The organism is Verrucomicrobiaceae bacterium, from assembly GCA_016713035.1.
Taxonomy (GTDB): domain Bacteria; phylum Verrucomicrobiota; class Verrucomicrobiia; order Verrucomicrobiales; family Verrucomicrobiaceae; genus Prosthecobacter.
In genome coordinates, this window is sequence record JADJPW010000016.1 from 115,344 (window position 1) to 161,451 (window position 46,108).

The window sequence follows — 46,108 nt, forward strand, 5'->3', positions numbered from 1 at the left end:
CAGGCCGGAGCCTCGCTCATCGCGAACAAGCCCACGCTCTCCGCTGACAAGCCTCTGCTCATCGACCGCTTCCTCGAAGACGCCACCGAGGTCGATGTGGACTGCATCACCGACGGCGAGACCACCGTCATCGGCGCCATCATGGAGCACATCGAAGAGGCCGGCATCCACTCCGGCGACAGCGCCTGTGTCATCCCGCCCTTCAGCCTCACGCCCGCCATGCAGGACCGCATCCGCGACGCCGCCAAAAAGCTCGCCAAGGCCCTCAACGTCCGCGGTTTGATGAACATGCAGCTCGCCGTCAAAGGCGACGACCTCTACGTCATCGAGGTCAACCCGCGTGCCAGCCGCACCGCGCCCTTCGTCAGCAAGGCCATCGGCGTCCCGCTGCCCAAGCTCGCCGCCAAGATCATGGCCGGCAAAACGCTCAAAGAACTCGGCTTCACCCAGGAAGTCATCCCCACGCACTACAGCGTCAAGGAGGCCGTCTTCCCCTTCAGCAAGTTCCCCGGCGTGGACATCATCCTCGGCCCCGAGATGAAAAGCACCGGCGAGGTCATGGGCATCGACCCCGACCTCGGCCTCGCCTTCGCCAAGAGCCAGATGGCCGCCGGCGGCACCCTGCCCACGAAGGGCAACGTCTTCATCAGCGTGAAGGAAGCCGACAAGCAAAACGTCGCCAGCATCGCCAAAGGCTACGCCGACCTCGGCTTCACCCTCTACGCCACCCCCGGCACCGGCCAGGTCATCAGCGACGCCGGCATCCCGGTCAACATCCTCCCCAAACTCGCCAGCGGCCAGCGCCCCAACGTCATCGACCTGATGAAAAACAAAGACATGGCCCTCGTCATCAACACCCCGTCCGGAAAGAACACGCGTGAGGATGAGGTCAAAATCCGCACCGCCACGATGCAGAATCGCATTCCGATCATGACCACGCTGCGTGGTGCTGATGCGGCCCTCAAGGCGATCAAGTCACTGCAAGGCAGCGAGGTGCAGGTGAGGGCTTTGCAGGAGTATCATTCTTAACTATGCAAGGAGCCGCTCAATACAGAGTTTGCTTCAACTTCTCTTCCCAACCATGAGCGACTCTTCCGTGACTCAAGCTATTCCAAGTGCCGCATCACCACCGGCATATGTGAATCCTCCGGTAATTGAACGTGTGGTGACGTTGCATGCTCCGATGACCGCTGAGGTGTTTGAGGCCAATATCGAGAGGTGGAAGCAAAAAGTGACCCCTGAATATCCAGCCGAGGAGCCTCTTATCGAATGGCTGGTTGAGATGGAGGAGAAAGATGGAGTGCCGTTGTTCGACACTTTGGCCCCCAAGCTGAGAATTACTCATCGCTTCTCGAAGAAAACTAAAGCCGAGGGTTTCGATTGGAGCATTCGATGTCCAGTTGGCAAGTTCACGATGAACATGCATTCACATCCAGGGTCGGGGCGACGTTATGGCCATCTCCGGAAGGAATTTGCCAAGTGGCTTCCTCAATGGATGGAACATTTTGGCGTTGAGACGGCGGAGCACCTAAACTTGGGATATATCAATGTTCTACGCCGCGACGTTACACCTCAATTCTTCAACAAAGAGGGTGGGCTGGAACTGGACAAGGTTTTGCGCGTTTTCTCCGAGATTCCGGGCAAACATGAGAGCTTGGAGCCTCCTTACGATTGCCGAGTGACAGTAAACCTCGGCAACGCGCCAGCAAGAAAGCTCTCTATTCGAGTGAAAGATGCCACTACACCTGCGAATGGCGTGGCAATCAAAGTCACCCTGGAAACTTTGGCCCAAGTCAGCAGGGAGGGTGGGGTTTCAGAGGTTCTAGAGTTGCTTGACTGGAGCCACGAGCGTATTATCGAGCGATTCGAGCAGGTTTTCACCGACGAAGCCAAGGCATCTTTCACGCCTGAAGCCCAATGATCCTCACCCCAACCACCGGCCCAACATTACACTCGGCAGAAGCTGTTGCTTCTGACAGTGCTTATGTGAAGAAAGCTTCGGAAGCGGTTGCCGCAGCGAAGCCAGATCAGGGACGACGCCTAAAATATGAATTTGAACGAGAGTTGTTGCCGCTGGAGGGTGGTCAGGTTCTTCTTCATTTGCGAAACCGACTAATGGTGGACGTTGATCCAACAACAATGCGTTGTGGAGTGGCAGAGTGGGGCGTGAGTTTATCTGTCACAGAGGTTGCGGATCTGCCGAATCGTTTGGCCCGCCAGTTTTTGACCCTATTTAGCAAGGCAGATCGGGACGCCTTGGATCAAGCGGAGTCTGACCAATGGCTGCGAATAATAGATCAGGTCGATTATCGTCGCTTCTGCATCGATCGTGCTGCGCCGCAATATGTTGAAGGTGTCGTAGAGACAAAACAGCCGAACTTCGTTCGCGTGCGCTGGTATGATGATTCGGTAGAGAAGATCGATTTTCCGGTGGCCTCTGCCCTTAACGTGCTGAAAAAGGGTGATGAATTTGGAGCCTATGTGAAGCTCGGACTCGGCAACAAGGCGATGTCAATTGAGCGGCTCACCATCCTCTCCGCTGCGTGAGTGCTAAGCCCGACCTGACCATAGATTTTTGGGATGTCGGCCAAGCCGATTGCACGGTTATCACACTTCCTAATGGAAGCCTCATCTTGATTGATGTCGGCAGGAGAGGGAGTCCAGTTGTCGATTGGCTCACCGAGCGAAGACCTCCCGCTCGTGTAGCTGCCATCGTGCTCACTCATAATCATGCGGATCACGCCGGTGCGATGCCATCCGTTGTTGCCAACCATCAGTCCAGCATCGGTGCTGTATGGATGCTTCAAGATCGCCCCATCAACGACCCGACGTTCGCAAAGGTCTTCCGGTCCGTTGACGAAGCTGAGGCCAGAGGATGCTTCTGAGTCCGTCGGCTGGAAGACGGGCAAGAGATTTGGCGTGATGATCAATCCAGGCTTCGTCTCCATGTTCTATTTCCGACCTTCACGTCGAACGTGAAACATATGGGCTATCCGAATCAAACCAGCGGTCTGATCGTTCTGGATCACGGTGACAAAAGGCTTTGTGCGTGGCCCGGTGATCTGCCATTGGCAACCGTTGCAGATCAGCTTCGGGCTAATCACCCAGAAATGCTTCATGGGCCTCACCACGGAGGACCGGAGGATCTCAAAACGAACAAAGCTCGATCACGCCAAGCAGTCAGCGAGCTGTCGCCTCGAATGAGTTTCATCTCCGTTGGGACAACGAACAGCTACTCCCATCCAAAACCTGGCTACCTCGCATTGTTGGCTGCTTCTGGGTGTTGCGTTGTGTGTTCTGAAGTTACAAACGCCTGTGATCGCTGGCACTTCAAGAGTGATGTTCCTGTCTTTGATGGCAGCGCAGCGCTTGGATTGCGATCTTCACGATCAGGATCTCCGTGTCGAGGTGCATGGAGAATGACGGTCAAAGATGGTGCATTGATTCCAGATCGTTTCACCGACGAACACGCAAAACGAGTTACGAATCTCAAGCGTCCCCAGTGTCTAAAAGGAATGGGATGGCGAAGCGGCGAACCATCTCCATGGGTTAAAGATGCATCTGGAGATTGATCCCTATCGTTACGGTCACGAATCCGAACTGACGGGATCAGGCCATCCAGCGGTTCACCGCACGGCAGAAGCTACAGAAAACTACACTCAGTTGGCCTAGCCAGAGACCATTGATCCCGGATTATGCAATTGAGTAAGCGAACGGCGGTGGGCGAGCGTCGATTTGGCGGAAGATAGAGCATTTTAAATTTTAATGTAGAATAGTGTCAAGGTGGTGCTATAGGAAAGCATGGCCACTCTCTCCCTAGATCTTCGTCAACGCATTATCAGCACCTGCGACCGCGGTGAAGGCCCGCAGGAACAGATTGCCCGGCGCTATGGGGTCTCCTATGGCATGGTCAAAAAGCTGCTCCAGCAGCGTCGCAAGACCGGTTGCATCAAGCCTCGACATCACCTTGCCGGACGCAAAAGAAGATCGTGTCCGAACACCGCATCGCCATCCGCAAGCAACTCCAGCGTAAACCTGACATGACCCTGGCCGAGTCGCGCGACGCCCTGGGGCTGGAGTGCACGTTGCCCGCCATCCACTATGTGCTCGTGGATATGGGGCTGACATATAAAAAAAGACGCTCCGCGCCGCTGAACAAGACCGCGAAGACGTCGCCAAAGCGCGGCGGCAGTGGAAGCGCAAGCAAGGCGGGCTAGAGCCCTGGCGTCTGGTGTTCCTCGACGAGAGCGGAGCCAAAACCAACATGACCCGATTGCGAGGTCGTGCACCACGAGGCAAGCGGCTGCATGCCGCAGCGCCCTGCGGCCGCTGGCAGAGCACGACGATGATCTCCTCCATCCGGCTGGATGGCACCACGGCCTGCATGCATCTGCCGGGAGCCGCCGACACGGCAGCCTTCGTGACCTACCTCGCCGAGGTGCTCTGCCCGACATTGCGCAGGGGCGATATCGTGGTCATGGATAACCTCGCCGTGCACAAAAGCCCGCAAGTGGCGGCATTGATTGAAGCGGTGGGAGCTGAAGTAAGGTTCCTGCCAGCCTACTCGCCGGACCTCAATCCGATTGAGAAGATGTGGAGCAAGATCAAAGCCTCCCTGCGCAGCACCGAGGCCCGCACTCCTGAGGAGCTCGACCAGGCCATCAGCCTCGCCTTCTCAAGAATCACAGCCAAAGATGCCGCCGGTTATTTTAACTCTTGCGGTTATAGTATTATTTAAATTGCTCTAGCGTCCATCCAGGGACGTTTTTTGCCAGGCAGTGAGAGCTTGAGCACTCGCTTTCGAGCGTGTTGTCTGACCCAACCGCCTATTGCAAAGTAATAGGATCGCAGCGTCGCCAAGGTGGCTTGATTGTGACTATTGAGTCCAAAACGCCGGAACAGACTCATCAGATTATAGGCTACCATGATGAAGCGGAACGAGGCCTCCGTGGCCCAAAAGTCCTGAAGGCAAAACGCGTCGAGCCCGAAGTCTTGCTTCAGTTCCTTGATCCTGTTCTCGCAGTCGGCCCGGCTGTTGTAGATGTTCCAGACCTGATCGAGCGGCAGGTCGAGATTGGTCACATGCAGGCTAAAGCGGTAATCGGGCAGGTCGTCGAAGAGCAGCTTGCCTCCGGCCTGTGGGCGTCGGCTGATCTGCTTGCGCACCACAATGTGCCGACGCGCCTTGGCCTTCGGATCGGCGGGCTGATGCCGCCACTCTTTGACCGCGATGCCGGGGCAGATTTCCACCCAGTCCTTCATGCCGTGGACCTCGTTCTTGATGTTGGAGTAGGCCCGCGCGGCGATGATGTAGTTGAGGCTGCGCTCTTCCAACGCGCTCAGGATTTCGTCAGTATAAAAACCGCTGTCGCCACGCACAAGGCCCACCTTCACTCCCGCGAGCGCCTCATCGAAAGTCTCACGCATGAACTCGACGCAATTGGAGCACGCTGCCGTATTGCCCGGGCGCAGCCACGCATTGGCCACCATCCGTGTCTGACTGATGAAGGCCATGAGCGGATGGTGCGAGTTGCGCCCTTTGCGGTTGGGGTTGTAGCCCTTGGCAGCGCCTTCCTGGCTGCCATCGCGCGTGATGACCGTGCTGTCGAAGTCCACCGTCACTGTTCCCACGTTGATTTGCGCAAAGAGCCACTTCTGTAATGCTGGGAACACCACCGTGTTGCGCGCATGAGAGAACTTGCCGAAGAACCGGCTGTAGGTGCTTTGGCTTGGCAGGCTCTCATAGCCAAAAATGGCTGCAAGCGTTTGATCCTGGCGCAACCAATCGCAGTGGATGTAGCGGCTAGCCCCGTCCAGATGCCAAGCCAAAAGCTTTCGATGATCTGCACCGAATCATACGCTCGATTCGACCCGCCTTGAGGCAGATCCCAAGGTGGCCAGATGTTCGCGGATACCAGTCTGATCCACAAAACGCTTCATCAACGCCATGCCGCCAAAGGGCGTCACAGGCTTGTCGGAGTATTCAATCGGTAGATTCACCATCACGGTGATTCTGCCACACGCGTCAATCCCTCGTAGTAACACCCCTTCGCTTCACTCCAGCTACTCTATTGCATTATCCAGGATAAATCCATCGGCTAGGCCCTCTCATCCTATGCGAAGGCCTTGCTGATTTCGGCGTGTGCAGCCGCCACTGAAGGATCGCGCTCCATCATGGCCGCATACCGAGCGGCAAACTTACCGCTTTCATTCAGGCCGGTGAGCAGGACGCGTGCTTCATTGACCAAGGCATCGGCACGCTCTGTTGTAATGTCGGCCTTCTCCTCCATCGCCTCGTCGATCATCACGACCAGCTGTGACAGCTCCCGAAGCCACGCGAAGCGGGCATCGCCCGTGAGCAGCTGCAGGAAGTGATTGGGGCCCTGAACCACGTTGCCCTCCTTCTCATATGACGCACGCTCGGCGATCATGAGGATCTTGTGAAGGCTGAGGAGCTGATTGCGAAGGGTGGGCAGGGGATGGTCGTCCATGGTGGGAGACTGTCGTCCTTCGATGCACTTCGCAAGCGAGCTTGCCGAGCCCGATCTGGATGAGGAGATCGAGTTCAGCTTCCTCGTGGCCAAGGCTCTGGGCTGCACCGGCGTGACCACCGAGCGCAATGCCATCCTCGCTGCGCGTGTGGCACCCTTTGCGGACAAACACAAGATCTGGGTCGGCCTCCACAACCACACGAACAACCTGCCGGACATAGACAAGTTCGACTTCATCCTGGATCTCGGCCAATACATCGGCTTCAACCTCGACATCGGCCACTACGTCGCCGGCACCAAGGGCAAATCACCGATCCCCGTGCTGGAGAAGTATCACGACCGCATCACCAACCTGCACCTCAAAGACCGCACCGCCGAGGTCGAGCTCGAATACAAGATCCCCGAAGGCTCCACCGCCGTCGCCGAGGTGAAGAAGTGCGTGTAGTATTACCAAGAGGCGCTGGCGTGAGAGGTGCACGTGTAGAAGGGAGCGCGGAGACTTTTCTCCGCTTCATTCAAATGGCGGCGAAGCCGCGAAGATAGATGCGGACAGGAGAGCCGGAGTGCAACGGAGACAGCCAGCCGCAAGGCTGCCCGAAGGGCGAGCAAAGCGAGGCAATCCGCGCTCCGCTCCACTCATCTATTAATCCGGTAAATAGATAGCACGCATTATGAGGATGTGGTAATGGTGCGTCCGCATGAAAGAAGACGGACGCAAACTAAGCAAGGAACAACAGGTGGAAGCACGTCGCCGGGCGATGCTGCTGGCCAAAAAAGGCTGGAGGAACATGACATTGCCGAGGCGGTGGGGTGCATCCCCGCACTGTCCAGCAGTGGAAGCGGCACCAGCGCCAACACGGCACCGCAGCCCTGCTGTGCGACGAGCGCGGCAGGAAACATGGGGATAAACGGCTCATGAGCGCCGAGCAGGAGAAGGAAGTGCGCAGGCTCATCACCGACAGGTTGCCCGAGCAGTTGAAGCTGCCCTTTGCACTATGGACCCGCAAAGCTGTCGCCCAACTGCTGGACAAGCGCTTCGGGTTCAAGCTGCCCGTGCGCACCATGGGGCTGTATTTGAAGCGCTGGGGGTTCACACCCCAGAAGCCATTGAAGAAGGCCTACGAGCAGCGACCCAAGGAAGTCCAGGCGTGGCTGGAGCAGAAGTATCCGCAGATCGCAGGCTCAGGCCAAGGCGGAAGGGGCCGAGATCTATTGGGGTGACCAGACCGGGGTCAACAACCAGCCCAATGCCGTGAGAGGCTACGCACCACGCGGAGAGACGCCCGAGATCAAGCAGATGTCCAAGCGCTTTGGTAGCTCGATGATGAGCGCGGTGAGCAACCGGGGGAGTTCGCGGTGGATGGTTTACAAAGGGGCACTGGACGCGCGGCTTCTCATCCGCTTTTGGAGCGGATGGTTCGCTCGATGCAGGGGCGCAAAGTGTATCTCATCCTCGACAACCTGCGGGTGCATCACAGCAAGCCGGTGAAGGAGTGGCTGGAGCAGCATCAGGAGCAGATCGCGGTGCATCACCTGCCCAGCTACAGTCCAGAGCTCAATCCCGACGAGAGGCTCAACCGTGCGCTGAAAAGCAAACTGGGAGTGCTACCCGCCGCCCGGAGTGAGCGGGAGCTGCAAAAGCAGATCATCGGCCAGATGCGCTCATGCCAGAGGCTGCCAGAACAAGTCCGTGCCTTCTTTAAATCTGCCTCAACCCAATATGCAGCTTGATGTGCTATCTTAGTGCCGGATTAATAGCTTCGCTCCCAAAGAATTGTTAGCCTGGCTTATTTTATGGGGCGTTGGCTTTGCAGATCGGATGAATACAGCCCGTTGCCGTCGGCTAAACTGATGGTAAAAGACGGTGCGACCACCATGCGCAGCCAGAAGCAGACCAACCGCTCCCCACGCCCCTTCAAGAATCAACAGACCTCCGGCCACTGGTCCGGTGGTGCAGGTGGCGGATTCATTCCGCCCCCCAAGTTCCCCCAGCCGGTGAAGAAGAAGGATACGCAGCCGGGGGAAAAGCCGTCATCGAGTTCGGAATGAACGCGGCCTGGTGGTCACAGATGGGTCTCAAGGCGATTGACGAGCTTCTGAGGCACTTGGGAAGCGATTGGAAAGCCGAAGGGGGGCTAGCGGTTTATGTGAACCCGCGTCCAGCTTGATCACAAATGGGGTGAAGGCTTCGTGTTGATGCCCATAGTCAGGCGCTTGCACCCTGACACTGATTCTTCCCTCCCATTTCCCCTGCCCCCTTCTCCTGAGGCCGTTTCCCCGGCTGTTGGCGTGGCTAGAGCGCCTGCCCATCTCCCGCCGCAGCCTTGGCTGGTGCGCATCCCGGAAATCTTCGAAGGCATCGCGGAGGACATTTTGCGGCGCTTCGGTGCGCAGGGCTGCACGCGGCTGGGACAGGACTTCTATTCGATCAAGACGGCCACGCCGGGGCTCATCCATGATTCGGAGGTGGCGAAATTTGCGCGTTGGAATCTGCCGCTGGAGCATTCCTGGCCCTGCAACCCGCAGAAGATGGACGGCTTCATCGAAAAGGCCGCGCAGACGCTACTGAAGAAATTCGGCGCTCGTCAGCCGCAGGGTCTTTTCATCGGCCTGCTGCATCCCACGTCGCCTGATAAGTATTACAAAGGGCTCGCGTCGAACCTGCGCGGGCGGGTGCTACAGGTCTTTCCGAAATTACCCACTAGCACCGTCGAGGAGCAGCAGCCGGAGCGCGAGACGCTGTTTTGCCTCGTCGGCAAAGAGGGCTTGTTTTGCGGCATGCAGTCGCCACGAGCCTGCAACGGCCTGTATCCCGGCGGCAGCAAGTACATCGATCAGGACGCGCCGGATGTGATCAGCCGCGCCGGAGCCAAGATCGCCGAGGCGCTGCACTACCTGCTGCTGCACCGTCCACCGCTCCCCGCTGGCAGCCATTGGATCGAGCTCGGTGCCTGTCCGGGCGGCATGACCTCCGAATTGCTCGCGCGTGACCAACGCGTGACCGCCATCGACCGCGCACCGCTGGACCGGCGTCTCGATGGCCGTCCCGGTCTGCGATTCTTCCTCGCGGACGTGGGGGAGTTCGAGCCGAGGCCTGGCACGTCGTATGATGCGATGCTCAACGACATGAACGGGCCGCCGGAGGAGTCCATGGCGCATGTGATCCGTCTTTCGCGCTACTTGAAGCCGGGTGGGCTGGTGGTCTTCACGCTGAAGGTGCCGCGCATCGAGGAAGTGGCAGGTCCCTGCGCCTTGTTTCGCGAAATCGTCGCCATGGCCCGTTCAGCGGGCCTGCGGTTGTTTGCGCAGACCCACCTCACCTACAACCGGCACGAATTCACCCTGTTCCTGGAAAAGGCCGCAGTGTGAGCCATTTTCCCAAACCTCGAAACATCGAACCTAGCTACTCATTGAGGCCCGCTCCAGGGCAGGCAGGCCATGCGCGGCACGGGCTTTTTGGCACTTCTCATCGCCGGGCTGGAGCTCACGGCAGGGATGCGGGCGCTGCTCGTAGATGCGGCAGAAGGATTCCTCACCCACCGCGCCATTGAAATGCACGCAGCGTACTGGCTGGCTCACCGTCCCGGCGAAAGCCACCCGCCACGGAGTGATCTGCACCAGTGTGGCCTCGTCGATCCCGCGCAGTTCCGCCTCCTGCCAGTAAAACGAGACACTGAAGTGGCAGCAACAGGCACCGCAGGTGATGCAGGCTTTCGGATCGTAGGTCATGGCGGCTTCAAAGGATCACAAACAGGTGTTTTTACGCTGGAACCGGATCGGGTGCCCGATGCACACCGGGCGGCACGACCACCTCTGGATGCCGCGTGACAATACGCCAGAGGTTTCCGAGGCCAAAAGAGTCGTCGCGAGCTCCTTCACTGACCGCTGGGTTCAAATATGCTTCGCTTCGTGAGGTTTTGTGATTTTTAACCGCTAATTCGACGCTGACCCGACGCTAATCCCAAACCAAAAATCAGCGTTAAATGAGCGTCATATAAGCGGTTTAGATTCCCCATCTTCATCTCATGAATTCACAAATCATGATGAAGCGAAGTATAAGCACCTTGATCTGGGGATGAGCGAGCTTTTCACCCTCACGAATACGCGCTCACGCGGCCGCAGCAAAATATGTAGCTGTGATCTTGGCTACTTATTGTAGCTGAAGGTTTTCACCCACGCTTATTCGGTCGAACAACAGGACTAATAACACGTTCAAATTCCGACTCTTCGAGCCAAACACTGGTGCCCGATGCATCTGTTCTTGTCTTTACAACATACCGGCCACCTTCCTTGAGCCGTACAGTCACCCAATCCTCTGCGTAGGACTGCTTGGCCAAATTCCGCAACTCCGAGAAATAGACAACATGACCACGCAGGAGCAGTCGATGGGTTCCAGCCTCAATACGAAAGGAATCTTTCAGGCTGCTAACCCCGAGACCAGCCATGTTATAGTTCTTGTTATCAATGGCTAGAACCATGCCACAGTTTCTCTTTTCAGAGTCCTTCATTGGGGCCTGAAAAATGGTTGCCGTGGGGCCTTTGTACGAGCTTGGCAGATGATTTAAGTTGCCGCAAGACGACAAGAAACAGGCTGCGATAGAAAGTGAAATGACGCGAATGAATTGGGACATGCGAATCGGATAAAGGAGACCGGGGAATGAATCTATCAACTCACCACCTGCCTTCGCGGGTCAAGGGCTGCTGAGGTGCTACAATGTTGATGACGCTTTATATCAGAATCATTTTGCCATTCATTATTCTGCCAACACAGCAGGCGACCGAAGGTCTCACGCCAAGGCGCAAAGATTCAGCCAAATCTCTGACCTTGGCGACTTTACCTGAGACTTCAAAAAGGCTCTCGGTGGGCGCTTACTCGATCCGTGAGGCTATTCACGGACTTCTGAGTTCAGGCTTCCTTTTGTTCCGCGTGTTCCGTAGGCGGTCATCTGTGGCCGTCGGGCGTCCGGGAAGGCCGGGCTGGAAGAAGATGCGCGAGCGAAGGTGACTGGAGAGCGGGGAAGATGGCTCCTGAGTGCCCATGGCAAGGTGGGTGAGTTGTCAGCTTGTTGCAGGCTGATGTTGTAGCGATTGTGGTACCCGATGTCGATGAAGGTGGCGGCTTACATGACGGTGGACGCTGGTGTGGCAGGTCGTTTGCTCATGGCACCGTCGGCACGATCATCCTAGCAAACTAACAATGCCCCAGGGAGTAATGCTGGAACCCTTGATTTTCAATACTTCATTTCGCCTGACATCATCCACCTCACCCCTGTTCGCCAAGATGAGATTGCTTCGTTTGTCAATTTTACTCAATTTATCCGTTTTTCTTTGGAAGGTGAATTCACTGTGTAAACATCACTCAAATGCCAACGCCACCAGACCAACTTCAATTCCAAGAATGGACTGTCGTCACTTTTGACATGTGTTCCTCGTCCAATGTAATCGAGGATCTGACCCTTACAGGCAACCTCGGACGTTTCTGCACTATACTGAATAGAATGAAAGACTTTATACGTGCATGCTCGAAACAATATCAAATCACGCCATATAAGTTTGTGGGCGATGGTTGGATACTTCTATTCCCCTCGGCTTTTGAAGGCGGCAAGGTATTAGAATTCCTCACAAAGCTATCGAGCCACTTCAGTAAGCTCTGCGACACACACCTGATTCCAGTCCTTGAACAGAAGCCTTCGCCTTGGGGGCTAACTTTTGGTGTTGATAGCGGACAGTTAGGGCGAACCATCATGATTGGTCGTCACGAGTATTTTGGAAGACCTCTAAACATCGCCTGTCGTCTTCAAGGAGCTATCAAAGACCGTGACAGAGACCCTGCGTTTAAGGTTCTTACTTCACGGACATTTTATGTGCGGCATCAGGAATCACTTCTCAAATACAAGCCAAATCAAGTTCAACGTTCACTCAGGAACGTCAGAGGCGGCAGCACATTCAGATGTGTGAAGTTTGAACTACAACGCTAGATTTCCATTCCCACGCCGCCTCCAAACATCCTCGGGTGAGCGGAGTATGTGCGGAGGTCGGGGAAGAGGCGCCAGCAGCGTTCACACTTGGGATTGGTGCAGACTTCGACGGTGGCGGCGAGGGCTTTGAGCATGCCAGTTCGAGCGGACAGAAGGTTTATGCCGCCATCAGGTCATCGGCCCGCTGGATCATGGACTCGAAGAGGGCTTTGAGCCGCTGCTTCTGAGCCAGCAGGGGACGCCGGGGATTGAGCGTGCGTTCCAGCGCGAGGCCCGTTTCTGGCTCGGTGAGGCGAAGGAGTCGGGAGCCGTCTTTGAGCTTGAGAAGAGCGATCTGGACGTTTTCAGCGTGCATGGAGGCAAATGACGTTAGCGCACATGTTGGATGTCCACGATTCGTAATTCATCCACAGCACCATCCAGCCAGTAGGTGATGAGAAAGGGAGAAAGCGCCCGAACACTGAGCCAACGACCTGAAAGATCCTTCTCACGAAAATCAGCAGGATCGGAGCTGTGGTTACGCAGAAATTCAAGCTGAGCCATGATCCTTCTTCTCCTGGTGGCGGGTGCCGCCAAAACGAAGCGCATCGCATCCTCATCCAGCACGATCTGGAGCTTTGCTGCCATGACTAAAGTCCTTGGGATTCCAAACGTTGATGGATGTCGGTCAACTGCTCCAGGGTGAATTTTCGCCCTGCGTCCATCCGGTTCATTCTCTTCTCCAAAAGAACTGGCCTTTCCGCATCATGCTCGTTGGCGAGATGCAGGAGGTACGCAGAGGCAAAGAAGCGATCTTCATCGCTCATGGCATCGATCTGATGGCGAACTTGGGTCGTTGTCATGTCACAATGATGCTGGGCGCATTGCAAATTGGCAACGCTAAATTGGCGTTTAGTCTAAGAGTCTATCCGGCAAAAGGTTCGACAGGTTGTAACGAGGTGAGGCGTCTGGCCATGATGCCGATGAAGGCGAGGTAAACAAAGGCTTCGTGATGGCGCGGGTTCTTCTCGTGATCCCGTGTGAGTCGGCGTTGCTTCACCAGCCAGCCAAAGCTGCGCTCGATGACCCAGCGGCGCGGCAGCACCACGAAGCCCTTCTGGTCTTCGAGCTTCTTGATGATCCCCAAGGCAAAACTCGCTCCGTGACCGAAGAGTTGTCCCATGCTCTGCACGAAGGTCTCCAGCTTCCCGGCATAGCCACCATCGGCAAAGATCATCAGCAGGCTCAGGAAGCCATGGCAAAACATGCACAACAGCAGCTTTGCGCCGTCACGATCTTGCACGTCGGCGGGCGTGACCACCACGCCCAGCAGCAGGCCGTTGGTGTCGGTGAGCGCGTGGCGCTTGCGTCCCTTGATCTTCTTGCCCGCGTCGTAACCGCAGCTCACAGCCGGTAGCTGCCCGCCTTTGACGCTTTGGCTGTCGATGACAGCGGCGCTGGGCATGGCGTTTTTTTAGCATCAGGCGTGTCTGGGTGCGCAGGGCGTCGTTGAGCTTGGGCCACAAGCCCTGCTCGGTCCATTTACTCAAGGCGTCGTGAGCGGTGCTGCGGGGCGCGAGGTTCTTGGGGATCATCGACCACTGAGAGCCCGTTTTGAGCACATAGCGGATGGTGTCCAGACAGATTCGGGCGGAGTCGGGAGCTCGCAGCCTGCCCTCGACAACGCTTCGCGCCAGCCGGGTAGATGATAGGCTTGATGAGTTCCCATTCCGCATCGCTGAGATCAGAATCGTAACCGGCTGGTTGATAGGGCTTGGCTGGCATCGCCCAACTTCCACTTTCAGCTTTTACTGGCTACAACTATTTGCCGGATAGGCTCTAAGAGACAGCCTCCACGCACCGTCCGCAGAGCGTCGGATGCGCGGAGTGGGTGCCGACGTCGGGGAGGAGGCGCCAGCAGCGTTCGCATTTGGGGTTGGTGCAGACTTCGACGGTTGCGGCGAGGGCGGGGCCGCGGGTGAGGTGGAGGTCGCTGAGGATGAAGAACTCTTGCAGCGCGGGCACATCGGCGAAGATGGTGTGGGCGAAGCCGACCTCGGGGAGGGTGAGCTTGACGGTGGCTTCGAGGTTGGAGCCGATCTGCTTGGCCTGGCGGGCGGCCTCGATGGCCTGCTGGATGACAGCGCGGGCTTTGAGGAGGTCTTCGACGGCGGCGGTGGCGGAGTCGGCCTCACCAGACCGGCTAAAGCCGGGACTACAAACAGGGAACGGTTGCAAATGGACGCTGTCGGTGTGGCCGAGGAATTCCCAGGTCTCGTCGGCGGTGTAGGCGAGGATGGGAGCGAGCAGCTTGACCAACGTCTCGGTGACTTCACGGATGGCGGCCTGGGTGGCGCGGCGGCGGGGGCTGTCGGCGGCGTCGCAGTAGAGGCGGTCCTTGGTGATGTCGATGTAGAGGGCGGAGAGATCGCCAGAGACGAACTGCGTGATGGTGCTGACAACCTTGCGGAAGTCGTAGGCGGCGTAACCGGCGAGGCACTCGGTGGTGATGACGTGGAGGCGCTCCAAGATCCAGCGGTCGATCAGAGTATAGGTCTTATTGGACGTATCTTGGGGAGCGTCGTGGAGGTTTCCGAGGAGGACGCGGAAGGTGTTGCGGATGCGGCGGTAGGACTCGCCGGTTTGTTGGAAGAGTTCTTCGCTGAAGGGGACGTCGTTTTGGTAATCGACGCTGGCGGCCCAGAGGCGGACCATGTCGCCGCCGTATTTGTTGTAGTAGTGGTCGGCGGTCATGGGCTTGGCGGCTTTGTCGCTGCCCTGGTCGCTTTTGCTGATCTTTTTGCCGCTGGTATCGACGACGAAGCCATTGGTGATGACGGTCTTATACGGCGCGGTGCCGCGCACGGCGACGCTGACCATGAGGCTGCTCTGGAACCAGCCGCGATGCTGGTCGGTGGCCTCGATGTAGAGATCGGCGGGGCAGTGCAGCTCGGGATGGCGGTCCAAAACGGCGACGGAGGACGAACCGGAGTCGATCCACACATCGAGCGTGTCTTTGCAGCGCTTGCTGCCCTCGGGCAGGCCAACGAGATCGCTCCAGAAGGCGTCGTCTTTTTCAAACCAGAGGTTCGTGCCATGCTTCTCGACGGCATCGGCCACCTTGTGCGAGATGGTGGCGTCCATGATGGCCTGGCCGCTGGCATCGTAGAAGATGGGAAGCGGCACGCCCCAGGTGCGCTGGCGGCTGATGCACCAGTCTGGGCGGCTTTCGACGGTGCCGTGGATGCGATTGCGGCCCCAGGCGGGCAGCCAGTTCACGGTGTCGATGGCCTTCAAGGCATCCGCACGGAAGTCGCTGATGCGGATGAAGAACTGCTCGACGGCGCGGAAGATGATGGGCGTCTTGGAACGCCAGCAGTGCGGATACTGGTGAACGTAGGGCGTGTTGCCGAGCAGGGCGCCTTTGGCCTGGAGGATCTCGATGATGCCTTCGTTGCTTTTGAAGACGTGCCTGCCGACGAAATCGGGCAGTCCGCACTCGGCGGTGTAGCAGCCGGCGTCATCGACGGGCGAGAGGATGTCGAGGCCGTTTTGTTTGCCGGCGATGTAGTCGTCCGTGCCGTGGCCGGGAGCCATGTGGACGGCACCGGTGCCGGTGTCGTCGGTGACGAAGAGGGCATTGATGATCTTTGAGGTGCGCGGGAGGAAGGGATGCTGCGCTTCGCTGCCGTTCAAGTCCTTGCCTTTGAGCTTCGAGGTGGGCTGGGTGGCATCGAGCTTGAAGCCGGTCTCGTTTTGGAAGGCCTCAATGCGTGAATCGGCGAGGATGAGCTTTTCACTGCGGCCATCGGCGTGAATGAAGGTGCCGCTGGTGTAGTTGAAATCGGGATGCAGGGCGATGCCGAGGTTCGCGGGCAGCGTCCAGGGCGTGGTGGTCCAGATGACGAGGTTGGAGCCGTCCTTGAGTGCAAACTTCACATAGATGGCAGGCGAGGTTTTCTCTTTGTACTCCACCTCCGCCTCGGCGAGGGCGGTCTGGGCACCGAAGCTCCACAAAACGGGGCGCTTCGCCCGATAGACGAGGCCTTTCTCCAGGAACTTGGCAAAGGTGCGCATGATGTCGGCCTCATAGGTCGGTGCGAGCGTGAGATACGGATTCTCCCAGTCGCCGAAGACGCCGAGGCGCTTGAAGGACTGGCGCTGGATGTCGATGAACTTGCGAGCGTAGGCCTCCGAACGCGTGCGCACCTCCGCCGGGGCGAGGTCTTTGGCTTCTTTGACCACTTTGAACTCGATGGGCAGCCCGTGGCAGTCCCAGCCGGGGATGTAGGGCGTGTGAAAGCCCGCCATGGTCTTCGATTTCACGATGAGGTCCTTCAGCACCTTGTTCAGCGCCGTGCCCATGTGGACATCGCCATTGGCGAAGGGCGGGCCGTCATGCAGGATGAATTTCGGCCGGCCTGCCGACTGCTTCATGATGCGCTGGTAAAGCCCACCCGCCTCCCACTTCGCGAGGCGCTGCGGCTCGCGGGCCACGAGATCGGCTTTCATGGGAAAGTCGGTCTTCGGGGTGCGGACGGTGTCTTTGTAGTTTTTCTTGGGGGCAGGATCGGCGCTCATGAGTGGGAAAAGGAGCGCGGAGGGTAGGTTTAAAGTGTGAACTTCAAAGTCTAAAGTTTGCGGGCTTTCGCTTCCGCATCACATCCAGCCACGCCAGCGATAGACGAGCCTACCGAGCTGCTCATGGAGCCAGCTTTTCATGAAAAGGAGGCCCTGGATGTCTGGGACGTGCAGCAGGGGCTCACGAATGCCGCGCATGATCTGGCTCTGGTAGTCGCAGGGCAGAGGGAGGACACGGAGGCCTGCTTTTTCAAAGGTAGCAGAGGCACGGTGCATGTGGGAGGCGGAGGTGACGAGGCCGATGTGTTGCCACTTTTGCTGCTGAATGAGCACCGCGCTATTCAGAGCCTCATCATGCGTGTCTGCGCAGATCGGCAAGGCATGCACGGGAGCGGGGACGAGATTCCAGCGCTCGATCCATGCCTTCGCGGCGGCGGATTCGGACATGGGGCCACTTTGGAGCCGCGATTGGCCTCCGCCGATGACGAGCGCTTTGGCCTTGCCCGCTCGTAGCAGCTCGATGGAGCTGAGAAGCCGTGCGTTGCCGTTTTTGAGCCGAATTTGCGAAAACTCAGCCTGCGAGCCCTCTGCGCCACCACCGAGGCAGATGACGGCATCGAGCTGAGGCACATCCGCCAGCTCGGCACGCTTCCAGCGCATTTCCAAGCTGGCGTAGAGCACGTCTGGCAAGGGTGTACAGAGCAACAAAGCACCCAAAAGCCACATCACGCCTGCAAACACCGCCAGTGAGCGCATGCGCCTACGCACCGCCGTGATGGCCACTGGCAAAAAACTCATCCAGAGGAGACTGTGAGGCTCCAGGAACTCGAGAAGTGCTCTCACCGGAAATAGCCTGCGACTTTGAGCTTACGGGCGAAAATCTTGTCCCCAGCCGCGACATAGAGAATGTCGTGATCTTTACCGCCGAACTCGACGCTGACGACTTTCCGCTGCGGCTCCGGTTTGGCGAGGATGCCGGAGAGGCGGCCTGCGGGATCGAAAATCTGCACCCCGAGCTCGGTGGTGACAAAGATGCGGCCTTTCGACTCGGTGGTGGCACCGTCGCCAAAGGCTTCCTCTTTGCCGGTAGGCAGCCACATGGTCATGTAGGGTGCTGCGGCGGATAAAGTGCCGTCTGCGGCGATCTTCCAGGCCCAGACATGCTTGCCGCCGTGGTCACTGACGTAGAGGGCCTGCTCATCGGAGGAGAGGGTGATGCCATTGGGGCGGGTGACGTGGCCTTCATCGGCGATGAGGTGTTTTTTCGCGGCGGTGATGAGGTGGATGCGCTTGGTCGGCGTCTCGGTGAAGTAGAGATGGCCCGCTTTGCTGACGACGAGGTCGTTGCACTTCACATTGGCGAGGAGTTCCTCCACCTGGCCCTGCATGGTGATGGCGACGATGCGTTGCGCCTTGTTCTGGCAGGCATAGAAGCGGCCATCGGGGCCGATTTGCAGCCCGCTGATGCCGGGGAGATTATCGAGGAAGAGATCGGCCTTGCCGGTGGTGACGTCGATTTTGTAGATGCCTTTGCCGGACTTCACATCGGTGAAGAAGACATTGCCCGCTGTATCGGTGCAGAGGCCATCCGTGAAGTCGTAGCCGCCTGCGGCCTCACGCCAAGGCTGGTCGTCGATGACAAACTCATGCAGGGAGGTGTCCTGGGCGGAGAGGGAACAACTGAGGAAAAGGGAGAGTAGGAAAGGGCGCATGAGTGAGAAGTGAGAAGTGAGAAGTGAGAGGTCAAAAGGGTTAGGCGAGCATGGGTGGGTGCATGTCAAAGGCGGGGATGCGGGTGAAGACGCGGCGGCCCTGCCCAGTGGTGCCAAAGAAGGAGCCAGTCGCGGTGCTCTCTGCCTTGATGACATGGTAGGAGTTGTAACTGAAGGTTTCACCAGGAGAGAGGCGTGGGAACTGGCCCACGACGCCATCTCCCTCCACGACCATGGTGGTGCCATCGGACTCACGCACGATCCATTTGCGGCCAAAGATGTTCACGGTCTCCGCCGAGCCATTGTGAATGGAGATGTGATACACAAAGGGGTGCGGCCTATCCGGCGGCGCATGCCGCGTGGGATCGTAAATGACATTGTCCACAGTGACGGTCAGACCATTGAGGGGTTCGAAGTCCATGTGCGTGATTTTAGGCGGTGAATGCAGCGTTTGCAAAGCAGCGCACGGCTTTTTATAACGGATGCATGATGAAGAACTCTCAGCCCACCATTTTGACCATCGCAGGATCGGACTGCTCCGCAGGTGCGGGTATCCAGGCGGATCTGAAAGCGATCACAGCGAACGGTGGCTATGCGCTCACGGCATTGACCAGTGTGGTGTCGGAGACGCCGGGGGTGGTCTCGCAGATTCGGCTGCTGGATGCGGCCTTCATCACCGATCAGGTGCGGGTGCTGATGGCGGGATTTCCGATACGTGCGGCCAAAACGGGCATGCTCGGCGGCGCAGAGCAGGTGCAGGCTGTGGCGGCGATCTGGCGTGATGTGGCACTGCCTCGCGGCATTCCGCTGGTGGTCGATCCGGTCATGGTGGCGACGAGTGGCGGGAAATTGCTGGAAGATGATGCCGTGCGCACACTGAGTGAGTGCCTGCTGCCGCTGGCAGCACTGATCACGCCAAACATGGATGAGGCGGAGGTGCTCTGGGGCCGTGCCGTGACGACACGGGCCGAGATGGCGGCCTGCGCGGCGGATTTGGCCGCGAAGTATCAAACGGCGGTGCTGGTGAAGGGTGGGCATCTCCACAGCGATGCAGCGGCAGATGTGCTGGTGTGTGCGGATGGGCTCTCCTGGCATGAGACAGCTCGCACACCAGGTGTGCATACACATGGCACAGGCTGCACGTATTCAGCGGCTATCGCAGCCGGTCTGGGATGCGGATTGGCCCTGGTGGATGCGGTGGCAGCGGCCAAGAAATACGTGAGCCGGGCTATCGCAGCGCATTTCGCGTGGAGCAGTGAGCTGCATGCGCTGAATCATTTTCCTGATGGCAAATGAGCGCCAGAACGCCACCATCACGCCCATCGCCATGAATCTCCCCCTCCGCTCGCTGCCCGCCACCGCACTCAGTGCGATGGCTGCGTGCCTGCTCCTGCCGGCCACTGGCGCGGAGATCACTCAAAATGGCATCCAGACCGCTTTCCGCGTGCTGCAAAAGGAGTACATCCGCCGCGATGATCTCACCTTTGATGAGCTCAACCGCGCAGCGCTGCAAGGGCTGCTCACGCGGCTGCAATTCGGTGCGGAGCTGGTGCGGCGCGATAAGGATGCTCTGCCTGCGGCCAATGCGGGGCTGGTGGCGACGGTGCTGCTGCAAAAAATCGCCCTTCTGCGGCCAGGAACGCTCGATTTGAAGGAAACAGCGGCGGTGGAGCAAAAACTGGCCGCGTTCGGCTCCCAGGGCATCGAGCACCTGATTCTGGATTTACGCGTTCCGGCGGCTCCGGGTGATTTTGATGCCGCAGCGGCCTTTTTGAGCCTGTTTGTGCCGCGTGGCGAAATCCTCTTCAAAACACGCCAAATGGCCGGAACCGGCACGGAAGTGCTGCGCAATGAACGCGAGCCATTGTGGCCGCGAACGCTGCTGGTGCTGGTGGATCACGAAACGAGCAATGTCGGTGAAGCCGTCGCTGGGGCACTGCGGCAGCGCGGACAGGCGCTGGTGCTAGGTGCGGCGACTCGCGGTGCGGCGGTGCGCTATGAAACGGTGCCGGTGGATGCGGAGTGGGCGCTGCGTTTTGCCCGTGCAGAGGTGCTGCTGGCGGATGATCGCCCGCTTTTCCAAAAAGGCGTGCAGCCAGACCTACCGGTGACACTGGCCCCGGAGATGAAGCGCCTGCTCTTCCTCCCGAGTCAGCCCACGGCACCGCTGGAGGCGATCCGTGACCTGCCCAGGCCGCGATTCAATGAAGCGGCCCTCGTCGCTGGCACAAACCCCGAGCTCGATGACCTGATCCGCCGTGGAAAAGGCGAAACACTGCCGCAGGATGCGCCGCGTGCCCAAGATCGCGTGCTCCAGCGTGCGGTGGACCTCCTGCTAACGCGGCAGCATCTCCAGGGCGTGAAACTGGACTGGAAACCGAAGCGCAGCACGGCACCGGGCGTGCGCCGTGCCATTCCGGTCAACGAATGAGCTCTCTCCCTCAAAAAAACATCGCATGGACATCCCCGACAAGCTCGAAACCCAAGTCGTGATCACCCAAGTGCTGTCTCCACGCACTGCGCACGCCACGCTGCCGAACGGCAAGCAAGTCTATGCATTCATCGATGCGAAGAAGGAGCCGTTTTTGATCCAAGAAGGCCAGTCGATGGCGGTGCGACTGGATGTGGCAGATTTCTCGCGTGCGGAGCTGCTCACTCCAGCGAAAAACGCGGTCTAGTTTCCAGGAGCTGCGACTGCTTCTGGCTGCACCTCGATGGCGGGGCGCACCTGCTCGGCGGCGGTGCTGAAGGTGCCTGCTTGGGCATTGCGGAGGGTATTACCGACCCAGTTGGCCAGCACGGGAGCGCTTTCGGCACTGCGTGCAGCGGCTTCTGCGAGGATCATGCGTGCCTGAGCCGGCTGGCTGTGCTGCTGAGTCACGGTAGCGAGAGCGAGCAGGTCCGTAGCTGATGGCTGCGGCTGACGACTGACGATGAGCTGGCGTGCCTGATGGGTGAGGTCGATGTCATCAAGGTATTCACCGAGGGAGGCGAGGTGACGGAGGTCTGCATCGGTCAAATCCTGTGTGGGGATGCGCTGGAGCGTGCGCACGGCGTGTGGATGGCTGCCGGTAGCGATTTGCGCAGCTGCGAGCTGGCGGAGAGCGGCGGCATCTGCTGGGTGGCGGTGCAAAAAGGCCTCCCACAAGGTGGCGGCGATGGAGGCAGGCTCATTCGCAGCGGTGAGTGTGATGAGAGCGCGGTCTGCGTCGATGTCTTTGGGCTGCTGGTCGAGGTGCGTGATCAAGACGTCCTGCGCAGCCTCTGCGGCCCCCTGCTGGATGAGTGCCTGCGCGATCTCTGATGCGGACATGGGGGATTCTGGGCGATTCTGGAGCGCGGTGAGGATCTGGTCGATTTCTCCGGTGCTGCCCGTCTGATGTGCGAGGGCGTAGAGACGAGCGAGCGGGCGCAGATCCCCGAGGGCGACGACGCGATGAAAAAGGGCGGTGGCTTCATCCGCCTGGCCAGCGGCATCGGTGATGCTGGCGGCATGCCAAAGCCACTGGCGATAACTGGCGGCAGTGGCGGTGGCGGGTAGAGCGCTGAGTTGGCCAAGGGTGAGGCTGTGCTCTGGCTGGGTAGCGAGATGGCGCTGGATGTAGGGGAGCAGTGCGGCGGTGTCCCGATCACTGAGTGTGGCTGCGGCACGCAGAGCACGGCTGAGGGCGGCAGGGGGCACAGCGGCCTCTGGAGAGAGCTTTTTCAGCGGTTCGAGAGTGAGTTTCGCCGCCTCGGTGAGCTTTCCTGATTCGAGCAGCATGTCGGTCTGGATTTCGAGTGCCTTTTCACGTTGGTCGGCATCTCTGAAGCTGTTTTTTTCCAACCAGCGATTGATGACACTCAGTGCTGCCGATGGACGGCGGGCAGCGTGGGCTGCATTGGCGAGTGCGGTCACGGTCTCCCATGTGGCGGAGTCGGATTCGCAGGCACGGAGCAGAATTTCGACGGCGAGTGCGGACTGGCGGCCTTCCAGCGCCCGCTGTGCGAGTGCGAGCAGTGCTTCGTTTTGGACCTGCGGATCGAGGCGATTGCCGGAGGCGGCGATCATGAGGCGAGCTTCATCGAGGCTGGGTGCATCTGGCTGGCGCAGCTCGGCGAGGAGGAGCGCGTCATTGAGCGGGCTCGGCGTTTGTAGTGGGCCGCTCTGGACGGTGAGCAGGCGCAGACGCACATGGGTGGACTCCTTCATCCAGAGGGCGAGATCGAGCGTCTCGGCGTCTGGTAACTTGATGAGCTGAAAAAGTGCCGGCATGAGCCGACGCTGTGATAGACCGGCGAGTCGCTGAGTAATGGACTCGCGTGTCTGAGTGAGGGCGGCAGTCAGCGCTGGGTCCTCGCTCTTGCCCTGCGGGACAGGCCGTGTCAGCCTCCAGCTCCACGTCGCGACGAGCGCGATGTAGAGCAAGATGAGCAGCCTAGCGTGCTGGCGGATGGTGGGAGGAGGCATTCAGTGAGGAGGTGGGCTACGAAACCATGCAGGGGCTGGATTTCGAACTGGCTGTTGTAAGTTTCTCCTTTGTTTTGTTACAGGTAAGGCAGGGAGATGCGTGGGCTAATTGGCTGCGGTGTTATTGGCTGGAGCGAGCGATTGAAAGGACACGACGGCCTGGCGGGCGACTTCAAATCGCACAATGCCGGATTGGTCCGCGAAAGTGGTGTGAGGACGGCCATTTTCACGGTAGGCGCATTGGCCACCAGGCTGGAATCCGCCCAGCACGATCTGCACAGGCCGCCAGTCTCGTACCTGGAAGGTGCCGCGCCGTGCGGAGAGCTCCAGGAACTCGACGCTGGCACTGCTCTCTACGAGGTGGACCCATGGAGTGCTCTGTTTTTTCGTGAGGACGATCTCGCTGCGAGCCGCACCGGTGGTGTGGATGTAAAGCTGGCCAGCATGAGTCTTGTAGCCATGAATCCCGCGGCAGCGTGACATGTCTGGCAGCCCAGCCTCGATCGGGAGACGGAGCGTGCGGACGAGACCATCATTGAGCACGATCCAGTGATCTGCCGCGACGCGGATGATGCGTGTGCTGAGTGCATCTCGCACGCTGGCGACATGCTCTGCGGCGGTGAGGGCGATGAAAGGCTGTGTGGTGCACCAATCGAAGAGACGCTGAGTGGCGGCGAGGCGGCGCTCATCCTGCACGGCATGAAAATTAAGATGGAGACCAGCAGCGGCCACGCGGCGTGTCTGCGAGGATGCGACGAGACTCTGCATCTGATGCATCTGCGCGGCTGCATTGGAGACGTCCTCATCACCAGACATCGTGGAGGCAAATACCTCTGTCGTATCCCCGAAGGCGATGCCAGTCGCTGAGCGAGGGCGAGCATCCGGGCTGAGGACGGTGGATGGACTGAGATGTGGGCCAGGCGTGAGGCTGGGGACACCGATCTGCTGGCAGAAGGCGAGTGCCTCTGCGCTAGGCGTGGCTCCGCGAGGCCATACCATGAGCGAGATGCCCTTCCCAGCAGGCAATAACTGCTGATGGATGTAGGACATGGAGCCTGCGACCTCACGCTGGATGTCCTGGAGGGAGAGCGATCCGGTGCTCGATGATGCTCCGCCATGATTTGCCGCCTCCAGTGTCCAATTCACTGGTCGAGTGGAGCTGTTCGATGCTGCGGAGACGTTCGGTAGCTCAAAGATGGAGCGAGCACTCTGCTCATGCATGGCGGCGTCTTCACGGCTGAGATTCGCATTGATGCCACGCAGATCGGCTTCACAGATCGCGATAGTGAATGGAAGATGAAAGTGACTGAGGACCTGCTGCCGCATGATTTCTGCACAGCGCTTGTAGCCCACCTGAGTGCTTGGTTGTGCAAATCCCTCACTACTGATGACAGAGAAAAAAATCTGTCGGCCTTCCAGCGTCGTCGTATCCGGCACGGGAGCTGGCGGCGCATTCCCCAACCAAGTCGCGGCAAATGAATAGAGATCCGTCAGTGGCCCGGCCGTCAGAGCCGCAGGCTCTAGCCAGACACTGCCCCAGTCTGCATGAAACACCTGATCAAAGCGGTGCTCACTGCCCAGAGCATCGGTGCCAGATGTGGATAAAATCAGGCGAGCTCCCTCAGATGCCTGTACATCCATGAAGCTCAAAGCACGGGCTGACACCAGAGCACCACTGCGCATGGCAGAGGTCGTGACATGAGCGACGCGAGTCCTTTCCAAGCGGGGAGCAAGCGCACAGCTACCACCGAGACCTAGGACGGAGAGAATATTCGCCTCTGCGGCCATGGGGTGCCGCCAGGGCATGCCCGCGAGCAGGAGCGGCACGCGGCGCTCACGCTGGACTAGCAGCCAGCGCACCAGTGCCGCCTGCTGCTCAGCATCGAGGATCAGCGATGGGTCCAGCACCACACCCCGCAGGAGATGATCCGTGGGTAGGATGGTCTGCTTTTCAAAAGTGAGGTACTCCACCTCACAGCCCAGCCACTCCAGCGGTGCATGCAGACAACGTGCCGTCACCGTGCTGGCGGCAGCGGGTGCCGGACTGCCGTTTTGTGCGGCATCCCAGCCGTGTAGCACCAGGACGCGGCGCACGATTTCCTCCTGCGGGCCGAGATTGGCACCTCGCAGCTCACGCGTGGTCACAAAGGGCAGCGCCCCCAGTTGCCGCAGTGCAGCGGCCTTTTCCTGGTTTTGCTCACGCTCCGTTTCTTGGCCAAAATCCACTGCCAGCACACGCATACCCCGCTGGGCTGCACGATGCAGCATGGCTGGCAGTCTCTCCTGCGCATCCTGCGCACGCGCCACGCCATCTACCACGGTGCGGCTCGTATGCACCCCCAGTGCCAGGAGGCCATCCACCACACCCGCAGCCTCGGCTCCGATGCCGAGTGCGCTGTCCAGCAGCACTTCTTTGTCTTGGTAACGCTTTTTGAGAATCTGCGCCAGCTCCAGCACAGCCACACGCCATTCATCATTCACCTCAAAAGTCGGCCCCAGAGTCAAAATGAAGCCATCGAAGCCTTTTTTCGCGGCTGGATCAGCCTCTGCCGTGAGAGCCCATTTGAGCCAATTGTCATCCGATGGATCACTCACGATGGACTGCTCTTCGCCGGCTGATTTTACTCGCAAACCGAGTTTTTCAGCCGTGGCGGCCTGATACGTCTTTTTCGAAATCTGCGCCACATTCAGCATCGCGTAAAAGCGATTCCCCAGAGAGTGTCCAGGCTCTAAATCCACCTCAGCGGTGCTAGCGAGCACACAGAGCTCAAAAGCGTGCAAATTCCGAGCATCCGGTGTCTGCGATAGATCGACGAAGAGGGATTTCGCCGTGACACCATTCTCCGCCAGTGCCGTGGAACTCATTCCCCACTGCGAAATGAGCACGGCCAAGCATGCCAAGCAGCGAATAGCTGTCCGCACATGGTCCTGCGACCGCAAAAAGGTGATGGGGAGATGCATGGCTGTTGAATCCGCTTTTTCAATTATGCGAACATCCCCATTTTAGCGACTCAGATTATAATATCAATAGAAAACTCTCTTTTCCACAAGTCATGACCTTTATATTCACCATGAGTTGGTTATCAGAATATCTTTATAAACTAGACCCAATGCCGCTAAGCAAAAGGGTCGATGATGAGATCGTCGCTGGCTTGGAGAGAAGATGCCGAGAGCAGGCGTGGCCATTTGCTCACGGGCTGTCGCACCTTGCGCTGGCAACTACGTCTTCGTCGCGCTGGTAACGCGGCTTGGGCGATTTGCTCTCGCACTCGGCGCACCAGCACTCCTTGTGCCGCCTCGTCCATGAGGCCCTGCGCTGCCTCCAGCACCAGTAGCAGCGCTACGGTGTGCTCCAAACAGTGGCTCATGCTGATGCGCAGCACTCCTGCCTGCCGGACTTCTTCATCCTCACTGCTCTGTGCGCAGGCTAGTCGCTCCTCAGCCACCAGTGAGCTGGCGATGAGGAGCGCGGCAAGTTCTTGCTGTGCTGTCTCGGTGCGTTGTGCGCTGAGCAAATGCCCTCCGTGAAGCACGAGCTTGAGCTCTTTGTAAAAGATTTCCTGTTCCCAGCGCTTCGCATACAACGCCAACAACTCACGCGCACTACCCTGCTGCACGCTCAGGCTCGTCCACAGCCGCACCTTCACCCACTCTCCAGCGGCGTTGCGCACTCGCCCCACGATCTCGCGCACTGGCAACTCGCTCTGGCGCATCGGCGGATGTTTGCGCGGGCGGCCCCGCGCTTTGTTCGCCTCGGGTGTCTGCTTCTCGTCAGCTTTGGACGGAGCTGTTGTTGACGAGTCTGCGCATGGGCTCTCACGCTCGCGCAGACTCACCACCACCACCTCCGCACTGCCATCGGCATGCACGCTTTGCACTCGCACGGAGAGCTTTTGCCGCACGCGGACCAAAAAGTGACTCTGCGTGCGCTGCGAATGTTTTTGCAGTTCTTTGAGCATCGGAGCCTGCCCGTAATAGCGGTCGGCGATGAGCAGGCTGCGAGCTGGTAGCGCGGCGAGCAACGGATCGGCCAGCGATTTCTCATTGAGCGCACCCAGTGACATCGATACGGCCAGCGGTGCATGGGTGCCGGGCTCGACCAGCGTGCTCATGGAGAGCTTGGCAAAGGCTGCCTGCGCACGACGACTGCGGCTTTTGGGCACTTGGGCGTTGATCTGCACGGTGTTAAGCAGGTTCCACTGCCCACCGTCGATGCCGACCAAGCGCAGCCCGGCGAAAAAAACACGCTGGATGCCGCTGCTCACAGGCTAGCGGCACCAGGGAGTGGCGCATGCAGGCATCGAAAGCTTGGGTGGATATCTTCAAACGACGCTGGCTTAGCGCCGCGGAGCTGATGCGCACAGCAAAATAACGACCGATGATCTGCTGTAGGCTGCCGCAAGCGTGCAGACTTTGGGCGACCATGCCGGCGATGAGTTGCCAACCGAGAAGTTTGCGTCGCGGCCCTTGGTGCGTTGGCTCTGCCCGCAGTTCCTCGGGCAACTGCTCGACGCCGAGTTTTTGCGGATGCGTGCAGAGAGATGATGTTCGTATCGCGGTGGGCTGGATGGCTTTACCATCTACCGCTAGTTGACTCAGCTACTCAGTTGTACAGCACTCTTTTCGCCCCTCTTCGCTTTTTTTGCTTAGCGGCATTGAAACTAGACCGGTTCTCAAAAAGAATGTCATATTGAGGCTGTACTTTTTAGAATTGCGGTAATTAATAGGCGGCGGTGGCCCGCCCGTGCATCACACTCAATCTCGAAAACGCGACCTTGGAAGAGGTCGGCGTGGCGATGGATTGCTCACCCACGAAGAAGGGCTTTCGTCGGCTTGCAGCGCTGCGCTGGCTTTATGAAGGCAAGAGCCGCGAGCAAGTCGCTGACCTCTCAGGCTTCAGCCTGCGGCAGGTTTTGCGCTTTATCCAAGCCTTCAATCTCGCCGGCCTTGATGGTCTCATTCCTGGGCGTAGCAGCGGCCGTCGCCGAATCCTGCCCAAGGAACAAGTGAACGAAAAATTCTGCCTCTCATCGAAGATCCGTCGCTGGCTGGACAGAGCCACTGGACTGCGGTGAAGTTGCACGGCTGGATCAAGCAGAACCTGCAAACGCAGCTCGGCTACAGCACCACCGTGCGCTATCTCCACGAGCACGATTACCGCCTCAAGTTCCGCGCCCTGGCCGCTCAACCAGGATGAGGACAAGCGCCAAGCCTTCTGCCAAAAGCTCCAGCGCTGGGTGGCCGATCCGAGCGTCGACCTGTGGTTCAGCGACGAAAGCGGCTTTGAAGGCGATCCGCGCCCGCGCCGCACCTGGACCAAGATCGGCAAGGTGCGCCACTCACCTTATCTCGGCGAGCACATCCGCTACAATGTGTTTGGCGCAGTGCGGCCCAAAGATGGAAGGCTCGGCGCACTGCTCTTCAACCTGTGCGACAGCGTCACTTTTCAGGTGTTCCCTGACACTCTAGCTGAGGAGAATCCGCACGTGGCAGGACGCCGCGCCATCCTGGTGCTCGACAACGCCTCATGGCACAAGACCAAGAGTCTTAACTGGCACCACTTTGAGCCCGAGTATCTGCCACCACGCTCGCCCGATCTCAACGCCATCGAACGCTTGTGGCTGCGCATGAAGGCCGACTGGTTCAACGGCTGGATCGCCAAGACTTCCGAGCAACTTCAGGACCGTATCATCGAGTCCCTACGCTCTTTGTTCGACCAGCCATCCATCCTTCAGTCCCAGTGCCGCCCAAAGACGCGTTTATGACATCCTTTTTGAGAGTCGGTCTAGTCCTCCGAAGGCACTCCATTCAGATCAGGGTCGAGCAGGTGAAACTTATCGGCTCCATTAGCCCGCTTTTTGACATTGTAGGTGTATGAAGCGCAAACACCGTTTCCAAGCTTCGACTTGCCTTTTTTGGGACAAGTTCTTCATTGTTAGTGACCAGTGAGCCTCACTTCTTCTTCGTTTTGGACTTCAAGCTCGCCAAGTAGGCCACGACATCGCGGATTTCCGCTTTTGTGAGGATACCGAGCATGGGTGGCATAACGCTGATGGGCGGGGTGCGGTTGGCGATATGATCGACGGGGACGGTTTGGAGTTTTCCGTCGGGGAGTTTCAGGCGGATGGATTTGTTATCTTCTTTGTCGAGGACGGCGGAGAGGCTTTTTCCATCTTTGAGGGTGAGGGTGATGAGACCGTAACCGGGTGCCACTTGCGCGAGTGGGTTGAGGAGGGATTCGAGGAGGTATGGGCGGTCTTTTTGACTGCCGATGGTTTTCAAGTTGGGGCCGACCTGGCTGCCTTCTTTGGCTTCGACGGTGTGGCAGGCGATGCAGTTGGCGCCGAGGTGATTGGTGACGAGGTCGCGGCCTCGGGTGACATCACCGCCTTCGAGGAGTTCGGTGTTTTGGGTTTGGAGGGCGGCGAGCTTGGGTTTGAGGCTTTCGCGTGTGGCGGCGGCTTCGAGGATGTCGAGCTGGATGGTGGCGGGGGCTTTGTTCTGCGCGAGGAGGTCGAGCCACTCGGTGATGACGGTGTCGTCTTTGGATGACGCGAGCAGAGAGAGGGCGAGCTGCTTCGTGGTGGTGTCGGCTTCCTTCAACGCGGTGGCGGCAGCGGCGATGGCGCGGTCGGGCTGATGGGCGAAGAGTTGCTTGAGGGCTTCGCGGCGGAGTTCGGCGGGGGATTTTTTGTCCAAGGCGAGATCGAGCGAGGGACCGAAGTCGCCGGTGCTGGCGAGCATCTTCAAGGCACCGGCGCGGAGGCTGCTGCGGGCTTTCGCATCGGCGACGATGCCCTGGAGCACGGCGGGCTCGACGCGAAGCTGGAGCTGCATGAGCAATTCGACGGCTTTGGCTTTCAAAGCGCCGTCGGTGAGGTCGAGCAGCGAATCGAGACGCGATTGGACGAGCGCGGCGAAGGCTTTGGCATCGCGCGGAGCGTTTTCATGCGCGTGGCCGTCGATGCGGTCGAGACGCGGCGGATTCGTGAAGACGAGCAGGAGGTCGAGTGCCTCGCTTTGCAGCGCGGTGGGCTTCAAAGCGGCCTGGATGAGCGGTTCGGCGATGCCGAGGCGCAAACAGGCATTCAGCCCGCGACGCGTGAGTCGCGTGGTGAGCGCGGGAAGAGCCTCGGGGATGCCTGCATCGTCGTGAATGGCTCGCTCGGCCTCGTCGGGGAATTTGGTGAGAAACTCGGCGACCTTCGGCGAACGCTGCCGGGCAAGAGCGAGGAGGTTGCAGAGGCTTTTGTCCTTCACGAGCACCTTGGCATCGGCGCAGCCCGCGAGGCCGGTGACGATGGCGTGGCGCATGAAGGGATCGTTTTGCTCCTTCGCGGCGAGTTGGAGCAGTTTCGGTGTCGCGGCGGCATCTTGCAGTTTGCCGAGAGCGATGGCGGCGTGGAAGCGGACTCGTGAGACGTTCGAAGTGAGAAGTGAGATGAGCTCGGGAACGCGTGTGGTGCTGTCGCCGAGGGTTTTGGCGGTTTGGGTGAGGATTTCGGGATCGGCGTCAGTGAGGAGTTTGGTGAGCGTGCTGGCTTCGACCTTTTTGGCGCGGAGACCTTGGCCGAGGCCCCAGATGGCGTGGATGCGGGCGAGCTGAGCCACTTTCTTGTCAGCGGCGATGGCCTCCAAAGCAGCGAAGTCGCCTTTTTTGACGATTTGGAACTGCGCACGCAAACGAACGCGTTGATCGCGATGAGAGAGGTGGGAGGCATTGAGGTCCGCGGCGAGCAGTTTGGCTGTTTCTTGGCGCTCGGGGCTGTTTTGAGCAGAAGGATCGTCGGCGAGCCAGATGTGGCCGAGTTCGTCGAGCGGGTAGCCGCCGACCCAATCGGCGACGAGGAGGCCGCCGTTGTTCGCGAAGGCCAGGCCGATGCCCATGATGCCGCTGTGGATGACGCGATCGTTTGTCATGACGAACGAAGCGCCGCCCGGAGCGAGCTGGAAGGCGGTCATTTTGCCGCTGGGGAATTGATCGAGGATGAAATGGCCGCGGAGTGCTGCGCCGAGCGCCGTGCCGGGCTCGTGCGCGAAGCCTGCGGGGCCGTTCGAGTAGTTTTGCAGCGGCGGGGTGATGAAAAGCGGCTGCGTGGCATGTGCAGGCTTCCACAGGCCTTCGAGCATCCAGCGGCTCTTCTCTTTTTGATACTGATGGCCACAGCGCCAGCCGGAGTCGCTGCGCTCGGTGATGTACACGAGGCGTTCTTTTTCGCCGGGGAGGTCGGCGTCGTTGTCCACGCCGAAAAGATTGCCGAAATCGTCGAAGGCGATCTCCTGGATGTTACGCAGGCCGTGAGCGAAGACCTCAAAGCCGCTGCCGTCTGGCTCGCAGCGCATGACGCAGCCTTCGTGCGGGTAAAACCACTTCACGCCTTCCTTGCTCGTCACGTTCACGCCTTTGTCGCCGATGCTCCAGTAGATGCGGCCATCCGGGCCAATGCGCGGACCGTGCATGTCATGCCCGGCATACGCGATGTGCATGCCGAAACCATGCGCGACGACTTCACGCTCATCGGCGACGCCGTCGTCATTCGTATCGCGAAGGCGCACGAGGTCGGGCGCAACGGTGACGTAAACCCAGCCGTCGTGATACAAAATGCCCGCCGCGATGCCGGTGACGACGCTGTTGAAGCCCTCGGCGAAGGTCGTCATCTTGTCGGCGGTGCCATCGTCATCGGTGTCGCGGAGCTGGTAGATACGCTCGCTATGCACGGTGAGGTCTTTCCAGTCGATGGAGCCATCTTTGTTGTGATCTTTGAGGCCGCCGCGTGGCAGGCGCAGTTTGCCGGGCGCGAGTTCGCGCTTCAGGAATGCCTCTTTTTCCTCCACGCTGGTCAGCGAGACATCATCGGCGATCCACATCGTATGCTCGCGGATGTAGAGATCCGCCACTTTCCGCCGCGTGGTGGCGGCGACATAGACGCGGCCATTTTCATCCGTCGTCACAGCGACGGGATCGGGCACATTGAGATCGCCGGACCATTTATGGAGTTCAAGAGCGGACTTTGGCGCGGGCTTGGCGGAAGCTTTTTTCTCCGCTGCGGCACATGGCAGGGCCAGCAGCACGGCGAGGACGATGAGGGAGGTTTTTTGCATGAAATGGGGGATCAAAAAACGGCACATTTAGCCGCGCTCCATGTCATTGCACTCTAAACGGCGACCAATACGCACGATTGCGGATTCGCCCGAGCCCCGCTTCGGAGCGACAAGACTCCGCGTGCTGAAAACACGGAGTAGAAATGGCCGCTCAAGGCCGCGGCGGACCTTCGGGCTGCGAAGGCACCTGCGGCGACACCGCTTGTGGCGGCACGGCCTGAGGCTGCACGGGAGGTGCTACGGGCACAGGTAGTGGGCTCTGTGGGGGAATGAAGCCTGGCTGATACGGCCGAATATCCGGTAGCGGGATGGGTGCGGGCTTGGGTTTGGGCTGAGGCACTGTGCCGGGGGCAACAGGGGGCTTTGCGGTCGGTGCTGCTGGTCGCGCCTCGGTCTTCCTCTTTTTCACCGCTTGGAAGAGCTGGTTGTAATTATGCCGAATGGCCGCCGGGAAGGACACGCGGCCTGGTTCCACGATTTTTTCCCGCAGCAGCTTGGAGGACAGATCGGCCACCAGATCCGTGCCGATCCTCACGGCATGATCCACGCCATAAGGAGCCGCCACAGAGGCACCAGCCGAGGCCGTGCCGCGAATCAGCTCACTGCTGATGGTGCGGCCCTGCAGCGCCATATTGCTCTGCGCGGAGACCAGCGCCCCGCTGGAACTGAAGCTCATCTCCAGGCTGGCATGGTCATCCGAGGCAAAAAAGCCGCGCAGATGGTCGATACGCACGGAGACAAAGATGCCGCCATCCGGCGAGGGAGAGATTTCTGGCTTGTAGGTGCGGTAGCTGGCACCGGAGATCTGGTACTCGGTGGCTTTGCCGCGTTTGCAGTTCCAGCCACCTAGGCTGGCACCAAAGCGCTCAATATCGACCTCCACCGCCGCATGTGTGAGCGTGGTGATGGCTAGAAAGATGGGGAGGAGAACTCGAAAACTCATCGGGATGAAAAACAGATGCCTTTAAACTGAGTCCGCCAGGGGCTTATTCAAGCTCCTTTCCGGGATAGTGCTGACCACGCTCGTCCGTAGTGGCTGCTCGCATGAAATCTATCCTCGCCCTCCTCCTCGCCGCCACCGCACTCCATGCCGAGGACTGGGCGCAGTTTCGCGGCTCCAATGCGAGCGGCATTTCATCCTCGAAAAATCTACCGCTGGAGTTCAGCGCGGACAAAAATATCGCGTGGAAGGCACGGCTCGGTGATGGCGTGGGCTCGGCGATCATCAAAGACGGTGTCGTCTATGCCAGCGGCATGGCGGGGGACTCGAAAGCGGCGATGCAGGCCTTTGATGCTGCCACGGGTGCCGTGAAATGGCGCACGGAATTTGAAACGGGCACGCTGCCACGCATCACGCCGCCGAACAGCCACGCGGCGGCCACGCCCGCGACGGATGGCGAGCGAGTGTACATCCATTTCAGCACCATCGGCCTGCTGGCGTTTGATTGCGCCACCGGCAAGGAAGCATGGCGCTACACCATGCCGCGTCCGGCTTACCTGATGGACTGGGGCGCGGCGTCCTCGCCCATCGTGCATGACGGCATGGTCATCTTTGTCAGGATGATGACCTAGCGCCCTTCCTCGTCGCCGTGGATGCCAAAACGGGAAAGGAAAGGTGGAAGACGCTGCGCAAAGACATGCTCGCCGGCTACGCCGTGCCCGTCATTTGCAAAGGCGACATCGTCGTGGCTGGCAGCGGCAAGATGAAAGGCTATGACGCTGCCACCGGTGCGGAAAAATGGACCTGCAACACGCTCCTGCGCACCATCATGGTCACGCCCGTCGTGCAGGACGACATCATCTACATCGCCGTGCAAAGCTACGGCGACAGCACCCGCACGCTCAAACATGCGCTGCTCGGAATGGCTCGACACCAATCAGGACAAGATCCTCGCCCGCGGCGAGACACCGAAGGAATTTCACGAGCGCTTCGACGCTTCCGATAGAAACAAAAACGGCCTCATTGATGCCGACGAGATCGACACCGCCTTCCAAAGTCCCGACAACATGGCCGCCGGTGGAAACATCATCCAAGCCATCCGCGGCGGCGGCAGTGGCGATGTCACGAAGACGCACCTGCTCTGGTCGATCGATCCCAAAACGCCCTCGAACATCTCCAGCCCGCTGTTTTACAACGGCCGCCTCTACCTCGTGAAAAGCGGCGGCATGTCGAGCTGCTACGACGCGAAGGACGGCAAGTCGCTGTGGGACCGCAGCCGCCTCGGCAACTTCGGCGACTACTTTGCCTCCGCCGTCGCCGCCGATGGCAAAATCTACGTCGCGGGCAAAAACGGCTTCGTCGTCGTGCTCGAAGACGGCCCTGAATTGAAGGTGCTCGGCAAAAACGATCTCGGTGAGGAAATCATCGCCACACCGAGCATCGCCGATGGTCGCTTGTATGTGCGGACACGCGAAAATCTTCTTCTGCATCGCCCAGGGGAGGCTCTGGAAATGTTTTGGCGAAAGCGGAAACGAAGCCGCAAACACTCGAACTCGCCTCACGACCCGTCAGCGGCTCCAAAGTGTGGAATGGCTACACCGGCACCGCGATGGGCCAGGAGTCTTGGAGCGATGAAGAGCTCGAAAACGTCTCCAGCAGCTCAAAACGCTGAAGTACACCGCCGTGGCCGTGCCGAAGAGCGTGAAGCCCTTTCAGCCATCCGCGTCGATGGCGACACGGCAGGCCGCAAAGCCTTCGGAGGTGCCAAAACCTTCGAAAATGCCGACGTGGCCGCCATCACGGCCCGTTTCCGTGAAAAAGCCGCGAAGATGGGTTTTGAGGTCATCGAGGCCGATCCGCTTCCCGGCACCTTTGCCGCAGATGGAGTTCACCGATGAAAAATCCCTCAGCGAATTTCATCACACCGATGTGCGGCGAAGGCGTCGCCGAGCGCATGTGGCTCGGCTTCCAAGAGATCGCCAAAGCTGAACGCCTTGATCGGAAAACACGCCCCCACACTCGGCCAGCCATCGCCCGACATGCTCACGCGGCACCTCAATTCCAAAGAGCCGCTGCCGGAATGGGTCACGCAGCTCAAAACGCACTACCTCACCGCGATGAGCGAGTTCTACCGCGCCAACACCCGCGCCCGCGAAGGCAGTCGCACGCTCACGCTTTACTACGCGAAGAAGCTCGAATTCGCCTTCCACTTCGCCAGTTGCCTCGAAAACCTCTCAAAGCCCACGAAACCCGCGCCGAGTCCCTCGATGCCGCAGTCGAGTCCATCTACAACGCCCTCAATTCCCTCGCCGATGCCGCGAGAGACTCCAGTGATCGCGGCGCGATTGCGCTGCTGAACGAACACGGCTACCGCGTGCTGCGAAAGGCCCAGTGATGAAAAAGCCCGCCGCCAAAAGCCAAACGCATCGTCCGCACCAAGCCGGACGCTTCCATGAGCTTCAAATCGCTCGTGGACGCCATCCAGCACGTCCACACCGAAAGCGCTGCCGTGGTGAACCGCACGGTCAACACGACCCTTACGCTACGGAACTGGGTGATCGGGTGGTATCTGCGCGAGTATGAACATCACGGAGCTGACCGCGCCAAATATGGAGAGGCTATGATTGACTCCGTGTCAGAGCGGCTTGCGAAGTCAGGCATTGAAGAATTCACACCGCGTTATCTGAGGTTGTGTCGTCAGTTTGCCCTGGTTTATCCAGAGATTTGGCGGTCACTGACCGCCGAATTTCGGGAAGGGTTTCTGCATCTTCCAAAAGTTGGGTCACTGACCGAACAATCTCATTCAAACGTCTTCCGGTGAGATTTGAGGTCAGTGACCGCCAAATCAGGCAAAAGCTCAAAGATTCTGGAGACACTGTCTCCAGAATCCGCTGCGTTAGCAATTCGGGAGTCACTGTCTCCCAAATTCGGGGCACCCATCCCAGTGCTGGTTTCAAGGCTTTCCTTCACCCATCTCGAACAACTCCTGGCCATCGACCAGCCGCTCAAGCGTGCCTTTACGAGATTGAGTGCATTCGCGGCAACTGGTCGGTGCGGGATTTGAAAAGGCAAATCGGGTCGTTGTATTTTGAGCGGTCGGGGCTGTCGAAGGACAAGGAAAAGCCTCGAAGATGGTGAATGAGGGCATCGAGGCGGCGGAGCCGAGTAGAGAGTAGCCATCTTGCTCCGCGAGATGAGCCTAATGCTTGGAAGGCTAAGCGGATCACGATTTTTGTGAATTTTGGATGTCAGCGAAAGCCTTCCTGCCCATCTCGACGAAGCGAGATGGCTACTTTGCTGGCGCATCCTGAAACGCCATGTGCTCGCAGCACTGGAGACTTTCCTGCACGCGAAGCATCTAGAGATGCTCGGCAAAGCCTGAAACACGACTGCCATGCCTGTTCTCGAACAATTTCGACTCGATGGAAAACGTGCCCTCGTCACCGGTGGCTCGCGTGGGCTGGGTTTGAGATGGCGCGGGCTTTGGGGAGGCGGGAGCGAAGGTGATCATCACGGGATCGAGTGCTGAAAACCTCCACAAGGCCTGCGAGGAGCTTTGCAGCGAGGATTTGCATGTCACGTCGATCCAGGCCGATCTCTCGAAGCCGGAGGAGGCCGAGCGATTCTGTGATGTCGTGCTGCGGGATCATCCGCCCATCGACATCCTCATCAACAATGTCGGTGGCCGCCGCATCAACACGCCTACGGAGGATCTGGCGCTGGAGGACTGGCAGCGGATCATCGACTTGAACCTCACGCAGGCCTTCATCCTCACCAAACGACCTCGGCGGGGCGATGATCCCGCGAAAGTGGGGCCGCATCATCAACATCGCCTCCATCAATGCCCCTCTGGCCCGGCAAGGCAATGCGCGGTCGCAGTTACGAGGCCTCGAAAGGAGCCCCGGCCATGTTCACGAAGGCCGTGGCGGCAGATTGGGCCGTGCATGGCATCACCGTGAACGCCATCGCGCCCGGCCCGTTTTTGACCGATGCGAATCGCCGCTGGATCGGCGAAAAGCCCGAGTTTGAAGGCGAAGTGGCGGCCAGCATCCCGATGGGCCGCTGGGGCCGACCGGAGGAGATCGGCCCGCTCGCTTTGTACCTTGCCAGCGAGGCCAGCAGCTTCATGACTGGCAGTGTTTTGGTGCTGGATGGCGGGAAGCTGCTTTGGTGAGGGCTCAACCAAACGAAAGTCCAGTTTACGTTTAGTTACACTAAACGACATTTGGGTGGCGTTTAGTTGGCCGATGAGTGTTAAAAGTCGCCATGAGCAAGACAACAATGCACCGACTTCCTGCTTGGCTTTTGCCGATCTACTTCGCCTTTCTCGTGGCTGGCTTCGCAACGATGCTGCGGGTCGCGTGGCTGTATGCCAACTCACCCGTGTTTGAAACGAGGGCGACGCTGGTTGCGGGAGTTCGAATGAGTGGTTCTGTGACTCATCATCGTCAGTTTTTGGAAATGATGCAGACCATGCTGAACACGGTGATGGAAACCATCCAGTCGCCGGACATGGCAAGAAAGACTGCGGATCGTGTCCGTGCGCTGTTTCCAGAAACACCGCCATGTGAGGTGACGCTACGTGTGTTGCAAACCAAAGGCTCGGCGAACGTGAATTTGATCGTCACAGGTTCGGAACCCAAATACATCCAACATTACCTCAATGCATTGATGGATGAATTCATAGCCGTCCGCAATTCTTGGCGGGAAGCATCGGCCAACAAGATTGTCTCACCTTTTCTGCAAGCGATAGTCAATGAGCAAAAGAAGGTGGAGGAGGCACTTGATGCCGTTGAGGATGCCAAGAAGCAGGTGGAGTCGGTTTCAGCCAAGATCGAGGTGGAAAGGCTTTCTGAACGCCTCAAACGCCTGCGCGATGAGCGGATGATTTGAAGCTGGCCCAGCCAGAAAAGCTGCCTGCTGTTGAAACCGAAATTCAGAGAATCGAGAACGAGTTAGAAAAGCATGAAGAGGCAGTCAGCAGGCTTAGAAGAGCCAAGGAAGTCTATGAATTGCATCAGAAGACCTACCAGGAGCTGTTTGAACAAGTTCAGCAGTGGACGAACCTGGATTATGTCGTGGATTATGTTCACATCCAAGAGCGTGCCACTGTAGCTTCGCAGCAACCGGTATTGAGTTGGTCGAGCATCGGGTGTTTTTATCCGGGGCTGGGTTGTCTTATCGGAGCAATCACGGGGCTAGGGTATGTGCGTCGAAGGCCTTTAGAAGCTCTTGAATGAATTCTTGGTTTGATGAGCAAGATAGCCGACGATCACTGTTTATTCGCTTCACCTCATGCTCATCTCCACCCACCACCCACTCCGCGGCGTCCTGCCGGTTTTTCAGACGCCTTGGCTTGAGGATGAGACGCTTGATCTCGAAACGCTGGAGCGTGAGATCGCGTGGCTTTATGATTGTGGGGCGAACGGGATCGTGATGGCGATGGTGTCGGAGACGTTGCGGCTGGATAGCGAGGAACGTGAGGCGCTGGCTGAGGCGGCGTGCCGGTTTGGCAAGGACCGCGGCGTGGTCGTCATCAGTGTCGGTGCCGAATCATCCAAAACCGCCGAGCGTTATGCAAAACATGCCGAAAGCATCGGCGCGGATACGGTGATGGCGATTCCGCCGGTTTCTATCGGCATCGGGGAGAGTGAATTGCTGGCGTATTACACGCGGATCATTGAGGCGATCCACATCCCGGTGATCGTGCAGGATGCGAGCGGGTATGTGGGGAAACCGATGCCGATTGCGATGCAGGCGCGGCTGTTGGAGGAGTTTGGGCCGGAGCGGGTGCAATACAAGCCGGAGGCGAGCCCGATCGGGCCAAAGCTGAGCGAGTTGCGCGATGCGACGCAGGGCCATGCACGCGTGTTTGAGGGCACAGGGGCATTGCGCTGGTGGATTCGTTCAAGCGCGGCGTGGTGGGCACGATGCCGGGCGCGGATTTGATTCGCGGGCTCGTGCCGCTTTGGAAGGCGCTGGAGGCCGGCGATGCGGCGAAGGCGGATCGCATCCATGGGCCGCTTTCGGCGCTGATTTCGATGCAGACAAGCTTGGATGGCTTTTTGGCGGTGGAGAAGCATCTGCTCAAACGGCAGGGCATTTTCAAAAACACGCTGGTGCGTGGTCCGGTGGGCTTCCGGCTGGATGCGGAGACCACGCGTGAGGTGGAGCGGCAGTTTGACCGGATGATCGCGGCGGCGGCGGGGTGAGTTTGAAGAGAGCAGCGGAAAAGGTGGGTTTGTCGGCTTTTGCAAAAAGCAGTTGCCGGAGAGGGCGAGCGGAATCAGGGGCGTGGAGGAAGCAGTTTTTATTCGTAGCACCATGAGCACTCAGGACCCCATTTATGTCATCGGCCATCGCAATCCAGATACGGACGCGATTTGCTCCGCGATCGGGTATGCGGCGTTTTTGCGGGATGTGCGCGGTATGGATGCCGTGGCGGCCTGCTGTGGTGAGCTGAGCGTGCGGACGAATTGGGTGCTGCATACGGCGAATGTCACAGCGCCGAGGCTGCTACTCGATGTGCGGCCTACGGCTGCGACGATTTGCCGCCGGGATGTGCTGACGGCACGGCCTGCGGATACGTTTTTGTCGGTGTATCGCATGATGCTTGAGCATGGTTTCCGCAGTATCCCGGTGGTGGATGCGGAGGGGAGATTGCTGGGGGTGCCGTCGATCCAGGAGATGGCGGAGCTTTTCCTGCCGGTGGAGGGTAGCTCGCTGGCGGGGAATCGCGCGGTGCGCACGAGCTTGGCGAATATCGTGGCGGCGCTGGGTGGTAGGCTGGCGGGAGAGGCGAGCGAGGCTGAGCGGGAGCAAGACTTTGTGCTGGTGGTGGCGGCGTCGAGTGTGGAGACGTCACGCCAGCGTGCGATGCAGTTCCAACCGCGTGATGTGGCGCTGGTGACGGGTGATAGGCCGGAGATCCACGCCTTGGCGATCGAGCTGGGGGCGCGGTGCCTGGTCATTACGGGCGGTTTTCAGCCGTGGAGAGCATTTTGACCCAGGCTCGTGCGAAGGGTGTGGTGGTGATCTGCTCGCCGCATGATACGGCGAGCACGTCGCAGCGTCTGCGTTTCTCCAGGCCCATCAGTGGGGCTTTGAAGGATGAGTTTTTGTCGTTTGGGTCACGCACGCCGCTGCGTGAGATCGTGCATGCGGTGCAGAGCTCGCATCAGCCACTGTTCCCGGTGGTGGATGAGGAGACGCGGCATTTGATCGGTGTTTTCTCCAAGTCGGATCTGATCGATGTGCCGCGTGCGCGGCTGGTGCTGGTGGATCACAATGAGTTCGCCCAGGCTGTGGCGGGTGCGGATGAGGCGGAGATCATCGAGGTGATCGATCACCATCGCCTGAGTGGGAATCTGCGCACGAAGGAGCCGATCCGCTTCCTGAATGAGCCTGTGGGCAGTACCTCGACCATCGTGGGGATCATGTACCGCATGCGTGGTGCCGCGCCGGATAAGGGCACGGCGATCTGTCTGTGCGCGGGCATTATCAGCGATACTCTGCATCTGACTAGCCCGACGACGACAGAGACAGATCGTGAGATCTTGAGCTGGCTGGCTGGGATCGGCGGGATCGACGGGGCCTCAGTTTGTGAAGGACTTTTTCGCGGCGGGATCAATGCTGCGTGAGAATACGCCGGATCGTGCGCTGGAGAGTGACCGGAAGGTCTTTGAGGAGAATGGCTGGCATATCAGTATCAGCCAAATCGAGGAGCCGGGTCTGGAGGAGTTCTGGAAGCGTGAGAGTGGCCTGCAAGCGGCTCTGCAATCACTTTTGAAGAAGCATAGTCTGCATTTCGCCTGCCTGATGGTCACAGACATCACACGGCATCACAGTGTACTGCTGGTGGCGGGTGATCAGCGTGTGATCGGTGCCATCGACTACCCATTGGCCAAAGAAAACGTCTATGACATGCCCGGTGTGGTGAGCCGGAAGAAGCAGCTCTTCCCGTTCATGAGCCATGTGGTGAGTAAATTGGCTGCGCCGTGATTTAGAGAGAGCGCTGCGGATTGGGCGTGTGATCTGGTTGCGATTTGGCGGATGCGCCCGAGTGGTGAGTTCATTTGTTTTTCTGCTTATGCTCCAACTTTCTGATTTGCTCGCTGATGAGGCTCTGCGCCGTGCTGAATTCCCTGTGGTGGAGAAGGGTGTGTTCCTGGCTCATGCGGGGGTGACGATTTTGCCGCGGCGTGTGGTGAGGACGATGCAGGAGCACCTGGAGGCGAGCTGCACGCGGATGCAGGAGTATCCAGAGGCGTGGAAGGCGGTGCTGGAGACGCGAGCAGTCGCAGCACGGCTGATCGGGGCAAAGGCCCAGGAGATCGCGCTGCTGGGGCCGACTTCGGTGGGGCTGAGCTTGGTGGCTAGTGGCTTCCCGTGGCAGGCGGGGGATGAGGTGGTGTGTTACCCGGATGATTATCCGGCGAATGTGTATCCGTGGCGTGAGCTGGAGCGGCGGGGAGTGATCGTGAAGGAGCTGCGGCCGGATTCTCCAGGGGAGATCACGCTGAGCCTGGTGGAGGCAGCGCTGACGGCAAAGACGCGGATGGTGGCGCTGGCGTCTTGCCATTACCTGAGTGGTTGGCGCATTAATGTGGATGGGATAGGCCGGATGCTGCGAGAGCGAGGTGTGTTTTTCTGCCTGATGCGATCCAGACGCTAGGGGCGTTTGAGACGCGGGTGGAGTATGTGGATTTTGTCGGCAGATTCGCACAAGTGGCTGCTGGGGCCTATGGCGGCGGGGATTTTTATGTGCGTGAGGAGTTGCAGGAGATGCTGCGGCCAGGGGCTGCTAGGGCTCATGGAATGTGCGGAGCCCAGACTTCATCGCGCAGGCGGAGATCGCCTTTGAGCGTGGGGGAGGCGCTATGAGCCGGGGGCGCTGAATATCAGTGGTATCCTGGGGATGAAGGCGGGGATGGATTTGATCGCGGAGATCGGGCTGAGGCGATTAGCGGGCAGTTGCGGTGCTTGAAGGCGGCGCAACATGAGTTTTTGGCTCCGTTGGGGTCCGCTTCTCGGACCGGAGCTGGACATGCGTTGAGTTCTTCCATCACGACGGTGTGGCATCCTGAGCAGTCGGTGGAGGTGCTGAATGCGCGGCTAGCGGCCCAGGGTATCGTAGCCTCTCTGCGACATACGCGTGATGGACGCGGTCATCTGCGGTTCAGTCCGCACTTTTACAATACGCGTGCGGGAGATGGAGAGGGTGGCGGAGGTGCTGGGTTCGGTGGGTTAATAGTAGAGTCGGTTCGCTGTTCCCGGTCCGCTGTTCCCGGTTCGCTGGTCCCGGTTCGCTGTTCCCGGTCCGCTGTTCCCGGTTCGCTATTCCCTGTTCTCCGTTCTCCGTTGTTCCCAGTTCTCAGTGCTTAGTTCGCGGTTGATTTGCGCTACTAAGAACTAAGCACTGAGAACTGAGCACTTTGACTTGGGCGGCACGAGAACGGATCAACACGATCCAACCCAGAGAATGCGAAACGCGCACCTCAGCGGCGCATTTTGGCGAAGAAGACGCGGGCGCTTTCCAGGATGCCGTAGGCGCTTGGGGGTGTGAGCTCGCTGGTTTTGATGCGGAGGTCCGCGAGGGATTTGTAGATGGGTTTGCGCTCGGTGAGCAGGCGGGTGAGTTTTGCCTGGGGTCTTCTTCCAGCGAGGAGGGGGGCGATCTTGATTGAAGCTGGTCCGGCGGGCGAGGAGCGCGGGGTCTGCATCGAGCCAGACGATGTAGCCGAGGTGGCGCAGGAGGGAAAGATTCGGGGCTGGGTGATGATGCCGCCCCGTGGCGATGCAGCAGCCACGGCGACCGAGAGGCTGCGGAGGGCTGCGCTTTCACGCTGGCGGAAACCGCTTTCGCTTTCAGCAGCGAAAATGGCGGGAATGTTTTTGCCAGCGGCTTCGATGATGAGGTGATCGGTGTCGATGCATTGAAAGCCGATCATTTGGGCGACTGATGCGTGCGACGGTGGTTTTGCCGCTGCCCATGAGACCGATGAGGATGATGTTTGACGGGGATGATGCTCACCGCTTTCATGATGCACGGTGTCGAGGATGCTGACGAGGTCGGGGTCGTTTTGCAGGGCGTCGGTAGGTGGGATAGTGCGGTGACCATCCGGTGGAGCCGAGTTTGGCGTTGGAGATGTGTTTATGGCTCCAGCCGCGTTTGCGTGTGGTGTCTGGTTCACGCTCGGGGCATGTGGAGGCCAAGGGAGGCGGCAAATATCCAAATAAGCGGCCTCTCGAGTGACTTTGGTCGTCGGCGATGTTGAAGACGCAGAGAGAGCTTTTGGGTGATGAGGTGCTAGGGGCTGGCGGCGTCATCGGCGTGGATTTGGTTGAGGTGGCGGCCTTCGCCGTGATTTCCCTCGATGGCGGCTTTTCCTTCGATGGAGGGTTTTGAGCAGAAAAGAGCGATGGGGGCCATAAATGCCAGCTTGAGGCGTGCGACGCCGCCATGGGCCTGTAGGGAGATGTTTTCCGCCTCGCGCAAAAAGTCGGCCCGTATCGCTGAACTGCGGGGCTGGTTTCTATCGACCGTCTCATATGCGGTCTGTGGATAAACGCTGGTGCTGCTGGTGTAGAGGCAGAATGCGAGGGAAGGCAGTGATGAAGATGCCGCATGCCATCGACATAGACGCTCGGTAAGGTCTCTGCTCCGCCACGATGGAGCTGGCGCAGTGGATAGAAGCGTCGATGGTGTGGAGGCGAAGGTTTTCCGCGAGGAGCGAAATACGGCGCTGGGTGCTGATGTCGCAGAGGACTCGATGATGGTGGGGAGGCTTGGTCTGGCGGGAGGGCCACAGGCGAGAACTCTGTATTGCGTGAGCCCGATGACGCGGTGCCCTGCGGCATGGAGTAAGATCAGCGAGTGCGGGCACCGACGAAAACCCTGTCTTTCGGCGACGAGGATGGTCTGCGGCGGCTGGCTCATGGCTCTTGTTGCGCGGAATCGACGCGGCGATGGGTACGCGATAGTAGGTGGTGAGGCCCTCGATGGCAGCGCCGCGCACATGGTCGCGGACGACGCTGGTTTACAGGTTGCCGCCGATAAGGAATTGCGTCCGATGTATGCCCATTGAGCAATCGGCGGTAGGTTTCGCCCATGGTTCACTGCATGACGTGGGGCTCCAAATAGACGACAGGGGAACCGTAGAGGCGATTGGCGAGGAGGTTCGGAGCATACACAGCGTCATTGGTGCCGGGGCGGCGTGCATTGGGTGTGGTGTAAACATAGGCGGGCAGGCCTGTGATGCGGCGCATGCCTTCCCCGACGGCATTGGCGAGTGGGAGCTCCTCCTCATACGCGTGCGAGGAGGCGATGAAACATCTCATAGCGTATGTCGGCCTGCTCCAGCTCCCAGGGACGCTGTAGCAGCCAGTGACGAGGATGTGGAAGTGATTGTTGGGCTGAGAGTGGGGGAGGTGGCAGCGCCCCCAGGCCTCCACGACTGCAGTGGAGGCAGAGGACGGAATCTGGCCCAGTCTCGGTGTTGACCTTTTCTTGCACGGGCTTGGATGTCGCGCTGACGCGACCAGAGCTTTCAGCCTGCCATTGCACGGTGAGAGCTTCGCGCGTCGCCGGTGAAGAACAATCGTGAGTCTCTTTGGGCTGAGGAAGCCGGATTCAAGTGAAGTGGCTTCCGCGCAGCACATCGAAGAGAGAAATCCGGCGGGCGCTGTTTGGTGACAGGCGCAAGGCGGTCACGCAGCGAGGGTGACGTAGGCTCCGAGTGCTTTGAGGCGTTTTCTTCTGCGAGTGCCTGTGCGGTGATGAGGGTGGGGTAGCCCTCCTGCACGGCCTCATTGGGGGCAAAGCCCACGAGGAAGCGCTCTCCTCCACGGTGGAAGCCAGCCTCCTCGCTGTGGCCTGGGTCGATGGCGATGTGCAGATCGGCGGCGAGGGCTGGCCGGATCAGTGAAGCAGCAGGGGCTCTGGACGCGGTGCCAGAAGCGGCGTGTGGCGGAGTCGGAGGAGGGCTCTGGGCAGGCTCCGAGCGATGCGGTGCTCTGGCCGAGCAGGGTCGCCTGTTTGGATGATAAGAGCACCCGGCTCCGGGCAGGGCTGCGGGAAGGCCGCAAATCCGGTGTAGATGTTGCGTAGCGCCCGGTCTCGACATCTGCGCGGCTCGCGGTGTTCGCCAGCGGAGCGAGAGCCTCCCGGTAGGGTGCGTCACCGAAGTGGGCTGGGTTTCGCGAGTCGGTCGATGCTGCTGGCCAGAGTAGGAGGGGCCTGGAGCGGCCTGGAGCCTGTGGGCCGGTATGATGGTGGAGGCCTGACTGGTAACAGGTGCCGCAGGGAGGGCGCAGGTGTGCCGCTGCAGGGGGCAGCGGCACGTTCGGAGTCGAACTGCGCGGCGGTGTCTGGGGCGGTTGACACGATGAAGCTGGGACGCATAGGGACACGATTTTCTCGAACATGAGTTGGATCTGTAACAGGAGGACACCGTTCATCATCTACCTAAGTGAGGCTGGCGATGAACTGGAAGAGATGGATGCTCCGCCCCCGGATGCAGAATCCGGTCGCAGATATGGTCTCCTCGCCTGCTATCTTCCTCCCGGTGACGTGGTGGGCGAGCCGGGGCGCAAAGCCGTGTCCGTGCTACTGCCGCTGCTCAAAGAGGAGGCGAAGATCCCTGACCCCCGTGGTGAATGGCGAAAATTGAGCGGGCGGGCGCAGCATCACGCCGAAAATAGCCATCAGTCTGATGCGCAGTGGTGCCACCATCAGTCACGACGGGAAAGATATCTGGGGATCAAAAGGAGATCATTCCATTCTTCGCAAGAGGGCGCGCATCCTGAGGCCGCTGAATTGTACCCCGCTGGGGTGCCTGGAAGGCAAGGCAGTGTGATTTTGGAGACTAAAAAGG

General features: G+C 59.3%; 49 protein-coding genes and 3 pseudogenes (1 of these 52 running past the window's edge). 31 read left to right on the forward strand and 21 right to left on the reverse strand.

Going from position 1 to position 46,108, the window contains the following annotated elements:
- From carB to IPK32_25970, 7 genes and pseudogenes are all read left to right on the forward strand, one after another.
- Positions 1-1,029, forward strand: the end of a protein-coding gene (carB, locus tag IPK32_25940; GenBank protein ID MBK8095318.1) for a carbamoyl-phosphate synthase large subunit. It extends 2,328 nt beyond the left edge of the window; only the last 1,029 of its 3,357 coding nucleotides appear in the window; the start codon falls outside the window, past its left edge; the stop codon is at positions 1,027-1,029.
- Between the two features lie 52 nt (positions 1,030-1,081).
- Positions 1,082-1,921 (forward strand): hypothetical protein, encoded by an 840-nt coding sequence (locus IPK32_25945; protein ID MBK8095319.1) that lies wholly within the window; start codon positions 1,082-1,084, stop codon positions 1,919-1,921.
- A complete protein-coding gene (locus tag IPK32_25950; GenBank protein ID MBK8095320.1) occupies positions 1,918-2,547 on the forward strand; it encodes a hypothetical protein in 630 nt (209 codons plus the stop codon). Before IPK32_25945 ends, IPK32_25950 begins: the two co-directional genes overlap by 4 nt.
- On the forward strand, positions 2,544-2,885 hold the full coding sequence (locus tag IPK32_25955) for an MBL fold metallo-hydrolase (protein MBK8095321.1): 342 nt from the start codon (positions 2,544-2,546) through the stop codon (positions 2,883-2,885). Before IPK32_25950 ends, IPK32_25955 begins: the two co-directional genes overlap by 4 nt.
- A gap of 916 nt (positions 2,886-3,801) precedes the next feature.
- Positions 3,802-4,044 carry a helix-turn-helix domain-containing protein gene (locus tag IPK32_25960; protein ID MBK8095322.1) on the forward strand — a complete coding sequence of 81 codons (243 nt, stop codon included), beginning with the start codon at positions 3,802-3,804 and terminating at the stop codon, positions 4,042-4,044.
- Entirely contained in the window at positions 3,990-4,217 is a 228-nt protein-coding gene (locus IPK32_25965; protein ID MBK8095323.1) for a hypothetical protein, read from the forward strand. Before IPK32_25960 ends, IPK32_25965 begins: the two co-directional genes overlap by 55 nt.
- Positions 4,145-4,738: pseudogene (locus IPK32_25970) on the forward strand (IS630 family transposase). The gene IPK32_25965 and the pseudogene IPK32_25970 overlap by 73 nt, the downstream one beginning before the upstream one ends.
- On the opposite strand, the gene IPK32_25975 reads toward IPK32_25970, so the two are convergent.
- Positions 4,735-5,829, reverse strand: a complete 1,095-nt coding sequence (locus IPK32_25975; GenBank protein MBK8095324.1) for an IS1380 family transposase — start codon at positions 5,827-5,829, stop codon at positions 4,735-4,737. The pseudogene IPK32_25970 and the gene IPK32_25975 overlap by 4 nt on opposite strands.
- A gap of 284 nt (positions 5,830-6,113) precedes the next feature.
- Positions 6,114-6,491 carry a hypothetical protein gene (locus tag IPK32_25980; protein ID MBK8095325.1) on the reverse strand — a complete coding sequence of 126 codons (378 nt, stop codon included), beginning with the start codon at positions 6,489-6,491 and terminating at the stop codon, positions 6,114-6,116.
- A 22-nt stretch (positions 6,492-6,513) separates the two neighbouring features.
- Between IPK32_25980 and IPK32_25985 the strand changes: the two genes are divergently transcribed.
- From IPK32_25985 to IPK32_26010, 6 genes are all read left to right on the forward strand, one after another.
- Positions 6,514-6,936: a sugar phosphate isomerase/epimerase gene (locus IPK32_25985; GenBank protein ID MBK8095326.1), complete on the forward strand. Its 423-nt coding sequence runs from the start codon at positions 6,514-6,516 to the stop codon at positions 6,934-6,936.
- Positions 6,937-7,301: 365 nt separating this feature from the next.
- A complete protein-coding gene (locus IPK32_25990; GenBank protein MBK8095327.1) occupies positions 7,302-7,712 on the forward strand; it encodes a winged helix-turn-helix domain-containing protein in 411 nt (136 codons plus the stop codon).
- Positions 7,657-7,980 carry a transposase gene (locus IPK32_25995; GenBank protein MBK8095328.1) on the forward strand — a complete coding sequence of 108 codons (324 nt, stop codon included), beginning with the start codon at positions 7,657-7,659 and terminating at the stop codon, positions 7,978-7,980. Before IPK32_25990 ends, IPK32_25995 begins: the two co-directional genes overlap by 56 nt.
- Entirely contained in the window at positions 7,917-8,222 is a 306-nt protein-coding gene (locus tag IPK32_26000; GenBank protein MBK8095329.1) for a transposase, read from the forward strand. Before IPK32_25995 ends, IPK32_26000 begins: the two co-directional genes overlap by 64 nt.
- Before the next feature lie 120 nt (positions 8,223-8,342).
- The gene (locus IPK32_26005) at positions 8,343-8,540 is read left to right on the forward strand and encodes a hypothetical protein (protein ID MBK8095330.1); all 198 of its coding nucleotides are present in this window, start codon (positions 8,343-8,345) and stop codon (positions 8,538-8,540) included.
- A gap of 240 nt (positions 8,541-8,780) precedes the next feature.
- Positions 8,781-9,860: a hypothetical protein gene (locus IPK32_26010; protein MBK8095331.1), complete on the forward strand. Its 1,080-nt coding sequence runs from the start codon at positions 8,781-8,783 to the stop codon at positions 9,858-9,860.
- A gap of 30 nt (positions 9,861-9,890) precedes the next feature.
- Here IPK32_26010 and IPK32_26015 read toward each other — a convergent pair whose 3' ends face one another.
- The 10 genes from IPK32_26015 to IPK32_26060 all read right to left on the reverse strand — a co-directional run bounded on the left by IPK32_26015 (position 9,891) and on the right by IPK32_26060 (position 19,162).
- Positions 9,891-10,220, reverse strand: a complete 330-nt coding sequence (locus IPK32_26015) for a YkgJ family cysteine cluster protein (GenBank protein ID MBK8095332.1) — start codon at positions 10,218-10,220, stop codon at positions 9,891-9,893.
- Between the two features lie 440 nt (positions 10,221-10,660).
- Entirely contained in the window at positions 10,661-11,122 is a 462-nt protein-coding gene (locus tag IPK32_26020; GenBank protein MBK8095333.1) for a hypothetical protein, read from the reverse strand.
- A gap of 1,504 nt (positions 11,123-12,626) precedes the next feature.
- Positions 12,627-12,824 carry a hypothetical protein gene (locus tag IPK32_26025; GenBank protein ID MBK8095334.1) on the reverse strand — a complete coding sequence of 66 codons (198 nt, stop codon included), beginning with the start codon at positions 12,822-12,824 and terminating at the stop codon, positions 12,627-12,629.
- Positions 12,825-12,838: 14 nt separating this feature from the next.
- Complete coding sequence (locus IPK32_26030; GenBank protein MBK8095335.1) at positions 12,839-13,096, reverse strand: hypothetical protein; 258 nt, start codon at positions 13,094-13,096, stop codon at positions 12,839-12,841.
- 2 nt (positions 13,097-13,098) lie between these two features.
- The gene (locus IPK32_26035; protein ID MBK8095336.1) at positions 13,099-13,311 is read right to left on the reverse strand and encodes a hypothetical protein; all 213 of its coding nucleotides are present in this window, start codon (positions 13,309-13,311) and stop codon (positions 13,099-13,101) included.
- Between the two features lie 62 nt (positions 13,312-13,373).
- Positions 13,374-13,913 (reverse strand): transposase, encoded by a 540-nt coding sequence (locus IPK32_26040; protein MBK8095337.1) that lies wholly within the window; start codon positions 13,911-13,913, stop codon positions 13,374-13,376.
- Between the two features lie 374 nt (positions 13,914-14,287).
- Positions 14,288-17,029, reverse strand: a complete 2,742-nt coding sequence (ileS, locus tag IPK32_26045) for an isoleucine--tRNA ligase (protein MBK8095338.1) — start codon at positions 17,027-17,029, stop codon at positions 14,288-14,290.
- A 78-nt stretch (positions 17,030-17,107) separates the two neighbouring features.
- Positions 17,108-17,827 carry a YdcF family protein gene (locus IPK32_26050; GenBank protein ID MBK8095339.1) on the reverse strand — a complete coding sequence of 240 codons (720 nt, stop codon included), beginning with the start codon at positions 17,825-17,827 and terminating at the stop codon, positions 17,108-17,110.
- A gap of 41 nt (positions 17,828-17,868) precedes the next feature.
- Complete coding sequence (locus IPK32_26055) at positions 17,869-18,741, reverse strand: SMP-30/gluconolactonase/LRE family protein (protein ID MBK8095340.1); 873 nt, start codon at positions 18,739-18,741, stop codon at positions 17,869-17,871.
- A gap of 40 nt (positions 18,742-18,781) precedes the next feature.
- On the reverse strand, positions 18,782-19,162 hold the full coding sequence (locus tag IPK32_26060) for an ApaG domain (protein MBK8095341.1): 381 nt from the start codon (positions 19,160-19,162) through the stop codon (positions 18,782-18,784).
- 65 nt (positions 19,163-19,227) lie between these two features.
- On the opposite strand from IPK32_26060, the gene thiD reads away from it, so the two are divergent.
- Genes thiD through IPK32_26075 form a run of 3 tightly spaced genes read left to right on the forward strand, consistent with a single transcriptional unit; the run spans position 19,228 to position 21,419 of the window.
- Positions 19,228-20,037, forward strand: a complete 810-nt coding sequence (gene thiD, locus IPK32_26065) for a bifunctional hydroxymethylpyrimidine kinase/phosphomethylpyrimidine kinase (protein MBK8095342.1) — start codon at positions 19,228-19,230, stop codon at positions 20,035-20,037.
- Between the two features lie 31 nt (positions 20,038-20,068).
- Positions 20,069-21,172 carry a hypothetical protein gene (locus IPK32_26070; GenBank protein MBK8095343.1) on the forward strand — a complete coding sequence of 368 codons (1,104 nt, stop codon included), beginning with the start codon at positions 20,069-20,071 and terminating at the stop codon, positions 21,170-21,172.
- A gap of 25 nt (positions 21,173-21,197) precedes the next feature.
- Positions 21,198-21,419 (forward strand): hypothetical protein, encoded by a 222-nt coding sequence (locus IPK32_26075; protein MBK8095344.1) that lies wholly within the window; start codon positions 21,198-21,200, stop codon positions 21,417-21,419.
- Here the strand turns inward: IPK32_26075 and IPK32_26080 are convergent.
- The 3 genes from IPK32_26080 to IPK32_26090 all read right to left on the reverse strand — a co-directional run bounded on the left by IPK32_26080 (position 21,416) and on the right by IPK32_26090 (position 27,456).
- Complete coding sequence (locus IPK32_26080) at positions 21,416-23,191, reverse strand: hypothetical protein (protein MBK8095345.1); 1,776 nt, start codon at positions 23,189-23,191, stop codon at positions 21,416-21,418. The two genes, IPK32_26075 and IPK32_26080, sit on opposite strands and share 4 nt — an antisense overlap.
- Positions 23,192-23,296: 105 nt before the next feature.
- Entirely contained in the window at positions 23,297-26,056 is a 2,760-nt protein-coding gene (locus IPK32_26085; protein ID MBK8095346.1) for a hypothetical protein, read from the reverse strand.
- Positions 26,057-26,307: 251 nt separating this feature from the next.
- The gene (locus IPK32_26090; GenBank protein ID MBK8095347.1) at positions 26,308-27,456 is read right to left on the reverse strand and encodes a transposase; all 1,149 of its coding nucleotides are present in this window, start codon (positions 27,454-27,456) and stop codon (positions 26,308-26,310) included.
- A 468-nt stretch (positions 27,457-27,924) separates the two neighbouring features.
- Between IPK32_26090 and IPK32_26095 the strand changes: the two genes are divergently transcribed.
- Positions 27,925-28,266 carry a helix-turn-helix domain-containing protein gene (locus IPK32_26095; GenBank protein MBK8095348.1) on the forward strand — a complete coding sequence of 114 codons (342 nt, stop codon included), beginning with the start codon at positions 27,925-27,927 and terminating at the stop codon, positions 28,264-28,266.
- 63 nt (positions 28,267-28,329) lie between these two features.
- Positions 28,330-28,956, forward strand: a complete 627-nt coding sequence (locus IPK32_26100; GenBank protein MBK8095349.1) for an IS630 family transposase — start codon at positions 28,330-28,332, stop codon at positions 28,954-28,956.
- A 187-nt stretch (positions 28,957-29,143) separates the two neighbouring features.
- Here the strand turns inward: IPK32_26100 and IPK32_26105 are convergent, their stop codons facing one another.
- Together IPK32_26105 and IPK32_26110 are read right to left on the reverse strand one after the other, a co-directional pair.
- Positions 29,144-32,293, reverse strand: coding sequence for a HEAT repeat domain-containing protein (locus IPK32_26105; GenBank protein ID MBK8095350.1), 3,150 nt, complete (start codon positions 32,291-32,293; stop codon positions 29,144-29,146).
- Positions 32,294-32,444: 151 nt separating this feature from the next.
- A complete protein-coding gene (locus IPK32_26110) occupies positions 32,445-33,236 on the reverse strand; it encodes a hypothetical protein (GenBank protein MBK8095351.1) in 792 nt (263 codons plus the stop codon).
- A 101-nt stretch (positions 33,237-33,337) separates the two neighbouring features.
- Here IPK32_26110 and IPK32_26115 point away from each other — a divergent pair, with 101 nt between their 5' ends.
- The 13 genes and pseudogenes from IPK32_26115 to IPK32_26175 all read left to right on the forward strand — a co-directional run bounded on the left by IPK32_26115 (position 33,338) and on the right by IPK32_26175 (position 41,907).
- Positions 33,338-33,865 (forward strand): PQQ-binding-like beta-propeller repeat protein, encoded by a 528-nt coding sequence (locus IPK32_26115; GenBank protein ID MBK8095352.1) that lies wholly within the window; start codon positions 33,338-33,340, stop codon positions 33,863-33,865.
- A 17-nt stretch (positions 33,866-33,882) separates the two neighbouring features.
- A complete protein-coding gene (locus IPK32_26120) occupies positions 33,883-34,239 on the forward strand; it encodes a hypothetical protein (protein MBK8095353.1) in 357 nt (118 codons plus the stop codon).
- A complete protein-coding gene (locus IPK32_26125) occupies positions 34,142-35,131 on the forward strand; it encodes a PQQ-binding-like beta-propeller repeat protein (GenBank protein ID MBK8095354.1) in 990 nt (329 codons plus the stop codon). Before IPK32_26120 ends, IPK32_26125 begins: the two co-directional genes overlap by 98 nt.
- 96 nt (positions 35,132-35,227) lie before the next feature.
- Positions 35,228-35,590, forward strand: coding sequence for a hypothetical protein (locus IPK32_26130; protein MBK8095355.1), 363 nt, complete (start codon positions 35,228-35,230; stop codon positions 35,588-35,590).
- Between the two features lie 95 nt (positions 35,591-35,685).
- Positions 35,686-36,054 (forward strand): hypothetical protein, encoded by a 369-nt coding sequence (locus IPK32_26135; GenBank protein MBK8095356.1) that lies wholly within the window; start codon positions 35,686-35,688, stop codon positions 36,052-36,054.
- A gap of 573 nt (positions 36,055-36,627) precedes the next feature.
- Positions 36,628-37,407 (forward strand): annotated as a pseudogene (locus IPK32_26140) (SDR family oxidoreductase).
- A 92-nt stretch (positions 37,408-37,499) separates the two neighbouring features.
- A complete protein-coding gene (locus IPK32_26145; protein MBK8095357.1) occupies positions 37,500-38,126 on the forward strand; it encodes a hypothetical protein in 627 nt (208 codons plus the stop codon).
- Positions 38,123-38,473 carry a hypothetical protein gene (locus IPK32_26150; protein MBK8095358.1) on the forward strand — a complete coding sequence of 117 codons (351 nt, stop codon included), beginning with the start codon at positions 38,123-38,125 and terminating at the stop codon, positions 38,471-38,473. The genes IPK32_26145 and IPK32_26150 overlap by 4 nt, the downstream gene beginning before the upstream one ends.
- A gap of 55 nt (positions 38,474-38,528) precedes the next feature.
- A pseudogene (locus tag IPK32_26155) lies at positions 38,529-39,445 on the forward strand (dihydrodipicolinate synthase family protein).
- Between the two features lie 112 nt (positions 39,446-39,557).
- The gene (locus IPK32_26160; protein MBK8095359.1) at positions 39,558-40,238 is read left to right on the forward strand and encodes a DHH family phosphoesterase; all 681 of its coding nucleotides are present in this window, start codon (positions 39,558-39,560) and stop codon (positions 40,236-40,238) included.
- A complete protein-coding gene (locus IPK32_26165; protein MBK8095360.1) occupies positions 40,235-40,873 on the forward strand; it encodes a DHH family phosphoesterase in 639 nt (212 codons plus the stop codon). The genes IPK32_26160 and IPK32_26165 overlap by 4 nt, the downstream gene beginning before the upstream one ends.
- Positions 40,863-41,234: a hypothetical protein gene (locus tag IPK32_26170; GenBank protein ID MBK8095361.1), complete on the forward strand. Its 372-nt coding sequence runs from the start codon at positions 40,863-40,865 to the stop codon at positions 41,232-41,234. The genes IPK32_26165 and IPK32_26170 overlap by 11 nt, the downstream gene beginning before the upstream one ends.
- Before the next feature lie 88 nt (positions 41,235-41,322).
- Positions 41,323-41,907, forward strand: coding sequence for an aminotransferase class V-fold PLP-dependent enzyme (locus tag IPK32_26175; GenBank protein MBK8095362.1), 585 nt, complete (start codon positions 41,323-41,325; stop codon positions 41,905-41,907).
- A gap of 823 nt (positions 41,908-42,730) precedes the next feature.
- On the opposite strand, the gene IPK32_26180 is transcribed toward IPK32_26175, so the two are convergent.
- The 4 genes from IPK32_26180 to IPK32_26195 all read right to left on the reverse strand — a co-directional run bounded on the left by IPK32_26180 (position 42,731) and on the right by IPK32_26195 (position 45,636).
- Positions 42,731-43,426, reverse strand: coding sequence for a hypothetical protein (locus IPK32_26180; GenBank protein MBK8095363.1), 696 nt, complete (start codon positions 43,424-43,426; stop codon positions 42,731-42,733).
- A gap of 116 nt (positions 43,427-43,542) precedes the next feature.
- The gene (locus IPK32_26185) at positions 43,543-44,172 is read right to left on the reverse strand and encodes a hypothetical protein (GenBank protein MBK8095364.1); all 630 of its coding nucleotides are present in this window, start codon (positions 44,170-44,172) and stop codon (positions 43,543-43,545) included.
- A 176-nt stretch (positions 44,173-44,348) separates the two neighbouring features.
- Positions 44,349-44,573 carry a hypothetical protein gene (locus IPK32_26190; GenBank protein MBK8095365.1) on the reverse strand — a complete coding sequence of 75 codons (225 nt, stop codon included), beginning with the start codon at positions 44,571-44,573 and terminating at the stop codon, positions 44,349-44,351.
- Positions 44,574-45,411: 838 nt separating this feature from the next.
- Positions 45,412-45,636 carry a hypothetical protein gene (locus tag IPK32_26195; GenBank protein ID MBK8095366.1) on the reverse strand — a complete coding sequence of 75 codons (225 nt, stop codon included), beginning with the start codon at positions 45,634-45,636 and terminating at the stop codon, positions 45,412-45,414.
- Positions 45,637-46,108: the final 472 nt, after the last annotated feature.

Excerpts from the sequence above, each read along its gene's own strand:
- IPK32_25945 (MBK8095319.1), top strand. The coding sequence starts at position 1,082 with ATGAGCGACTCTTCCGTGACTCAAGCTATTCCAAGTGCCGCATCACCA.
- IPK32_25950 (MBK8095320.1), top strand. The coding sequence starts at position 1,918 with ATGATCCTCACCCCAACCACCGGCCCAACATTACACTCGGCAGAAGCT.
- IPK32_25960 (MBK8095322.1), top strand. The coding sequence starts at position 3,802 with ATGGCCACTCTCTCCCTAGATCTTCGTCAACGCATTATCAGCACCTGC.
- IPK32_25980 (MBK8095325.1), bottom strand. The coding sequence starts at position 6,491 with ATGGACGACCATCCCCTGCCCACCCTTCGCAATCAGCTCCTCAGCCTT.
- IPK32_25985 (MBK8095326.1), top strand. The coding sequence starts at position 6,514 with ATGCACTTCGCAAGCGAGCTTGCCGAGCCCGATCTGGATGAGGAGATC.
- IPK32_26000 (MBK8095329.1), top strand. The coding sequence starts at position 7,917 with ATGCAGGGGCGCAAAGTGTATCTCATCCTCGACAACCTGCGGGTGCAT.
- IPK32_26005 (MBK8095330.1), top strand. The coding sequence starts at position 8,343 with ATGGTAAAAGACGGTGCGACCACCATGCGCAGCCAGAAGCAGACCAAC.
- IPK32_26015 (MBK8095332.1), bottom strand. The coding sequence starts at position 10,220 with ATGACCTACGATCCGAAAGCCTGCATCACCTGCGGTGCCTGTTGCTGC.
- IPK32_26020 (MBK8095333.1), bottom strand. The coding sequence starts at position 11,122 with ATGTCCCAATTCATTCGCGTCATTTCACTTTCTATCGCAGCCTGTTTC.
- IPK32_26025 (MBK8095334.1), bottom strand. The coding sequence starts at position 12,824 with ATGCACGCTGAAAACGTCCAGATCGCTCTTCTCAAGCTCAAAGACGGC.
- IPK32_26030 (MBK8095335.1), bottom strand. The coding sequence starts at position 13,096 with ATGGCAGCAAAGCTCCAGATCGTGCTGGATGAGGATGCGATGCGCTTC.
- IPK32_26035 (MBK8095336.1), bottom strand. The coding sequence starts at position 13,311 with ATGACAACGACCCAAGTTCGCCATCAGATCGATGCCATGAGCGATGAA.
- IPK32_26040 (MBK8095337.1), bottom strand. The coding sequence starts at position 13,913 with ATGCCCAGCGCCGCTGTCATCGACAGCCAAAGCGTCAAAGGCGGGCAG.
- ileS (MBK8095338.1), bottom strand. The coding sequence starts at position 17,029 with ATGAGCGCCGATCCTGCCCCCAAGAAAAACTACAAAGACACCGTCCGC.
- IPK32_26050 (MBK8095339.1), bottom strand. The coding sequence starts at position 17,827 with ATGAGTTTTTTGCCAGTGGCCATCACGGCGGTGCGTAGGCGCATGCGC.
- IPK32_26055 (MBK8095340.1), bottom strand. The coding sequence starts at position 18,741 with ATGCGCCCTTTCCTACTCTCCCTTTTCCTCAGTTGTTCCCTCTCCGCC.
- IPK32_26060 (MBK8095341.1), bottom strand. The coding sequence starts at position 19,162 with ATGGACTTCGAACCCCTCAATGGTCTGACCGTCACTGTGGACAATGTC.
- thiD (MBK8095342.1), top strand. The coding sequence starts at position 19,228 with ATGATGAAGAACTCTCAGCCCACCATTTTGACCATCGCAGGATCGGAC.
- IPK32_26070 (MBK8095343.1), top strand. The coding sequence starts at position 20,069 with ATGAATCTCCCCCTCCGCTCGCTGCCCGCCACCGCACTCAGTGCGATG.
- IPK32_26075 (MBK8095344.1), top strand. The coding sequence starts at position 21,198 with ATGGACATCCCCGACAAGCTCGAAACCCAAGTCGTGATCACCCAAGTG.
- IPK32_26080 (MBK8095345.1), bottom strand. The coding sequence starts at position 23,191 with ATGCCTCCTCCCACCATCCGCCAGCACGCTAGGCTGCTCATCTTGCTC.
- IPK32_26085 (MBK8095346.1), bottom strand. The coding sequence starts at position 26,056 with ATGAGTTCCACGGCACTGGCGGAGAATGGTGTCACGGCGAAATCCCTC.
- IPK32_26105 (MBK8095350.1), bottom strand. The coding sequence starts at position 32,293 with ATGCAAAAAACCTCCCTCATCGTCCTCGCCGTGCTGCTGGCCCTGCCA.
- IPK32_26110 (MBK8095351.1), bottom strand. The coding sequence starts at position 33,236 with ATGAGTTTTCGAGTTCTCCTCCCCATCTTTCTAGCCATCACCACGCTC.
- IPK32_26115 (MBK8095352.1), top strand. The coding sequence starts at position 33,338 with ATGAAATCTATCCTCGCCCTCCTCCTCGCCGCCACCGCACTCCATGCC.
- IPK32_26125 (MBK8095354.1), top strand. The coding sequence starts at position 34,142 with ATGCGCTGCTCGGAATGGCTCGACACCAATCAGGACAAGATCCTCGCC.
- IPK32_26135 (MBK8095356.1), top strand. The coding sequence starts at position 35,686 with ATGAGCTTCAAATCGCTCGTGGACGCCATCCAGCACGTCCACACCGAA.
- IPK32_26145 (MBK8095357.1), top strand. The coding sequence starts at position 37,500 with ATGAGCAAGACAACAATGCACCGACTTCCTGCTTGGCTTTTGCCGATC.
- IPK32_26160 (MBK8095359.1), top strand. The coding sequence starts at position 39,558 with ATGAGCACTCAGGACCCCATTTATGTCATCGGCCATCGCAATCCAGAT.
- IPK32_26170 (MBK8095361.1), top strand. The coding sequence starts at position 40,863 with ATGCTGCGTGAGAATACGCCGGATCGTGCGCTGGAGAGTGACCGGAAG.
- IPK32_26175 (MBK8095362.1), top strand. The coding sequence starts at position 41,323 with ATGCTCCAACTTTCTGATTTGCTCGCTGATGAGGCTCTGCGCCGTGCT.
- IPK32_26185 (MBK8095364.1), bottom strand. The coding sequence starts at position 44,172 with ATGAGCCAGCCGCCGCAGACCATCCTCGTCGCCGAAAGACAGGGTTTT.
- IPK32_26190 (MBK8095365.1), bottom strand. The coding sequence starts at position 44,573 with ATGAGATGTTTCATCGCCTCCTCGCACGCGTATGAGGAGGAGCTCCCA.
- IPK32_26195 (MBK8095366.1), bottom strand. The coding sequence starts at position 45,636 with ATGCGTCCCAGCTTCATCGTGTCAACCGCCCCAGACACCGCCGCGCAG.